Origin of the sequence: Pseudomonas sp. BIC9C (assembly GCF_034541995.1) — a bacterium.
GTDB lineage: Bacteria > Pseudomonadota > Gammaproteobacteria > Pseudomonadales > Pseudomonadaceae > Aquipseudomonas > Aquipseudomonas fluorescens_CC.
Map to the genome: position 1 here is coordinate 1,975,344 of NZ_JAWDGM010000001.1, position 57,671 is coordinate 2,033,014.

Sequence of the window (57,671 nt, forward strand, 5' to 3'; positions counted from 1 at the left end):
CGAGCGAGCTCGCTCCCACAAGGGATATTGAGCTATCTCCCCAACACGCTATGCTGCCCGACACTGCCACCGATCGAGACGCTGCCATGTCCGCCCCGAGCATGACCCTGTACCACAACCCGCTCTCTCCCTTCGTTCGCAAAGTCATGGTGCTGCTGCACGAAACCGGTCAACAGGACCGCGTGGCGTTGCAAAACTGCGTACTCACCCCGGTCAACCCGGACCTGACCCTGATCGACGACAACCCCCTGAGTAAAATCCCGGCGCTGCGCCTGGCCGATGGCAATGTCATCCATGACAGCCGGGTCATCCTCGACTACCTCGATCAGCAGCACGTCGGCAATCCGCTGATCCCCCGCGAAGGCTCGGCCCGCTGGCGGCGCCTGACCCTCGCCTCGCTCGCCGACGGGATCATGGACGCGGCCGTGCTGGTGCGCTACGAAGTCGCCCTGCGCGCCCCGGAGAAACACTGGGACGAATGGCTCGACGGCCAGCGCGACAAGATCCGCCGTACCTTGGCGCTGCTGGAAAAAGACGCGATTGCCGAGCTGACCTGCCATTTCGACGTGGCCGCGATCAGCGTGGCCTGTGCACTGGGTTACCTGGACCTGCGCCATCCGGATCTGGATTGGCGCGAAGCCAATCCACAACTCGCGGCGTGGTATTTCGAGGTGAGTCAGCGACCTTCGATGATTGCGACGATGCCGAAGGTTTAAGCCTTCAAAAGATCAGCAATCCGGCTTGTCGGCCGTAAACCGCCGAGCAGGGTTCACCGCCGCCCCGAATTCGCGCAACGCCTTGGCGCCGATCAGCAACGGGTAGTTGAAGCTGCTGCGGTCGGTGAGGTTGACCTCGACCGTGCGCTTGACGTTGCCCAGGCACAATTCCAGATCAACCACAGGCCGCTTGGTGGGTGCTGCCGCTTCGTCATCCTCCTCTTCGGACCGGGTCTTGATCTTGCTGATGCGCGCGATCTTGTGTTCGTAGACCTGGTTGTTCGCGTCCTTGGTGCCAAGGCGGAAACGCACCCAGTCTTCGCCGTCACGCTTGAAGGTTTCGATGTCCTTGGCCGACAGCGACGCGGTCAGGGCGCCGGTGTCCATTTTCGCCTTGAGGACCTGCCCGCCGATCTCCGGCAGGGCGATGTATTCGTAACGCCCATAGAGGGTGGGTTCGGCGGCCATGACCGGCAGGGCGATGAGGGAGAGCACTGCAAGGAGGGATTTCACGTGATGGGCTTCCATGAGAGTGAACAGCGGGATTTTAGACCGTCGTTCGCTTGATCGTTCCCACAAGGTTACCGGCCCAAAGGTGAAACATTCGTCACCGCCGATTTGGCCTGTCGCCCGAAGCTGCTTATCATGGCGCGCCCAACCGCCCCACGAGTGACTTATGCGCCGCCTGCTCACCGGCTGTTTCGTGACCCTGCTGCTTCTGCTCAACACCCTGGTCCTGATCGGACCGCTGATGGTGTTTGCCCTGCTCAAACTGGTCCTGCCCGGCCGTTTTCGCGATTACGCCTCATGGTCGGTGATGTGGATTGCCGAGACCTGGTCCGAGATCGACAAGCTGATCTTCCGCCTGTGCATCCCCACCCGATGGGACATCCGCGGCGGTGACGATCTGCGCCGTGACACCTCGTACCTGGTGATCAGCAACCATCAATCCTGGGTCGATATCCCGGCGCTGATCCAGACGCTGAACCGCCGTACGCCGTTCTTCAAGTTCTTCCTCAAGAAAGAGCTGATCTGGGTGCCCTTCCTGGGCCTGGCGTGGTGGGCGCTGGATTATCCGGTCATGAAGCGCTACAGCAAGGCGTTCCTGGCCAAACACCCGGAACTGGCGGGCAAGGATCTGGAGATCACCAAACAGGCCTGCGAACTGTTCAAGCGCCAACCGGTGACGGTGGTCAACTACCTCGAAGGCACGCGCTTCACGGCGGCTAAACGTGCCCAGCAACAGTCACCATTCAATCACTTGCTCAAGCCCAAGGTCGGTGGAGTGGCCTTTGTGCTGGCGGCGATGGGTGAACAGCTGGACGCGATCCTCGATGTGACGGTGGTTTACCCGCAGCAGAACATTCCGGGGTTCTGGGACTTGATCAGCGGCAATGTGCCAAGGGTCATCATCGATATCCAGACCCGCGAACTCGACCCGGCGCTGTGGCAGGGCGATTACGAGAACGATCCGCTGTTTCGCGAAAAAACCCAGAACTGGGTCAACCAGCTCTGGATCGAGAAGGACCGGCGCATCGACGCCTTGCGCACCGGGCGCCGCTGAATCAGCTACCGGTGCCGAAGCCCGTGCCCGTGCCCGTGCCCGTGCCCGTGCCCGTGCCCCAGATGCTGCCCAGATTGCTCAGCAGCGAACCCCCGACGCCCTGCTGACCGAGGTATTGCAGGAGCACCGGGGTAAACAGCCCGATCATGCCGCTGTCCATGCCCAGGGCGCTGAAGGCATTGTTCAGGTCATTGGTGTTCTTGACGTTGCCCAAGGCGTTATCCAGGCCTGCGGCCTTGCCGGTGGAGCCGAGCAATCCGGCGAGTGCACCCAGCTCGCCACCGCCGGACAGCATGTCGATACCCGGCACGCTTTTGGCCAGTTCCGAGTAGTTGGTCGAACTCAACTGGTTCTTCGCCAGCCCCAGCATCGCCCCGGCGCCGCCAAGGGCTTGCTGTGGGGTGATATTCAATTCAGTGAGCGCGCCCAGCAGGTCCGCCGTTTCCGTAGTCGGTGCAGCATCGGCCGCCGCATTGCCACCCTTCATGCCGGAAATGGCATTGGCCGCATCGCTCAGGTTGAACTGGGCAAAGGCCGGGCTGACTGCCAGGGTCAAGAGCGATGCCAGGACAAAACCGCGTGAAATCTTCATTCAGACATCCTCTATGAACGCCGCCCGCAATGGACGGCGAAAAACTGTGCATTGGACTGATATCCCCCGACATTGTTCCCAGCCACCCATCCCCTGTAGGAGCGAGCTCGCTCGCGATGGACGTTAACGATGACGCGTACTTCCTGAATTGGCGCGTTGCCCCCAAGTCCATCGCGAGCAAGCTCGCTCCTACAGGGATCAGGTTCATCAAAATATTTTCCCGGTGCTGCATCCAGTCCCGCCCCACGCCCGTATATCAAGCACGGACAGACATTCCTGGCCGATTCCCCACCAAAGGATCATCACCATGAAACGCACTTCGATCAAAACACCGTTGATTGCCAGCCTGCTGACCCTGGCCCTTGGCGGTGCTTTCGCCCTGAATACCGTACAAGCGGCAACCATGAGCCATGACAGCGTGACCGTCGGCGGCCAGGCCATGCTGCCGAGCAAGGACATCGTCGATAACGCGGTGAACTCCGCCGATCACACCACCCTGGTCGCCGCGGTAAAAGCCGCCGGCCTGGTCGACACCCTCAAGGGCAAAGGCCCGTTCACCGTATTCGCCCCGGTCAATTCAGCCTTTACCGCCCTGCCTGCCGGCACTGTCGATACGCTGCTCAAACCGGAAAACAAAGCCACCCTGAGCAAAATCCTCACCTACCACGTGGTCGCCGGCAAACTCGACATGGCAACCCTGGCCGAGAAGATCAAGGCCGGTGGTGGCAAGACCGAGCTCACCACCGTCGCCGGCGGAAAACTATGGGCGATGATGAACGGCCCGCACAACATCACCATCAAGGATGAAAAAGGTGACGTCGCCGACATCACCACCTATGACGTGTACCAGTCCAATGGGGTGATTCAGGTCATCGACAAGGTGCTGATGCCGAAAAGCTGAGCCGTGCCGCCGTCCCCGCGCGCCGGGGGCGGCGGTCCTCCCGAGGTGTTCGCCGTGAATGGAACAACTGCACGCTGTGAACTAACCTCTGCCTGCAACCGGCCCCCTGCCCTGCTTTCCGGGAGAACCGCTATTCCCATCACCGACACCGATCAGCTCAGGCAACTGCTGGCCCAGTGTTCACTGGGTGACCGCCGCGCCTTCGAGACGCTGTACCGCAGCGTCGGACCTCGGCTGCACGGTGTCGCCCTGCGATTCATGGGCCGTCCGGACCTGGCCGAAGAGGTGCTGCAAGAGAGCTTCGTGCGCATCTGGAACAATGCATCGCGCTACGAAGCGCATCTGTCGGCGCCGTTGACCTGGATGATCAACATCACCCGCAACCAAGCCATCGACCAGTTGCGCAAACACCGTGATCGGCCCTTGAGTGATCTCGAAGAACAGATGCTTGTGGATGAAAGTCCATCGGCCCACGAGCAATTGGACAGTGCCCGTGAAGCCAGCGCCTTGAGCCGCTGCCTGGACAGCCTCGAAGGCATGCAGCGCCAGTCGATTACCGTCGCTTATTTCCAGGGACTGTCGTGCTCCGAGTTGGCCGAACACCTGGCCGCGCCGCTGGGGTCGGTGAAGTCCTGGATCCGCCGCGGCCTGGAGCGCCTGCGCAGGTGCCTTGAATCATGAACTATAAAACCCCGACCCTGCGCCGCGCCCTCGCCGCCGACTATGCCATTGGCCTGATGCCCGCCACCGCGCGTCGGCGTTTCGAACAGCTGTTGCTGGAAGATGCGGCCTTGCGTGCGGAACTGGCACAGTGGCAGGAAAGCCTGGTCAGCCTGACCGAAGCCCTGCCGGAGCAACCGGTGCCGGATCGCGTCTGGCAAGGCATTACCGAACGGATCGAACCACAAGTGCTGCACGTGCCAGAGAAGCGTCCGTTCTGGAACTGGCTACGAGTGACAGCGGCGGTTTGCTCACTGCTGATTGCAGTGATTCTCGGCGTTCACTACATCTCCGACGATGCCCGCTACAGCGCCACGCTGGTCAACGCCGACGCGAAACCGGCGTTGCGTGTGCAGGCCCACGAGCATTACCTGCAAGTCGAGCCACTGACGCTGGCGGCTGTCGAACCCGGGCAAAGTCTGGAGTTGTGGGCGATTCCGGCGGACGGCAAACCGATCTCCCTCGGCGTGATTCCGGCTGGAGGCAAAGGCAAGGTCGAATTGAGCGAGGCGCAGAAAGCGCTGATCGGCAAGCCGATTGCGCTGGCGGTCAGTCTGGAACCGAAGGGCGGTTCGCCGACCGGGCAGCCGACGGGACCGGTGCTGTACCAAGGGGCATTGGCGGCACTGTGAAAGCAGAAGAGCAAAAGACCGCAAAATAAAACGGCGACCCGAAGGTCGCCGTTTTATTTTGCGTGAAGACTCAAGCCGCGCTGAACATCTTGTGCGGATCAATCACAAACTTCTTCGGCACGCCGGCATCGAACTCGCCATAACCCTGTGGAGCCTGATCCAGGCTGATCACCTGAACGCCCACCACTTCGGCGATGTTGATACGGTCCCACATGATCGCTTGCATGAGCGCGCGGTTGTACTTCATCACCGGGGTCTGGCCGGTGTGGAAGCTGTGGGATTTGGCCCAGCCCAGACCGAAGCGGATGCTCAGGCTGCCCATTTTCGCGGCAGCGTCGACAGCACCCGGGTCTTCGGTAACGTAGAGGCCGGGGATGCCGATCTTGCCTGCCACACGCACCACGCCCATCAGCGAGTTGAGCACGGTGGCCGGCGCTTCGTGCTTCACGCCGTCATGGCCATGACCACGGGCTTCGAAGCCGACGGCGTCGATGGCGCAATCCACTTCCGGTTCACCGAGCAGTGCGGCGATCTGTTCGTGCAGCGGCGTGTCCAGGGACAGGTCGGCGATTTCGAAGCCCTGGGCCTTGGCGTGAGCCAGGCGAATGGTATTGACGTCACCGATGATCACCACCGCCGCACCCAACAGACGGGCCGAAGCGGCCGCCGCCAAACCGACCGGACCGGCACCGGCGATGTACACGGTGCTGCCCGGGCCAACGCCAGCAGTCACGGCACCGTGGTAACCGGTCGGCAGGATGTCGGAGAGGCAAGTCAGGTCGCGGATTTTTTCCATGGCCCGGTCGCGGTCCGGCAGCTTCAGCAGGTTGAAGTCGGCGTACGGCACCATGGCGTATTCGGCCTGGCCGCCGGTCCAGTCGCCCATGTCGACATAACCGTAGGCACCACCCGGACGTGCCGGGTTGACGCTGAGGCAGACACCGGTGTGCATTTCTTTGCAGGAACGGCAGCGCCCGCAAGCCACGTTGAACGGAACGGACACCAGATCGCCGATTTTCAGGTTCTCGACGTCACTGCCCTTCTCGATCACTTCACCGGTGATCTCGTGACCCAGCACCAGGCCGGTTTGAGCGGTGGTACGACCGCGCACCATGTGCTGGTCGGAACCACAGATGTTAGTAGACACGACTTTCAGGATGACACCGTGCTCGATCTTCCTGCCGCGCGGGTCCTGCATTTCGGATAATCAATCTTCTGCACTTCGACCTTGCCAGCGCCGAGATACACCACACCACGATTGCCAGACATGCTTTCACCTCGCTGTTGTTTTTATGGAACCACGCTGCCCAGGCAGGCAGCGCGTTAAATGCTCGGGTACAGATGCTGTTTCTTGTGTTGCTTGTAAGGGCCTCTTCGCGGGCAAGCCCGCTCCCACAGTGGGCCGGAATAACCACAGATTTTGTGAACGACACAAAAACCTGTGGGAGCTGGCTTGCCAGCGAAAGCGATCTAAAGAACGACCGTACGATTGGCGTTCAAAAACACCCTTCTCTCAATGTGATAACCAACCGCCCGCGCCAGGGTCAGCCCCTCGATATCCCGCCCTTTGGCGATCAGGTCTTCCGGGTAATGGCTGTGGTCCACCGCCTCGACGCCCTGGGCGATGATCGGCCCTTCGTCGAGATCGTTGTTGATGTAGTGCGCCGTGGCGCCCACCAGCTTCACGCCCTTGTTGTAGGCCTGGTGATAGGGCTTGGCACCCTTGAAACCGGGCAGCAGGGAGTGGTGGATGTTGATCGCCTTGCCATCGAGCTTGCGGCACAACTCCGGCGACAGCACTTGCATGTAGCGCGCAAGGATCACCAGTTCAGCCCCGGACTCTTCAATGACTTGCCATACCTGACGCTCTTGCGACGGCTTGTCGTTCGGATCCAGCGGGAAGTGGTAGTACGGAATCTGGTGCCAGTCGGCCAGTGGCTTGAGGTCCGGGTGGTTGGAGACCACGGCGGCCACGTCCATCGACAACTGGCCAATGCGCTGGCGATAAAGCAAATCGTTGAGGCAGTGATCGGCCTTGGAAACCATGATCACCACTTTCGGCCGATAGTTCGGCGCGACCAGTTCGAAGTTCATGCCAAAGGCGTCACCACGCTCGGCCAACCCCGCGCGGAACGACTTCTCGTCGAAGCCATCGGGCTGTCGGAATTCCACACGAATGAAGAAACGGCCCGAGAGCCGGTCATCGAAGGAATGGTGCTCGGTGACGTAGCAGCCCTGCTCGAACAGAAAGCGGGTCACCACATCCACCGTGCCGAGCAGGCTTGGGCAGTCGGCGGTCAGAATCCATGTGTCTGGGGCGCGGCTCATGGTGCGGTGACTCCTGAGAATTCGATGGATGCCTACTGTAGGAGCGAGCCCTGCTCGCGATGGAGGCCAACGATGACGCGCTCTTTCTGATTCAACGCGTTGCCTTGAAGTCCATCGCGAGCAGGCTCGCTCCTACAGTGACGGTGGTGATCAGGCCTGAACGCTGAGGCCGAATTCGGCAGAAGCATCCTGCAACCACAACCACCAGTAATCCGAGAAGCTGCGACGAATCAACAGTTCCCAGGTGTCTTCGGCGGTGTGACGGATCATCAGCTGCGACTTGGCGAACACCGTGCCGACGGCTTTGCCCACCGGGAAGTTGTTCGGGTGCACGTCGTAGCTGGTGGACTTCATCAGTACCTGGCGCACGTTCGGGCCGCTCAGTTCGAGGAGCTGCTGGCCGCCGCTGACGTTGACGATTGCAATGTGCAGATCGCCCAACGCTTCGCGCAGTTTTTTCTCGGCGGCAAACTCTTCACCGGTCGGCACGATCAGCAGCCACTCATCCGGCCCCATCCATTGCAAACTGGTTTCGCCTTTGACGATGACGCTCAGCGCGCCCGGCAACTCGATGCCCAGGGCCTTGTGCACGCCCGCGGCGAACGCGGCGTCGTGGCCATCACCGCGGATGGTCAGGTGGCCGAGGAGTTTTTTCTCACGCACGGTCACGCCGGCGTTCTTGCGGCCCTTGCCCACCAGGCTGGCGAGGTCGGCGTGATGCAGCGACGACTCGGCCTTGGCCCCGGAGGTTGGGCGTTGTTGGTAAACATTGGCTGCGGTCATAAAGCACCTGTCCTGAATTCTGTGTTGATCGTTCCCACGCTCTGCGTGGGAACGATCGGAGGCAATTAAACGTTCTGGCGCTCACCCTTCGGATCGAAGAACACCGAAGAAACGATTTCCGCCTCGATCACGCTGCCGTCCGCCAATGGCGCGAAGACACGCTCGCCCATGCGGTTCAGGCCGCCCTTGACCACGCCCATGGCAAACGAATAGCCCAGGGAGTTGTGCAGGTAACTGGAAGTCACATGACCGACCATGGTCATCGGGATGGCTTGCTTGGTGTTGAACACCAGCTGCGCCCCTTCCGGCAGCCATTTGTTCGGATCGATCGGCTTGAGGCCAACCAGCTGTTTGCGCTGATCACGCACACAGTCTTCGCGGTTCATGCCACGCCAGCCGATCCACGAGAACGGTTTGGTGCGACCGACACACCAGCCCATGTTCAGGTCGTCCGGGGTCATCGAGCTGTCAGTGTCTTGCCCTACGATGATGAAGCCCTTCTCGGCCCGCAGCACGTGCATGGTTTCGGTGCCGTACGGCGTCAGGTTGTACTTCTTGCCGGCGTCGACGATTTTCTCGAGCACGCCCATGGCGTAGTCGGCCTGCACGTTGACTTCGTACGACAGCTCACCGGTAAACGAAATCCGGAACACCCGCGCCGGCACACCACCGACCAGGCCTTCTTTCCAGGTCATGAACGGGAAGGCTTCGTTGGCCAGGTCAATGTCGGTGACTTCGCTGAGCAGCTTGCGGCTGTTCGGCCCGGACAGGGTCATGGTCGCCCAGTGGTCGGTCACGGAGGTGAAGTACACCTTCATGTCCGGCCATTCGGTCTGGTGGTACAGCTCCAGCCACTGAAGCACGCGTGCCGCGCCGCCGGTGGTGGTGGTCATGACGAAATGGTTGTCGGCAAGGCATGCCGTCACGCCGTCGTCGAACACCATGCCGTCTTCTTTGCACATCAGGCCGTAACGCGCCTTGCCCACATCGAGCTTGGTCCAGGCGTTGGTGTAGACGCGGTTGAGGAACTCGCGGGCGTCCGGGCCCTGGATGTCGATCTTGCCCAGGGTCGAAGCGTCCAGCAGGCCGACGCTGTCGCGCACGGCTTTGCATTCGCGCTTCACTGCCGCGTGCATGTCTTCACCGGATTTCGGGAAGTACCACGGACGTTTCCACTGGCCAACATCCTCGAACTCGGCGCCGTTTTTCAGGTGCCACTGATGCAGGGCGGTGTAGCGCACTGGCTCGAAGATGTGCCCACAGTGACGACCGGCCACAGCGCCAAAGGTCACTGGCGTGTAGTTCGGACGGAACATGGTGGTGCCCATCTGCGGGATGGTCACGTTCAGCGAGCGGGCAGCGATGGCCAGGCCATTGACGTTGCCGAGCTTGCCCTGATCGGTGCCGAAGCCCAGCGCAGTGTAGCGCTTGACGTGCTCGACCGACTCGAAGCCTTCGCGGGTCGCCAGTTCGATGGCGGCGGCGGTGACATCGTTTTGCAGGTCGACGAATTGCTTCGGTGCCCGTGCGGTGTTCTTTTCATGGGGCACCTGGAACAGCGCCAGCGTCGGCTCCTCGAGACGGCTCAGGGCTTTCGGCAGTACGCCTTCGACTGTCTGGAAGCCGGCTTCAGCAGCGGCGCGGGCGCCGCCTTCAAAACCGTCGGCCAGAGAATCGCCAAGGCCGTAAACGCCGTTGATGCCACCGACACATACGCGTTTCTGCGGTGCTTCACCCGGTACGAAACCGAGGATGTCTTCACGCCAGATCGGCTTGCCACCCAGGTGCGAAGCCAGGTGAACCACAGGGCTGTAACCACCGGAACTGGCCACCACGTCGCACTCAAGCCATTCGCCAGGGCTGGTCACGGTGTGGGCTTTGACATCGATGGCGGCCACACGGGCAGCGGTCACACGCTTGCTGCCACGGGCCTCGATCACGGCGCTGCCGGTGAGGATGCGGATACCTTTGGCGCGTGCTTCTTCCACCAGCGCACCACGCGGGTTGCTGCGGGCGTCGGCGATGGCCACCACTTGCAGGCTGGCATCGAGCCAGTCCAGGGCAACGCGGTAGGCGTGGTCATTGTTGGTCGAAAGCACGAGCTTCTTGCCCGGCGCCACACCGTAACGGCGTACGTAAGTGGAGACAGCGCCGGCCAGCATGTTGCCCGGCACGTCGTTGTTGCCGTAGACCAGTGGGCGCTCGTGAGCGCCGGTCGCCAGTACCACTCGCTTGGCACGGACCCGGTGAATGCGCTGACGCACCTGGCCAATCGGAGCGCGGTCGCCGAGGTGATCGGTCAGGCGTTCGTGAATGGTCAGGAAGTTGTGGTCGTGGTAGCCGTTGACCGTGGCGCGCGGCAACAGCAGCACGTCCGGGGTGTTCTTCAGCTCGGCGATGACGCTGGCGACCCACTCGGTGGCCGGCTTGCCGTCGAGGCTTTCGCGGGAATCGAGCAGGCTGCCGCCGAACTCTTCCTGTTCATCGGCGAGAATCACGCGGGCACCGCTGCGCGCAGCCGCCAGGGCAGCTGCCAGACCGGCAGGACCAGCGCCGACGATCAGCACGTCGCAGTGCTGGTTCATGTAGTCGTAGGTGTCCGGATCGTTCTCGGTCGGCGAGCGGCCAAGGCCGGCAGCCTTGCGGATGTACTTCTCGTAGGTCATCCAGAACGATTGCGGGTACATGAAGGTTTTGTAGTAGAAGCCCGGTGGCATCAGCTTGCCGCCGACCTTGCCGAGAATCCCCATCATGTCGTTGTTCACGCTCGGCCAGCCGTTGGTGCTGGTGGCGACCAGGCCCTGATACAGCGCCTGTTGCGTAGCACGCACGTTCGGGATCTGCGTGGCTTCGGTGGCACCGATCTGCAGCACCGCGTTCGGCTCTTCTGCACCGGCGGCGAAAATGCCGCGCGGACGGGAATACTTGAAGCTGCGACCGATGATGTCGACGCCGTTGGCCAGCAGTGCAGCGGCCAGGGAGTCGCCTTCAAAGCCTTTGTAAACCTGGCCGTTGAAGGTGAAGGTCAAGACTTTGTTGCGGTCGATCCGTCCGCCATTGGACAGGCGATTGATCTGGCTCATACCTTCTCTCCCAGAGCCGTGCTGGCCGCTTTCGGGCTATCGGTCTTGTCGGTGAATTGTGGCTTGGTGCCGATCTTGTAGGTTTCGAGAATCTCGTAGGTCACGGTGTCGCGGGTGACGTTGAAGTACTGGCGGCAACCGGCAACGTGATCCCACAGCTCGTGGTGCAGGCCGCGAGGGTTGTCGCGGAAGAACATGTAGTCGCCCCACTCCTCGTCGGTGCAGCTGTTCGGGTCCAGTGGGCGCGGGATGTGCGCCTGGCCGGATGCATGGAATTCCTCTTCGGAGCGCAGTTCGCCGCAGTGAGGACAGAAGATATGCAACATAGGGATTTCTCCTGTTAGTGGGCGACTGCTGCAGCGCCGTGTTCGTCGATCAACGCACCGCTGTGGAAGCGGTCGATGGAGAAAGGTGCAGCCAACGGGTGCATTTCACCCTTGGCCAGGCTTGCGGCAAACACGTTGCCCGAGCCAGGTGTTGCCTTGAAGCCACCGGTGCCCCAACCGCAGTTGAAGAACATGTTCGGTACCGGAGTTTTCGAGATGATCGGGCAAGCATCCGGCGTGGTGTCGACGATGCCGCCCCACTGACGGTTCATGCGCACGCGGGACAGCACCGGGAACATTTCGACGATGGCCTGGATGGTGTGCTCGATTACCGGATAGGAACCGCGCTGACCGTAGCCGTTGTAGCCGTCGATACCGGCGCCGATCACCAGGTCACCCTTGTCGGACTGGCTGATGTAGCCGTGCACGGCGTTGGACATGATCACGCTGTCGATAATCGGTTTGATCGGCTCGGACACCAGCGCTTGCAGCGGGTGGGATTCGATCGGCAGACGGAAACCGGCGAGTTTGGCCATGTGCCCGGAGTTACCGGCAGTCACTACGCCGACGCGCTTGGCGCCGATGAAGCCCTTGTTGGTTTCCACGCCGATGCACACACCGTTTTCCTTGCGGAAACCGATCACTTCGGTCTGCTGGATCAGGTCCACGCCCAAGGCGTCGGCAGCACAGGCAAAGCCCCAGGCCACGGCATCGTGACGGGCCACGCCGCCGCGACGCTGGACGGTAGCGCCCATCACCGGGTAGCGGGTGTTCTTCGAGCAGTCGAGATACGGGATCTCGTCGGCAACCTGCTTGGCATCGAGCAGTTCGCCGTCCACGCCATTGAGGCGGTTGGCGCTGACCCGACGCTCGGAATCACGGATGTCCTGCAGGGTGTGGCTGAGGTTGTAGACGCCGCGCTGGGAGAACATCACGTTGTAGTTGAGGTCCTGGGACAGGCCTTCCCACAGTTTCATCGCGTGTTCGTACAGGTGCGCCGACTCGTCCCACAGGTAGTTGGAACGCACGATGGTGGTGTTGCGCGCGGTGTTACCGCCGCCCAGCCAGCCTTTCTCGACCACGGCCACGTTGGTGATGCCGTGTTCCTTGGCCAGGTAGTAAGCCGTGGCGAGACCATGCCCGCCACCGCCGACGATGACCACGTCGTAGACCTTTTTAGGGGTCGGCGTACGCCACATGCGCTGCCAGTTTTCATGGTGGCTGAGGGAGTGTTTGAAGAGGCCGAAGCCCGAGTAGCGTTGCATAGTCATTTACTCCAAAACCGCACTCAGCGATAAACCGGGAAGTCCGCGCACAGGGCCGATACCTGCTGGGCGACATTGGCCTCGACATCGGCATCGCCGAGGTTGTCGAGGATGTCGCAGATCCAGCCGGCCAGCGTGACGCATTGGGCCACCTTGAAGCCGCGCGTGGTCACCGCCGGGGTGCCGATACGCAGGCCGGAGGTCACGAACGGCGATTGTGGATCGTTCGGGACAGCGTTCTTGTTCACAGTGATGTGGGCGCGACCGAGGGCGGCGTCCGCCTCTTTGCCGGTCAGGCCCTGACGGATCAGGCTGACCAGGAACAGGTGGTTGTCGGTGCCGCCGGACACTACATCGTAGCCGCGTTTGATAAATACGCCGGCCATCGCCTGGGCGTTGTCGATCACTTGTTGCTGGTAGGCCTTGAAGCCTGGCTCCAGCGCTTCCTTGAAGCACACCGCCTTACCGGCGATCACGTGCATCAGCGGGCCGCCCTGGGCACCGGGGAATACGGCTGCGTTGAGCTTCTTCTCGATTTCTTCGTTGGACTTGGCCAGGATCAGCCCGCCACGTGGACCGCGCAGGGTCTTGTGGGTGGTGGTGGTGACCACGTCAGCGTAAGGCAGCGGGTTCGGGTACAGGCCGGCAGCGACCAGACCGGCAACGTGGGCCATGTCGACGAACAACAACGCACCCACCTTATCGGCGATCTGACGGAAGCGCGGGAAGTCGAGGGTCTTGGAGTAGGCCGAGAAACCGGCAACGATCATTTTCGGCTTGTGCTCGACGGCCAGGCGCTCGACTTCGTCGTAATCGATCAGGCCGGTCTTGGTGTCGATGCCGTACTGCACGGCGTTGTACAGCTTGCCCGAGGACGACACCTTGGCGCCGTGGGTCAGGTGACCGCCATGGGCCAGGCTCATGCCGAGAATGGTGTCGCCGGCTTGCAGCAGGGCCAGGTAGACGGCGCTGTTGGCCGAGGATCCGGAGTGTGGTTGCACGTTGGCGTAATCGGCGCCGAACAGTTGCTTGGCGCGTTCGATGGCCAGGGCTTCAACCTTGTCGACGTGCTCGCAGCCACCGTAGTAGCGCTTGCCCGGATAACCTTCGGCGTACTTGTTGGTCAGACCACTGCCCTGCGCTTCCATCACGCGCTTGCTGGTGTAGTTCTCCGACGCGATCAGCTCGATGTGATCTTCCTGACGTTGCTCCTCGGCATTCATCGCCGCCAGCAGTGCATCGTCGTAACCCTGGATCTTGTCTTGCTTGCTGAACATCGCGTCTCTCCCAGCGGCGGCGGTGCGCCATTCGTCTCGGTGAGGCACTGGCTTTTCGGCAGTGCCCTTTGATAGCGATGGTATGACTGGCTTGGAGTCGTCAAATGCCTACGGACGCCACGCAAAGGTGCGTTTACGACATGGCGGGAAATGGCAAGCCGGACACAAACCGCAAATCAGCCTGGATCCCTTGTGGGAGAGGGGTTGCTCGCGAAGAACGATAACGCGGTTTGCCTGAAGTACCGTGGCGCCTGCTTCGCGGGCAAGCCCGCTCCCACAGGGTTATGCGAGCACCTGACGCAAAGCCAGCAAAGCGACGAAATGCGCGGGATACAGGGCATACGCCCAGCGCCGTATCGGTGGTGGTTTTACGCCCCCGGCATGTCGCAACAGGAACAACCCGAGCCATGGGGCAATCAGACACGTGACGATGGCCGGAATCGCCGCGATATTGCCCAGGCGAGCGGCGTGATACAGGACCTGCCATTGATTGGCCACCAGACAGACCAGCCCCGCCAATAGCGCGAAATACCAGGGCCGTCGCAATACCAGAAACATCACCCACGGCAACAACACGCCATAGAAGCCGAACATCAATCGCCGGGAGAAGAACGCTGCCAGCAGTACCGCGCCGGCCGCCAGCAGTCGCGACGCAAGCGCCGGTTGCTGCCAGCCACGAACCACCAGCAGACCCAAGGCAAGGGTGGGCAGCACATTCAAGGTGTCGGGATTGGGAATGAACATTCGGTAAGGAATTTCACTCACCGCGCTGAACAGCAACAGCCAGGCCAGATAGCGCCACTGACCACCGGCCGTCGTAGTCCGCACGCGCGCCAGATTGGCCGCCATCGCCAGGCAGAACCACGGAAACGCCAGGCGTCCCGGCACATAAAGCAAATCGGCGGAATAACCGACATATCGCAAGTGATCGAGCAGCATGCTCAAAAGCGCCAGCCACTTGAGCAGATCCAATGCCCCGTCTCGCTGCTTTAAGTGCATGGCCTTGTGCATGATCTTGTGCATTGTCACGTGCATAATTGCCCTTCGACTGTGTATGTTCCAAACAGCGACATCCTGTGCGCTCCACCTGACGATCTTGGGTACAGTGCGCACCCTCATTGACCACGGGACGCTTCACCATAGGCATCTCGACCACGGAAGCAGGCCATGACCGACAAGAGCCAACAATTCGCCAGCGACAACTATTCCGGCATCTGCCCTGAAGCCTGGGCGGCCATGGAACAGGCCAACCACGGCCACCAGCGCGCATACGGCGACGACGAGTGGACCGCCCGCGCCTCCGACGATTTCCGTAAACTGTTTGAAACCGACTGCGAAGTGTTTTTCGCCTTCAACGGCACCGCCGCCAACTCGCTGGCGCTGTCGTCGCTGTGCCAGAGTTACCACAGCGTGATCTGCTCGGAAACCGCCCACGTCGAAACCGACGAATGCGGCGCCCCGGAATTCTTCTCAAACGGTTCCAAACTGCTGATCGCCCGCACTGAAAACGGCAAGTTGACCCCGGACTCGATCCGAGAGGTCGCGCTCAAGCGCCAGGATATCCACTACCCCAAACCCCGCGTCGTGACCCTGACCCAGGCCACCGAAGTCGGCAGCGTCTACACCCCGGACGAAATCCGCGCCATCAGCGCCACCTGCAAGGAACTGGGCCTGAACTTGCACATGGACGGCGCACGCTTCTCCAACGCCTGCGCCTTCCTCGGCTGCAGCCCGGCTGACCTGACCTGGAAGGCCGGCGTCGATGTGCTGTGCTTTGGCGGCACCAAAAACGGCATGGCGGTGGGTGAGGCGATTCTGTTCTTCAACCACAAACTCGCCGAAGACTTCGATTACCGCTGCAAACAGGCCGGGCAACTGGCGTCGAAAATGCGCTTCCTGTCGGCACCATGGGTCGGCATCCTCGAAAACGACGCCTGGCTCAAATACGCCAACCACGCCAACCGCTGCGCGCAATTGCTGGCCGAACTGGTCAGCGACATTCCCGGCGTGGAACTGATGTTCCCGGTGCAGGCCAACGGCGTATTCCTGCAACTGTCGGAACCGGCCATCGCGGCACTGACCGCCAGGGGCTGGCGTTTCTACACCTTCATCGGCAACGGCGGTGCACGCTTCATGTGCTCGTGGGACACAGAGGAAGAGCGGGTGCGGGAGTTGGCTGCGGATATACGGGAAGTAATGGGGAATTGAACATTCGGCCGGGTAGTCGACGCACCACTGGTCGACACTGTCAACTATTACAGTATCGCTGCTATTTACAGCGAACTTACCATCGGATCACCTAAAAAGGATTGTTGCAGTTTTTTGGGGAGCAAGGTCATTTCCGAATGAAGATTGATATTTAACCTGACAGGGTGAAACTGCCATGGCCAATAAAACCAATACCTTTACGTTGAAATCCGAAAAGCTGTACCCCGGGGAATCCTTCCACCAGGTCATACAAATCGGCGACCACATGCCTGCGCCGGCAGGGTACCCGAACAAATGGATGGTCGTCAGCGATAAATATTTCATCTTCGACGGTGATAATTATCGAATTGAACTCCATGCCACATCAGTTCCTGACAAATAGATGCGCATTTTGCGTACTCCTGGCAAAGAAGTTGCCAGGAGTACGCACACCGATCCGGACTCCATTCACGCCCTTCGGCACGCTCCAGCACGACAGGATGCAGCCCTCGGCTTCGTGTTCCTCGGTGATCCCAACACCGCGTCGTTCGATCTCAAGGCGGCCGCGCCGCCGAACGCAGACTACGTCAGTTGCTACACATCACGTAAAGAACTGACATGCAGTTTCGTTCCTGATGCCAGAAAGTCTTGGTCTACATTGACTGCAGATTCACACGGATAACAACAATCAGGAGCATCCGCATGTCTTTGCAAGGCAAAACCCTGTTCATTACCGGCGCCAGCCGTGGCATCGGCCGCGAGATCGCGCTACGGGCCGCACGCGATGGGGCCAATATTGTGATCGCAGCCAAAAGCGCCGAGCCCCACGCCAAGCTGCCGGGGACGATTTTCAGCGTGGCCGGGGAAGTGGAAGCCGCAGGTGGCAAGGCGCTGGCCTTGCAGGTGGACGTGCGTGAAGAGGATGCCGTACGTGAGGCGCTGGCCCAGGCCAACGAACATTTCGGCAGTATCGATGCACTGATCAACAATGCCGGGGCGATCAAGCTGACCGGAGTCCAGCACCTTGAACTCAAGCGCTTTGACCTGATGCACCAGATCAATACCCGCGCCGTATTGCTTTGCAGCCAGGCTGCGTTGCCCTATCTGAAGAAGTCCGCCGGGCACATCCTCAACCTGTCGCCACCGCTGAACCTGGCTACCAAATGGTTCGCCCAATACAGCCCTTATACCGTGACCAAATACGGCATGAGCATGCTGACCCTGGGTATGAGTGAGGAATTCAGGAATTACGGCATCAGCGTCAATTCGCTGTGGCCACAGACGATGATCGCCACCGCCGCCATCGAGTTTCAGCTGGGATCACGGGAGTCATTCAAGCATGCACGTACGCCCGCGATCATGGCCGATGCCGCTCATGTAATCCTGAGCAGCGCGAACCGCAGCCTGACCGGGCGTTTGCTGATCGATGAGGAAATACTGCGGGAAAACGGTGTGACTGAGTTCGATCACTATCGGTTCGCGCCCGACAGCAGCGACAAGCTGATGACGGACCTGTTTATCGATTGATCACCCTCCCTGTAGGAGCGAGCTTGCTCGCGATGGACGACAGAACAACGCGGGGCATCAGGACGCCAGCGTTACCGTTGACGTCCATCGCGAGCAGGCTCGCTCCTACAGGGGTCATCGGTGTGGATCAGTACTCAATCCGCACGTCGCCTTTCGGCACGCTGCAGCACGACAGGATGAACCCTTCGGCTTCGTCTTCCTCAGTGATCCCGCCGTTGTGCTCCATCTCCACTTCACCGCCCAGCTTCAACACCTTGCAGGTCCCGCAGATACCCATGCCGCACGCTTTCGGAATCATCAGGCCGACCTTGGCCGCCGCTGCATGCACGGTCTCGCCCGGGGCCACGCGGATGCTCTTGCCGGAGGAGGTGAACTCCACTTGATGCAGATCCGCGGCGTCCACTTCCGGTGCCTCAGCCGCTTGTTCGGCATGCTCCTCGGCGTCGGCGCGGGCCTCGGCCGGGGTCGCTCCGAAGGATTCTTCGTGGTAGCGCTTCATGTCGAAGCCGGCGTTTTCCAGCAGGCGCTTGACCGCATTCATATACGGTGTCGGGCCGCAGCAGAAGACCTCCCGCTCAAGGAAGTCCGGAACCATCAGTTCCAGCATCTTGTGGTTCAGGTACCCACGATACCCGGCCCATGGCTCACCGAAACCGTGCTTCTCGCAAATCAGGTGCAGGCTGAAGTTTTCGATCCGCGCCGCCATATGCTCCAGCTCGCGGTGATAAATGATGTCTTTCGGCGACCGGGCGCTGTGGATAAACGCCATATCGACTTTGCCGTTGGTATCGAAGAACCAGCGCGCCATGGACATGCACGGTGTGATCCCCACGCCGCCGCTGAGATACAGCACTTTCGGATTCGGGAAGTCGATGGCATTGAACAGGCCGACCGGGCCATGCACCGCCAGCTCGTAGCCTTCATGCAGGGTGTCGTGCAACCAGTTCGAGACCTTGCCGCCCGGAACCCGCTTGATGGTCACCGAAAAGCTGTAAGGCACCGACGGCGAACTGGAAATGGTGTAGGAGCGCATGATCGGCTGACCTTCGATTTCCAGCTCCAGGGTGACAAACTGCCCGGGCTTGAAGAAGAACATGATCGGCTGATCAGCCATGAAGCAGAAGGTACGCACATCCCAGGTTTCCTGGATGACTTTGACGCAACGGACGATATGCCGACCATTGGCCCAGGTCTGGGTGGTTACCGGGTTCAGGAAGTTGTTGGACATGCTGATCTCCACGGCCGACTGTCGGCCTTCATGTTGGCGATTCTGCGTATAGCGCGAATCACCCATTTACCTATCTGCGACATTGACATGCTTATCGCGACCAGCCCACAACGACCGGGGCTTGCGCGTCGGGAACAGATTGCACCATGTCGCCCATGGATAAGGTTCTGGCCAGCGCCGGCCCCACACTCGCCCCATACCAAGACACAACCTTTACACCTTGCGTAGCAACCCTGAACAGCACACCTGATTAGCCACTTTCGCCGGCCACGCAGATGGCCTTGAGGATTAAACGATGGACGTCACTACTACACTGAGCCTGGGCGATCCGCTGGAACCCGCACGCAAGGCCACTGCACAGATGCTGCAAGAGCGCGAGCGCACGTTTTCGCTGCCGCAGCCGTTTTACTCCGACGAGCGCCTGTTTGATATCGACATGCAGGAAATCTTTCAGAAAGAGTGGTTGATCGCCGGCATGACCTGCGAGATCCCTACCAAGGGCAACTACCTGACCCTGCAAGTCGGCAAGAACCCGATCATCGTGATTCGCGGCGCCGATGGCGTGGTGCATGCGTTCCACAACGTTTGCCGCCACCGTGGCTCACGCCTGTGCACCAGTGAAAAAGGCAAAGTCGCCAAACTGGTCTGCCACTACCACCAGTGGACTTACGAGCTGGACGGTCGCCTGCTGTTCGCCGGCACCGAAATGGGTGCCGACTTCGACATGAAGCAATACGGTCTCAAACCGGTGAACGTGAAAACCGCCGGCGGCTACATCTTCATCAGCCTGGCGGACAACCCGCCGGCCATCGATGACTTCCTGTCGACGCTCAGCCACTACATGGAACCGTACGACATGGAGAACACCAAGGTGGCGGTGCAAACCACCTTGATGGAAAAGGCCAACTGGAAGCTTGTGCTAGAGAATAACCGCGAGTGCTACCACTGCAACGCGTCGCACCCGGAACTGCTCAAAACCCTGCTGGAATGGGACGACGTCACCGACCCGCGCGCCGACCAGGCGTTCAAGGATCACGTCGCCGCCTCCGCCGCTGCCTGGGAAGCCGAGAAGATCCCTTACGCCCACGCCAGCTTCGGCCTGCGTAACCGCATCGTGCGCATGCCGCTGCTCAAGGGCACCGTGTCGATGACCATGGACGGCAAACAGGGCTGCGCCAAGCTGATGGGCCGCATCAAGAACCCGGATCTGGGCTCGATGCGCATCCTGCACCTGCCGCATTCCTGGAACCACTGCATGGGCGACCACATCATCGTGTTCACCGTGTGGCCGATCAGCGCCCAGGAAACCATGGTCACCACCAAATGGATCGTGCACAAGGACGCCGTCGAAGGCGTGGACTACGACGTGGAGCGCATGCGCCAGGTCTGGGACGCCACCAACGACCAGGACCGTCGCCTGGCCGAAGAAAACCAACGCGGCATCAACTCCACCGCGTACCAGCCTGGCCCGTACTCCAAGACCTACGAGTTTGGCGTGGTGAACTTCGTGGACTGGTACAGCGAGCGCCTGCTGAGCAACCTGGGTGCCGAGCCTGCGCCATATCTAAAGGGTGTTCCGGTACAAGGTTAACGCCACCGCCCTCTGTAGGAGCGAGCATGCTCGCTCCTACAGGGATGGGGGTTTCTCCCTTTAGCACTGTACGAAATATGATCTATTCCTTTCAGCGCTATACCCTCTGTGGCTCTCAGCTTTCCGCGAACAAGTTATCCACATCTCCACCCACAGCTATTGGGGACAACTGTGGAAATGCCGCCCATTTTCTTCACTGAAACCAAAGAAAAACCGTGACTTATCCAGAAGCATGCTTCCATGGACGGCCTGGTTGTTTTTTAATCAACACCATGAAAGCCACGGATTACATAGCCTTCAGAGGATGGCAAACACCTTATCCACAGAAGCGCCAACAGACTTTGGGGTTAACTTCGCAGCTTCTGTGGAAAACCGCTGAAACCCGCAGAAACCCGGTGTTTGCGTGACAGCTGACGGCACAAAACCGTCTTTTGATCACTTTTTGACCACAAGCCTGCACACCTTGGTCTATAAGGCCTTCAGACGATAGCAAACATCTTATCCACAGAAGAGCCAACAGAGATTGGGGGCAAGTCTGCATCAACTGCCGCACTTATCCCCTTGAAAAAGCTTGGAAAAACCACGAACCAGAGTGGTTGTTTTTTGTACGACGCTCTACAGGGCTTGATTTGCAAGGGGTGTAGCGAGGGGCGAACATGTTATCCACAGAACCACCAACAGGGATTGTGGGTAAACGCCAACGTTGTTCAGACTTTATTGAGGCATGAGCGACCTGAATCCAGGTCCAGGTCCAGGTTCAATTCGAAGTCTTTGAAGGCACGCCACCCGAGCAATATCGACGGGACGTATTGCCCGTCCACCAACGACGGCGGGATGGTAAAGCCCGGGTAGTATTTGTAGCTGACCATCAGGGCGTCGCCTTGCAGGGCCAATACGCCGTTGAAGCGTTGAAAGTGCTTTTTGTCGCCGGTGTAAACGTTCGAGCCTCCCGGTGTCAGCGCCTGCACCACGCTGACTTGCCTGCCAGGCGACGCGGCTGTCAGGTAGTCGACATTTCCCGTATCGATGATGGCCTGCGTTGCCCGACGATCCAGCTGTGCGGCAACTACCAGCCGTTGGTTGAGATCCAGGCGGCTTAAGGCAATTGGCGCATCACAGCGCCTGGCAGGCGGCGGGTTAAGCTCCAGTGTTCTCCTGGTTATCTTCAAGCGCCCCAGCTTGCTGATCAGATCCAGCCCCAACAGATTATCCCGGTCGCTGACAAAGACCAGGACGTTCCTGAACTCATGGGTGCCGACTCTCAGTGACTTGAGAATTCCCAACCTCGCGGCCAAGCCCTTTTCGCCATAAAACGTGCTGTAGCGATAATGAGCATCGGGCAACATCCTGATGCCCATCTGTTTCGCCGTTTCAATGTTGACCCGGGTTTGCGGTGCCCCCGTGTCCAGTACAAAACGCGCCGAGACACCGTTAGCCGTTCCGACCTCGATAAATGGCAGCGTTTGTTCAGCGATGTAGAAGTCATTGGCATAAGGATGGAGCTGCAGCACCTCATGTCGTGCCGAACCCTTGACCGAGAAATTGCCAGTCCTCGCCAGGATAGCCAGTGATTCGCTGCCAAACATGGAGAACAGGGCGTTCAGGTCGGCGTCGGCCGCAATCGCCCGGGCATGCTTGCCCTTGATGGCCAGATAGTACTCGGGGAGCTGGTTGGTGGCCTTGGCTTCAAGCATTCTGGCCAAAACCGTCACCGAACAGCTGAGGTGGTTATCGGCATCCAGTACCCTGTCGCACTGCTGCCGTAGCTGCGCCAGGGACGCGTTGTGCCCTTGGCCGGTCTCCAGCCATTGATAAAAGTCCTGATCAGCCATGGGCACGTTTGCCGGGACAGCAGGCATCGACCCTGTGGATACCCACAGGGTCGATGCAAAAAGCGCCAGAAGAGCGAAAGTCTTCATGTTCAGGCCAGTCATAAAAACCGGGATTCATGAGTCAGCGCTGAACGTCTGAAAACTCCCGAAAGCGTGTCGCACCCTTGATCAGCACATAGAAAACTGTAGCTCACCGCCCTCGTCAGCGTGGACGAGGGGGCGTGGCGTTGTGGATAACCGTCGCTGGTCGAACTCTCGAGCCAGCTCAGGGCCTGTGCATAAGATAGGCGTCACCGGTGACACGGATCATTGGATGAGGGGTGACCTGGCAGGTTTTGATGATCCCGAAACCGTGCCGCTCGTAAAAGCGCCGGGCACCCGTGTTGGCGGCATAGTCGATCAGGCTCAGGCCATTGAGCCCCAGTCGCTCGGCACGCGCTTGAGCATGGGCGAGAAACTGCACGCCCAGCCCCCGATTGCGCCAGCCTTCATGCAAGGCCAGGCTGGAGATGTAGAGGGTATCGGGTACTTCCATGTCGGCGTAAGGCGCCAGTACCGGGTCGGTCGTCGGCACCGTCAGTGGATCGTGGCGCATCACGTAACTGTGCATCATCCCAATGACCTGGCCATCGGCCTCGGCAATCAGGCAGTTCTGGTAGGAGAAATCCACGTTGTCGCGGGCATACCGAATGGCGCCTACGTCCAACAGATCCTGGCCGGGCTCTGCGATCTGGCTCCAGATGTAATCTGAAGCGCCCTCGGATGAAATCTGGAACAAGCGAGCAATCTCGCGCGCGTCCGCGCGCACTGCCGGACGAAACTCAACAGCCATTGAACAGCACTCCATGAAAACAAAAGAGCGCCCGATTTAACGCGGGCGCTCCTGGCGCGGCAATGCACCTGATGGAAGGTTGTATATCGGGATGTTGCTACCTGAAGCCCGGCATCAGCGAACCACGCCTTCCTCGATCAGCAACTTGAGAATGGCTTCAGCTCCAGCTTGCGCCGTAACGCCCTTGAGCACTTGTCCACCGCCGCCACTGGCTTTCGCCGTTGCGGCTTTCATCCGGTCAGCACCGCTCTTGGCCTTGATCACCTTCAAGCGCTTGGGCCGTGGCTTGGCCGGTTGCAGGGTGGCCACCGCCAGCAGTTCATCGTCGACCACTTCGACTTCATCGGCCTGCAACACCCCGCGGCGTGCCGGGCCGTAGGCGCTCTGCCGAGGCTTGGGCGCGGCGTTATCCACAGTCGCCAGGAACGGCAAGCGCACCTTCAGGCGACGACGTTGACCACGGGGCAAGGCTTGCAGCACCAGCGCCGACCCGCCGTCGATGGATTCGACTTGCGCCAGCCCCACCACCAGCGGCCAGCCGAGACTTTCCGCCAGCAGGAACGGCAGCATGCCCGACCCTTCGCCGGTTTCCGCCTGGCTGCCGGTCAATACCACCTGGGCCCCGGCATCACGCAGATAGGCGGTCAGCGCCGGCAGCGCATCGGCGCCCTCCGGCTGTTCCAGTACGTGGAGTTGTTCCAGGCCCATACCCAGATAGGCGCGTAACGCAGGCTCGCCGACGTCGCCGGCATGCAGCACCTGCAAGTTATCCCCAGCCAGTTGCAGGCCCAGTTCCACCGCCCGCGCATCCTGTTCCGCGCGACGGGGCCGACCGGATGTCGGGTGGGCGCCGATGGACACCAGGCTGATGATTTTCGTGCTCATAACCCTTTCCTTCCCTTAAGCCGCATCGCGCTTGGCGTCGTTGCGGTAAGCCTCTACCGCCTCGATCAAGGCTTGAAGAATCTCCGCGCTCTCGCCGATCACCGAGAGGTCCGCACGCTTGATCATGTCGCAACCAGGGTCGAGGTTGATCGCCACCACCTTGTCGCAGGCACCAATGCCTTGCAGGTGCTGGATCGCTCCGGAAATCCCCACTGCCACATAGACCCGTGCGGTGACCCAGGTGCCGGATGCCCCGACCTGACGGTCGCGGGCCATGAACCCGTCGTCCACCGCCACCCGCGATGCACCTTCGGTCGCGCCGAGGGCTTCGGCGGTCCGGTGGAAAAGTCCCCAGTCCTTGACCCCATTGCCGCCGGAGAAAATGAACTCGGCTTCGGCCATGGGGATGGCCGCCGGATCGACTGCCACCGCGCCCAGGTCTTCGATCCGCGACAGGCTGCGCGCCACGGCTGTGGATAACTCCACGGGCAGCGCTTCGTGACGGGTTTCGCTGACCGGTTCGGCGCACTCGGCAGCCGCCAGAATCAGTCGTGCCAGTGGACGGGCAAGGTCTTGCAGACCCGCGCCGGCGCGGCCGATGCACTCCTGATCCTTGACCTGCCAGACCCGTGTGGCCGGGCGTTCGCCCAGTGCCGCGGCAAAGCGCCGTCCCAGTTCGCCGCCACCGCTGCGGCTATCCGGCAGCAACCAGTGACGCGGGCTGAACTGGTTATCCACAGCCCGCAGGCCCTGGACCCGTTGCTCTGGTGCATAACCGTTGAATTCTTCGCCTTCCAGCACCAGCAGGCGGTCGACGCCCGCCGTAGCGAAAGCGTTTTCCTTGTGCTCGCCAAACACCACGGCCAGCACCGCGCCGTCCTTGCCGGCCAGCTGATGGGCCAGGCCCAGCAGGTCGCGGTCGTGACTGCTCAAGCGACCACCGACCATGTCCGGCACCACGCTGATGTAAAACGCCGGTGCGGTCACCTGATGCAATGGCAACTGCACTTCGACAGTGGCCGAGCGTTTAGTCGTCCCGCCCTGCTGGGCGCCGCTACGGTCGATCCGTTTGATCCCATTGGGACCGATAAAACCGATCCCGTGAGGATTCTTGCGGATGACGCCGTTAGGCCCCATCCAGCTGTGTTGCGCCGGTTGCATGGCCGCGTGCAGCGGGTGTAGACGGTTGCGGGCGATCCATTCGGCGCGAGGGTCGCGGCGGATAATGTCACTCATCAATGCACCTCCGCAGGTTCACGTTTGGCCGGTGCCGAAGGCTTTCCCGGCGCGGCGTCTTCGAGCAGCGCATCAGCCACCAGTTCGGCGATGTCCTTGATCAGCGGACGGGGTTCGACCACGCCTTCGAGCATCGCGGTGCACTGTGGACAACCCACGGCCACCAGTTCGGCGCCGGTTTCGCGGATGTCTTCCATGCGCATGTCGGGAATGCGTTGCTTGCCGGGAATGTCGGTGATCGGCGCACCGCCGCCACCGCCGCAGCAGCGGGAGCGGAAACCGGAGCGCTGCATTTCTTTCACTTCAATCCCGAGGGCGCGCAGTACCTGACGCGGTGCCTCGTACTCGCCGTTGTAGCGGCCGAGGTAGCACGGGTCGTGATAGGTCACGCTGTCGCCTTTGTGCTGACCGAGATTGAGCGCGCCAGCATCGATGATTTCCGCCATGTAGGTGCTGTGGTGCTGCACCAGGTAGTTGCCATCAAATGCGCCGTACTCGTTTTTCAGCACGTGGAAGCTGTGCGGGTCGCAGGTGACGATGCGGTTGAAACTGTATTTGGCCAGGGTCTGGATATTGCGTTTGGCCAACAGCTGGAAGGTCGCTTCATCACCCAGACGCCGCGCCACGTCACCACTGTCACGTTCTTCGAGGCCGAGCACGGCGAAGTCGATTTTCGCCGCCTTGAGCACTTTGACGAACGCACGCAGGGTGCGCTGGTTACGCATGTCGAAGGCACCGTCGCCAACCCAGAACAGCACGTCGGTGGATTTCTTTTCATTGAGCAGGTTGAGGTTCAGGTCAGCCGCCCAGTTCATCCGCCCGCCCGGCGCGAAGCCGCCCGGGTTGTCGGTGGCGATCAGGTTTTCCAGGACTTCCGCGCCCTTGTTCGGGGTCGCGCCTTTTTCCAGGGTCAGGTGACGGCGCATGTCGACAATGGCATCGACGTGCTCGATCATCATCGGGCATTCCTCGACGCAGGCGCGACAGGTGGTGCACGACCACAGGGTCTCGGCGTCCACCAGGCCGTTGACGATCGGCTGATGCGGATTACCCGCGTGCTCACCAATCGGTTTGCCCGGATACGGACTGCCGGCGAACTTCGCATCGGTGCCGCCAGCCAGGCCGACGACCATGTCCTGAATCAGTTTTTTCGGGTTCAGCGGCTGGCCGGCAGCGAAGGCTGGGCACGCTGCTTCGCACTTACCGCACTGCACGCAGGCGTCGAAGCCGAGCAACTGGTTCCAGGTGAAATCCTTGGGTTTTTCCACGCCCAGTGGCGCGTTCGGATCGTTCAGGTCGAGCGGTTTCAACCCCGTGGAACGACCGCCGCCAAAGCGTTCGGCGCGACGGTGCCAGGCCAGGTGCAAGGCACCGGCGAAGGCGTGCTTCATCGGCCCGCCCCAGGTCATGCCGAAGAACAGCTCGGACACGCCCCACAGCACGCCAACCCCGAGAATCGCTGCCAACAGCCAGCCGCCAAAGTTTTCCGGCAGGATCCCGGCCACCGGCAGGGTCACCAGGAAGAACGAGGCCGAGAACGCCAGCAGGCTTTTCGGCAGGCGCATCCACGGGCCTTTCGACAGGCGCGAAGGCGGGTTGCGCCGACGCAGGTAAACAAAGATCGCGCCGACGAACATCACCGCCGACATCAACAACAAGGCATAGCCGAGAAAGCGGTTATGCAGGCCAAAACCGTGCACCAGTATCGCCAGCACGGCGGAGGCTACCGCACCGCCAGCCGTGGCAACGTGGGTATTGGCAATGTATTTGTCCCGCGCCACCACATGGTGCAAATCGACCATGTAGCGCTTGGGCATGGCGAACAGGCCACCGATCAGGTCGACTTTCGAAGCCCGGCCTCGGCGCCACATGGCCACCCGCCGCAACGCACCCAGAACCGCAAGGCCCAGGGCAGCGAACAACAGGATTGGAAGAAGGGTGTTCAACATGGTGGAGCTCCCAAAGACCTCGGGCTTAACTACCTGGATGACTTGCTCGACCCCCTGCAGGAGCGAACTTGCTCGCGATGGGCGTTAACGATGACGCGTGCGGTCTGGAAAAACGCGGCGTCTTCAAATCCATCGCGAGCGAGCTCGCTCCTACAGGGGTTGTCCACAAGCTCTTAGAAATCCTTGCACAGCCGCAGCGCGTCGTAGATCGCCGCGTGTACGTTACGCTGGGCCACGCAGTCGCCGATGCGGAACAGCAGGTAGCCGTCGCCGCTCTGTTCCAGGCATGGCTGCGGCTTGATCGCGAACAAGGCTTCGACGTCGATCTGGCCTTTGTTGCGCGAGCCTTCCTTCAGCGCGTAGTAGATTTCTTCGTCCGGGCGCACGCCGTTTTCAACGACCACCTGGTCCACCACCCGCTCCTCTTTGGCGCCGGTGTATTCGTTTTCCAGTACCGCCACCAGCTTGTCGCCTTCGCGGTAGACCTTCTCCAGCATCATGTCGCCGGTCATGATCACTTCTTTCGGATACATGCTGCGGTAGTAAGTCGGGAACGACGTACCGCCAATCGCCACGCCCGGCTTGATGTCGTCGGTGACGATCTCGACCTGACTGCCCTTGTCGGCGATGAAGTCGGCGGTCGACATGCCGGTGAATTCGCAAATGGTGTCGTAGACCAGTACGTTCTTGCCCGGCGCTACCTTGCCATCGAGGATGTCCCAGCTGCTGACCACCAGGCCTTCAGCCGCGCCCCAGTGCTCGTTCTGCTCGATGAACGGATGACCGCCGACCGCCAGCACCACCACATCCGGACGCAGGTCCATGATGGTCGGCGCATCCGCCGCGGTGCCCAGGCGCAGGTCGACTTTCAACCGTGCCAGTTCCAGCTGATACCAGCGGGTGATACCGGCGATCTGGTCACGCTGCGGCGCTTTCGACGCCGTGGTGATCTGCCCACCGATGAATTCCTTCTTCTCGAACAGGGTCACGTCGTGGCCACGCTCGGCAGCCACACGAGCGGCTTCCATCCCCGCCGGGCCGGCACCGACCACCACCACCTTGCGTTTTTTACCGGTGGTTTTTTCGATGATGTGCGGCAGGCCCATGTATTCACGGGAGGTCGCCGCGTTCTGAATGCACAACACATCCAGGCCCTGATACTGACGGTCGATGCAGTAGTTGGCACCAACGCACTGCTTGATCTGGTCGATCTGGCCCATCTTGATCTTGGCGATCAGGTGCGGGTCGGCAATGTGCGCGCGGGTCATGCCGACCATGTCGACGTAACCGCCTTCCAGAATACGGGTGGCCTGGTTCGGGTCCTTGATGTTCTGCGCGTGCAGCACGGGAACCTTGACCACTTCCTTGATACCGGCCGCCAGATGCAGGAATGGCTCCGGTGGATAACTCATGTTCGGAATCACGTTGGCCAGGGTGTTGTGGGTGTCGCAACCCGAACCCACGACGCCGATGAAATCGAGCATGCCGGTGTCGTCGTAATACTTGGCGATCTGCTTCATGTCCTCGTGGGACAGGCCATCGGGGTGAAATTCGTCACCGCAGATACGCATGCCCACGCAGAAATCGTCACCGACCTCGGCGCGCACGGCCTTGAGCACTTCCAGACCGAACTTCATGCGGCCTTCGAAGGTGCCGCCCCATTCGTCGGTACGCTTGTTGACCCGAGGGCTCCAGAACTGGTCGATCATGTGCTGGTGCACGGCCGACAGTTCCACGCCGTCCAGGCCACCGGCCTTGGCGCGACGCGCAGCTTGTGCGTAGTTGCCGATCACCCGCCAGATTTCTTCCGGCTCGATGGTTTTGCAGGTGGCGCGGTGCACCGGCTCACGTACGCCGGACGGCGACATCAGCGTCGGCCAGTTGAAACCGTCCCAACGGGAGCGACGGCCCATGTGGGTAATCTGGATCATGATCTTGGCGCCGTGCTTGTGCATGGCGTCGGCCAGATTCTGGAAGTGCGGAATGATGCGATCGGTGGACAGGTTCACCGAACTCCACCATTCCTGCGGGCTGTCGATGGCGACTACGGACGAACCGCCGCAAATCGCCAGGCCGATCCCGCCCTTGGCCTTCTCTTCGTAATACTTGACGTACCGATCGGTGGTCATGCCGCCGTCGGTCGCGTAGACCTCGGCGTGCGCGGTACTGAGCACGCGGTTGCGGATGGTCAGTTTGCCGATCTGGATCGGCTGGAACATTGCTTCGAAAGCCATGGCGGGTTCCTCGACTTACAACGGCTTGACGATGAACAAGCCGTCTTCGTGGCCCTCTTCGGAGCCACCGTAGACTTGCTCGGCCACGGTGCGGATCTTGCTGCCGCGAGCGGCGAGGATCTGGTCCATCGCGCCTGCAAACCAGCCGGTGAACATGTAGTCGACCTTGCGCCCGACCTTGCCGTACACGTAGACGAACGCCGAGTGTTCGAGCTTGACGCTGCAGGTGCCTTGGTCGAGGTCGATGTCCTGGATCTTGAACAGGCCCCAGCCGCGCTGCGACAGGCGCTTCATGTAGTGCTCGAACACCGCGACGCCTTCCAGGCCATGGCATTCGGCTTCTTTTTCACACCAGTGCCAGGCGGACTTGTAGCCGGCCTTGTAGAGGATTTCGGCGTAGGCTTCGGCGCCCAGCACTTCCTCGATGCCCATGTGGTTGTTGACGAAGAAATGGCGTGGCACGTACAGCATCGGCAGGGCGTCGGAAGTCCAGACACCGGTTTCGCTGTCGACTTCGATAGGCAATTGCGGGGCGATCTTGGCCATGGAAACTTAACTCCAGAAAAATTTTGGTGTTGCCCCCGGCTCGGACGGCCGGGGGAAAGGATTCAGAGATGCGGTGGCTTATTCGCCCCAGACGTCATTCAGGACATTCACCCAGTTCTCGCCCATGATCTTGCGCACCACACGCTCGGAGTGGCCGCGCTTGAGCAAGGTCTCGGTCAGGTTCGGGAACTCACCCACGGTGCGGATGCCCAGCGGGTTGATGATCTTGCCGAAGCTGGTCAGACGACGGGCGTAGCCCTTGTCGTGGGTCAGGTACTCGAAGAAGTCCTGGCCGTGACCCTGGGTGAAGTCGGTGCCGATGCCGATGGAATCTTCGCCGACGATGTTCAAGGTGTATTCGATGGCTTCGGCGTAGTCGTCGATGGTCGAATCGATGCCCTTGGCCAGGAATGGCGCAAACATGGTCACGCCGACGAAACCGCCGTGATCGGCAATGAACTTGAGTTCTTCATCGGACTTGTTGCGCGGGTGCTCTTTGAGGCCCGACGGCAGGCAGTGGGAGTAGCAGACCGGTTTCTTCGACTCGAGGATGACTTCTTCGGAAGTCTTGGAGCCGACGTGGGACAGGTCGCACATCACGCCAACCCGGTTCATCTCGGCGACGATTTCGCGACCGAAGCCCGAAAGGCCGCCGTCACGCTCGTAGCAGCCGGTACCGACCAGGTTCTGGGTGTTGTAGCACATCTGCACGATACCGACGCCCAGTTGCTTGAACACCTCGACGTAACCGATCTGGTCTTCGAAGGCGTGGGCATTCTGGAAGCCGAAGAGGATGCCGGTCTTGCCCTGCTCCTTGGCCTTGCGGATGTCGGCGGTGGTACGCACCGGAATCACCAGGTCGCTGTTCTCGCGGATCAGTTTCTGGCTGGCGGCGATGTTGTTGACGGTGGCCTGGAAGCCCTCCCACACCGACACGGTGCAGTTGGCTGCGGTCAGACCGCCCTTGCGCATGTCTTCAAACAGCTCGCGGTTCCACTTGGCAATAATCAGCCCGTCGATAACGATGCTGTCGGCGTGCAATTCGGCTGGGCTCATCAGGCTGTCCCCTTATTAGCGATTCATGCGCCGAATCGTCTGCCGGCGCTTTGGGGCCAGCATATGCCTGAGGACCGGGGGAGCCGGGTGCAAAAACGACAGGGGGTTTGCCGAAAGCGTCAATCCGCGACAAAGGGTCGTAGTCAGGCACAATCACCGACCTGTTCAAGGCCCTTGGCTTGGGCCAGAATTCGCCGCATCACTGGAATAGAGCGGCGACCTGAATGAAATCCATCCTTCTGGCTTTGGCATTGATTGCGACCGGCGTACACGCAGCGCAGGAATCTGACGACAACCCGTGCGACAAAGTCGAAAACGACGTCCAGACCCTCGAGTGCTCGGCCTTCAGCAAAACCACCGCCGAAGACCTGCTCAAGGAAAACCTCCAGGGCCTGACCGACCGCATGCAGTCGCGATACGGCAAAAACCCGTCGCAACTGGCCGACATCACGGCCAAGCTCAAGGCCGCTCAACAGCAATGGCTGAAGACCCGGGATGCCGACTGCGCCGTCGAAGCCTTCCCGGCCACCAGCGGCAGCAAGGCGTTCACCATTGCCCAGAACGATTGCATTGCGCGGATGAGTGACGAACGGTCGGAGTTTTTGGAGTCGATTGGGCAGGAGTAATCCTGATTCAACCGGCGAAAGCGGGTAGAACCATCAGCTATCGCGCTCAAAAAAGACTATTCCCGCAGCTTTCCCAGACCAATCCCGCATGTCCTTGCCGATAGGAGCGTTGACGCTCCAATCGGCGCAATAGCCTGACAAGATTTGCTTGTTGGCCAGCTGGAAAATATAAGTAAAGATTCGCAAATCTTATAAAAGACTTATATTCTTCCATGAACAGCATTCACTGGACTCGAAATGCCGTTAAGCAGCTCTTGAGATTGCATTCCGCTCACCAGATTCAGGTTCGTGATGCCATCACGGCGCTCGCCGACATGCCTGACGTAAGTCAGGTCAAGGCACTCGTTGGTCATGACTACGCTTATCGACTGCGCGTCGGTAATTACAGGGTCATGTTCAACTGGGACGGCGCGATCAAAGTGGTCAGTATTCAAGAGGTCAAAAAACGCGATGAACGCACCTACTGACGTTCAAATCATCAATGACGAAAACGGCAATCCCGCGTTCGTCGTCATTCCCTACGCGCAATACATCGCGCAGAAAATCGAGCCCGACCTTATTCCTCACGAAGTGGTGAGTCGAATTGTCGATGGCGCCACCCCCATCCGCGCCTGGCGCGAACACTTGAACCTTACACAGGATGAAGTGGCCAGACGCATGGGCATTACCCAGCCGGCTTTCGCCCAGCAAGAAACGGTCGCCAAACCTCGCAAGGCCACCCGCGAAAAAATCGCTGCGGCTTTCGGCATCAACGCCAGTCAGCTTGAGCTGTAAGCTGCTCACCTTCTGTCACTAACGGGATTCAACATGAAAGTCTGCGGCATCGAAATCAAGGGCAGTGAAGCGATCATCGCCGTGGCCATGCTCGATGGTCAGGTACTGAGCCATGTTGCGCTCGCTGCCAAGAAAATTGCCCTGGACGATGACGACGAAGCCGCCAACGTCAAAGTGTTCGCCGCTCAGGTCGCTTCGTTTGTCCGTGAGAACTCCATCGACCGCATTGCGATCAAGAAGCGCAGCAAGAAAGGCGAATTCGCCGGTGGGCCGACCACGTTCAAGATCGAAGGGATTTTCCAGCTGCTGGAGAATTGCGAAGTGACCTTGATGTCGCCGCAGACCATCAATGCGCAGGCAAAGAAGCGCGGGCTTGAGCTGCCGGCGACGCTGAACAAGTATCAGCATGAGGCATACAAGGCTGCCTGCTCGGCGTTACTGAAAAAGTAACCTTCAACCCTGTAGGAGCGAGCTCTGCTCGCGATGGACGTTAACGATTACACGTGCTGCCTGAATGAACGCGTTGCCCAGGCGTTTTTCGCGAGCAGGCTCGCTCCTACAGGGTTCTCAGTTGTTCATGCTTTCGCGGTACGCCGATCCTCCCGCGGACAGCGCTCATACTTCGCCCGATAACTGCGGGTGAAATACGACGGCGATTCAAAGCCGCAGGCAATGCTCACTTCCAGCACGCTCATGTCGGTCTGGCGCAACAACTGCCGGGCTTTCTCCAGCCTTAGCCGCAGATAGAAATTGCTCGGTGTGTCATTCAGGTGCAACCGAAACAGTCGCTCCAGCTGCCGCCGCGTCACCTTGATCGATTCCGCCAGTTCCAGCGTACTCAGCGGCGGTTCGCTGTGCTGCTCCATCTCGCCGATCACGTGCACCAGCTTCTTGTTGCTGATGCCATAGCGCGTGGCGACTTCCATGCGCTGGTGGTCTTTGCGCGGGCGGATGCGGCCAAGCACGAATTGTTCGCTGACCTGGATCGCCAGCTCGGGGCCGTGGGCCTGGGCGATCAGATCCAGCATCAGGTCAATGGAAGCGGTGCCGCCGGCGGAGGTGATGCGCCGGCGGTCGATCTCGAACAGTTCCTGGGTGACGCTGAGCTGTGGATAGGACTCCTTGAAGGCATCGATGGCTTCCCAGTGCAGGGTCAGGCGATGGCCGTCGAGCAAACCTGCCTCAGCGAGGATGAAGCTGCCGGTGTCGATCGCCCCGAGCGTCACGCCTTCGTTGTCCAGGCGGCGCAACCAGTGTTCCAGCGCCGGGGTGGCGAATTTCAGGGGTTCGAAACCGGCGACCACCAGCAGCGTCGCGCCCTTTTTCAACGGTTCCAGCGCCGCATCGGCGTTGACCGACATGCCGTTACTGGCCAGCACCGCCCCGCCATCGGCGCTCAGCACATGCCAGCGATAGAGCTCGCCGCGAAAGCGATTGGCGACCCGCAACGGCTCGATGGCCGAGATAAATCCGATGGCCGAAAAACCCGGCATCAACAAGAAGTAGAAATCCTGGGACATGGAGCGCACTCGCTTAGCAGGTAACAAGAGGCCAGGTAACGAGAGGGCGGGCAGCGTAGGGATGTTGATACGCCACTTGCAAGCGGCATTCAAGAGCACAGGTCGCTGCAGTGCAAGAGTCGGTCGCCGCAGTGCGCTTTCATGGGCGCTTAGCTGCGTAACTTGGCATCACCGGCGCATCAGACACCGGAACTCACAATAAACGAACTGCCGAGGAACCTGAGATGAAACGACTGATCAGCAGCTGTGTTCTTGCACTCAGTGGTACCGCTTTGCTGAGCGCCAGTGTCATGGCCGCCGAACCCGCCGCGTGCCAGAACGTGCGCATGGGTGTAGTGAACTGGACCGACGTGATCGCCACCAGTGCCATGACCCAGGTACTGCTCGATGGCCTCGGCTACAGCACCAAACAAACCAGCGCCTCCCAGCAAATCATCTTCGCCGGGATCCGCGATCAGCGTCTGGACCTGTTCCTCGGTTACTGGAACCCGCTGATGACCCAGACCATCACCCCGTTCGTCGACGCCAAACAGGTCAAGGTACTTGAAGCGCCAAGCCTGGAAGACGCCCGCGCGACCCTCGCCGTGCCGACCTACCTCGCCGACAAGGGCCTGAAAACCTTCGCTGACATCGCCAAATTCGAAAAAGAACTGGGCGGCAAGATCTACGGCATCGAGCCTGGCTCGGGCGCCAACACCCAGATCAAGGCGATGATCGCCAAGAACCAGTTCGGCCTCGGCAAGTTCCAGCTGGTCGAGTCCAGCGAAGCCGGCATGCTCGCCGCGGTGGATCGCGCCGTGCGTCGCAACGAAGCCGTGGTGTTCTTCGGCTGGGCGCCGCACCCGATGAACGTCAACGTGAAAATGACCTACCTCACCGGCAGCGACGACGCCCTGGGCCCGAATGAAGGCAAGGCCACCGTGTGGACCGTCACCGCACCGACCTACGCCGAACAATGCCCGAACGTCGGTCGCTTGCTGAGCAACCTGACGTTCACCGCCGAAGACGAGAGCCGGATGATGCAGCCGCTGCTGGATCACAAGGACGCTTTCGAGTCGGCCAAACAATGGCTCAAGGATCACCCGCAGGACAAGAAACGCTGGCTTGAAGGCGTCACCACCTTCGATGGCAAACCGGCCGCTGAAAACCTGCAACTGACCAGTAAGTAAACCCAACGAACCACCGACTCGCAGCCCCAACGGGCTGCGAACGGGACCACCACGCCTGGCCAAAAACCAAAAACTCGCCTGTAAGGAACCGCCAAATGAACCACGACGTCATCATCACCTGCGCACTCACCGGTGCTGGCGACACGACCGCCAAGAGCCCACACGTGCCGGTCACCCCGAAACAAATCGCGGCCGCCGCCGTGGAAGCCGCCAAGGCCGGTGCCACCGTGGTTCACTGCCATGTGCGCGACCCGCAAACCGGCAAGTTCAGCCGTGACGTGGCGCTGTATCGCGAAGTGATGGAGCGCATCCGCGAGGCGGACGTGGACATCATCGTCAACCTCACCGCCGGTATGGGCGGCGACCTGGAAATCGGTGCCGGCGAGAATCCGATGGAATTCGGCCCGAACACCGACCTGGTTGGCCCGCTGACCCGCCTGGCCCACGTCGAGGAGCTGCTGCCGGAAATCTGCACCCTGGATTGCGGCACCCTGAACTTCGGCGACGGCGACACCATTTACGTCTCCACCCCGGCCCAGCTGCGCGCTGGCGCCAAACGCATTCAAGAGCTGGGCGTGAAGGCCGAGCTGGAAATCTTCGACACCGGTCACCTGTGGTTCGCCAAGCAGATGATCAAGGAAGGCCTGCTCGACAACCCATTGTTCCAACTGTGCCTGGGCATCCCTTGGGGCGCGCCGGCGGACACCACCACCATGAAAGCCATGGTCGACAACCTGCCGGCCGACGCGGTCTGGGCCGGCTTCGGTATCGGTCGCATGCAGATGCCGATGGCCGCGCAAGCGGTGTTGCTCGGCGGCAACGTACGGGTCGGGCTGGAAGACAACCTGTGGCTGGACAAGGGTGTACTGGCGACCAACGGCCAACTGGTCGAGCGCGCCACGGAAATCCTCAGCCGCCTCGGTGCCCGCGTCCTGACGCCGGCTGAAGGCCGCAAGAAAATGGGCCTGACCCAGCGCGGTTAATCAAACACAAAAACCTGTAGGAGCGAGCTCGCTCGCGAAAAAGGTACAGCCGACGCCAATCAGCGCCTGGAATACCATCGCGAGCAAGCTCGCTCCTACAGAGGATCACCGAATTCTCTAGGAAATCACCATGAGCTTTATCACCGAAATCAAAACCTTCGCCGCCCTGGGCAGCGGTGTCATCGGCAGCGGTTGGGTATCCCGCGCCCTCGCCCATGGCCTGGATGTAGTGGCCTGGGACCCGGCCCCCGGTGCCGAAGCGGCCCTGCGCAAGCGTGTCGCCAACGCTTGGGGCGCCTTGGAAAAGCAAGGCCTGGCGCCGGGTGCATCGCAGGATCGCCTGCGCTTTGTCGCAACCATCGAAGAGTGCGTGCGCGATGCCGACTTCATTCAGGAAAGCGCCCCTGAACGGCTGGAGCTGAAACTGGACCTGCACAGCAAAATCAGCGCGGCGGCCAAGCCCAATGCGCTGATCGGTTCCAGCACCTCCGGTCTGTTGCCGAGCGAGTTCTACGAAAGCGCCACGCATCCGGAACGCTGCGTGGTCGGTCACCCGTTCAACCCGGTGTACCTGCTGCCATTGGTGGAAGTGGTCGGTGGCAAGAACACCGCGCCGGAAGCGGTGCAAGCGGCGATGAAAGTCTATGAATCCCTGGGGATGCGCCCGTTGCACGTGCGCAAGGAAGTACCGGGTTTCATCGCCGACCGCCTGCTCGAAGCGCTGTGGCGCGAGGCGTTGCACCTGGTCAACGACGGCGTGGCGACGACCGGCGAAATCGACGATGCAATCCGCTTCGGCGCCGGTTTGCGCTGGTCGTTCATGGGCACGTTCCTGACTTACACCCTGGCCGGCGGTGATGCCGGCATGCGCCACTTCATGGCGCAGTTTGGTCCGGCATTGCAGCTACCCTGGACTTACCTGCCGGCACCTGAACTGACCGACAAGCTGATCGACGACGTGGTCGATGGCACCAGCGATCAACTGGGTAAACACAGCATTTCGGCGCTGGAGCGCTATCGTGATGACTGCCTGCTGGCGGTGCTGGAGGCGGTGAAGACCACCAAAGAGAAGCATGGGATGGCGTTTAGCGAGTAAGTCTCATGTCATGAGGCCAGCAGTACCGGCCTCTTCGCGGGCAAGCCCGCTCCCACAGTGATTTGCGGTGTGAACACAATTTATCTCACTCAGCAGAACCCTGTGGGAGCGGGCTTGCCCGTGAAAGCGCCAGTTAAGTCACCACCATTGTTGGAACATTTATCATGCCCGCACTGACCACCTACCAAACCACCATCATCCCCGACTGGGTCGACTACAACGGCCATCTGCGCGACGCCTTCTACCTGCTGATTTTCAGCTATGCCACCGATGCCCTGATGGATCGCCTGGGCCTGGACAGCAACAGCCGCGAGGCCAGCGGCAACTCGCTGTTCACCCTCGAACTGCACCTGAACTACCTGCACGAAGTGAAGCTCGATGCCCAGGTCGAAGTGCACACCCAAATCATTGCCCACGACAGCAAGCGCGTGCACCTCTACCACAGCCTGCATCTGGTCGGTGATGCCCAGGAACTTGCAGGCAACGAACAGATGCTGCTGCACGTGGATCTCGCCGGGCCGCGTTCGGCACCGTTCAGCGAGCAGTCCCTGAGCCGACTGCAAGCCATCGTCGCCAAACAGGCGGACCTGCCAACACCCGAGTATGTTGGCCGAGTGATCGCATTACCCCCAAAAAAATAACAAGGAGATCGCCATGAACACCGCCGCTGCATTTGCTGACTTTCGTACCTATCCGTTGATCAGCGCGCTGACTGGCGTGCAGACCCTGGCGGACCGTGTTCTGGTGAAGTGGGCCGACGATCGCGTCAGCCCTTTCCACCATCAATGGCTGCGGGACAATTGCCCGTGCCCGCAGTGCGTCTACACCGTGACCCGCGAGCAAGTGCTGGAAATCGTCGATGTGGCTCAGAATTTGATGCCCGATAACGCCAGTATCGACAACGATGGCTGCCTGGCGGTTGATTGGCAGGACGGCCACTGCAGTCGTTTCGACCCCGGCTGGCTGCGCGCCCACGCCTATGACGATGAATCCCGCGCCGAGCGCCAGCAACGCAAGCCTGTAGCCAGGCTCTGGCACAGCGATTTGCAGTTGCCGGTGTTCGAATATCAAGCGCTGATGAACGACTCCGACGCCTTGTTGCAATGGTTGTTGGCGGTGCGGGATGTCGGATTGACCCAGGTCCGTGGCGTGCCCACCGAACCCGGCTCTCTGAAGCTGATCGCCCAACGGATTTCCTTCATCCGCGAGAGCAATTTCGGCGTGTTGTTCAACGTGCAATCCAAGGCCGATGCCGACAGCAACGCCTACACCGCCTTCAACCTGCCGCTGCACAGCGATTTGCCGACCCGGGAGTTGCAACCGGGGCTGCAATTCCTGCATTGCCTGGTCAATAACGCCAAGGGTGGCGAGAGCATCTTCGTCGACGGTTTTGCCATTGCCGACGCCTTGCGCCAGGAAGACCCCGAATCCTTCAAAGCCTCTGCGAAATCCCCGTGGAGTTTCGCAACAAGGACCGTCACAGCGACTACCGCTGTCTCGCGCCGATCATTGCCCTGGATGCGTCGGGGCAGGTATCGGAAATCCGCATGGCGAACTTTCTGCGCGGGCCGTTCGATGCCTCGGTAGAGCAGATGCCCAGGCTGTACAAGGCCTACCGGCGCTTTATCGCGATGACCCGCGAGCCTCGATTCAGGTTGATGCAACGGCTCAATCCCGGTGAACTGTGGTGCTTCGACAACCGCCGCACCCTGCATGCCCGCAACGCCTTCGACCCCGCCAGCGGGGCGCGGCATTTCCAGGGCTGCTATGTCGACCGGGATGAGTTGTTGTCGCGCATTTGGTGCTGCAACGCTAGACCGCGTCATCGTTCATCGCGAGCAAGCTCGCTCCCACATTCAATCGCATTCCTCCGAGAGAATTCGGTCAACCTGTGGGAGCGGGCTTGCCCGCGATGGCGCCAGTCCAGACACCGCATACCTCCCTGATTCACAGGCAAAAAAAGCCCCGATCAAGCCGTGACAGGATCGAGGCAGAGGGTACTGTTGAGGAGCTGCCGTTCGAGGGTGACCAAACCTTCGTGAAGCGAGCTGAGTCCAGTGTGCCCACTCCCCTGCGGGCCAGGTTAGCCGAAAACGACATGTTCATAACCAATTGAGCCATTGCGACAAATCGTCCTTGCCGACACCCGGCACCCCCACCAGAATCGAACCACGACACCGTTCCCTGAAGAAGGATTGCGTCATGATGCACGCTGATTTGATAGACCAGGAAGACCTGTTGGGCCAGCTCAAGTCATTGGGTTTCGAAGTGCCCACCGGCGCCACCGCAGAGCAAGCCTGCGAGTGTGCGGTACGGGGTTTGAACGATGTACGGGCGATGACCTTGCGGACCATGGTCAAGCAGATGTACACCAGCAGCGCGACCATCCTGCCGGCGGTGCGCCAGGCGATCGACAAGCAGTTGTTGCCGGCATTGGCGGAGTATCAGCAGAGCCACACAGGCCGATAAAAAGCCTTCGCGAGCAAGCCCGCTCCCACATTTGATCTGTGTCGTTCACAGAACCAATGTGGGAGCGGGCTTGCTCGCGAATGAAAGCGCCTCGGTTTAGAGCCTTACACTGGCAAATGTCGACTCGTTACGCGCCTGGCTCAGCGCCGACAACGGCCCGGACAACGGCGACAGCACCAGGGCTTGCGGCAGCGGCATCATCGCCACTTGCTGGGTCGTGTTGGAGCCAACGCGCTCGTCACGCGGCGGAATGCCGAAGTACTCGCGGTAGCACTTGGAGAAGTGCGGTGTGGACACGAAACCGCAGACTGACGCCACTTCGATGATCGACATCGGTGTCTGCTTGAGCAACTGCCGGGCGCGGATCAGGCGCAGCTTGAGGTAGTAACGCGATGGCGAACAGTGCAGGTATTTCTGGAACAGGCGTTCGAGCTGACGACGGGACACCGCGACATACACCGCCAGTTCGTCGAGGTCGATCGGCTCTTCGAGGTTGGCTTCCATCAGCGCAACGATTTCCTGCAATTTTGGCTGGTTGGTGCCGAGCATGTGCTTGAGCGGCACACGCTGGTGATCCTGTTCGTTGCGAATGCGCTCGTAGACGAACATTTCCGAAATGGCCGCCGACAGTTCACGACCGTGATCGCGACTGATCAGGTGCAGCATCATGTCCAGCGGCGCGGTGCCGCCCGAGCTGGTGAAACGGTTACGGTCAAGGGTGAACAGACGGGTGCTCATGGCTACCCGCGGGAAAGCTTCCTGCATCGCTGCCAGACATTCCCAGTGCACGCTGCAATCGAAGCCGTCGAGCAGGCCGGCGCAGGCCAGGGCCCAGCTGCCGGTGCACACCGCGCCGAGGCGGCGAGACTGGCGGGCCTGGCTTTGCAACCACGACACGTGTTCCCGGGTAACAGTGCGCTGAATACCGATACCGCCGCAGACGATGACAGTGTCCATTGGCGGGGCTTTGTGCATGGAGGCGTCGGGGGTGATCTGCAGACCGTCACTGGCCCAGACCTGACCGCCATCGACGGTGAGGGTGGTCCAGCGATACAGCTCGCGACCGGACAATTGGTTGGCCATGCGCAGGGGTTCCACTGCGGAGGCCAGAGAAATCAGCGTGAAATTGTCCAGCAGCAGAAAGCCAATGGATTGAGGCGCACGGTTCTGGGGTTGGGCCCCGGAGTTGAACGTCGTCATCGCGGTATCTCCTCACACAAAGCGGGTGATGGCCTCAGGCGGAGGCTCTTTTTATTGCCATCGTTCTCGCGTGGGAGACGGGCTTTGTAATGACAGAGCAATTGCCATGCCTAAATTTGAATGCGCGTTCAATAACTCCTAAAAACGACGTCGGAATGTGTCTATATATGACGTGCAAGGAGTGGGGATTTAAATGGCCATCAGGCCTGGCAAGCGCCCCGGCCCGCAAGCTGTGAGCAATTCGGTAGCACTTGTGGGAACAGGGCTACGAGCGGCTGGAAAAGAGTGTCACCACAGGCACGGGTGACGAATGGTCGAAGTCTTGAATGACTCCGACCGCTGGCAAGACGATTTATCTATAAGCGACGCACTAAAAGGTGGCGCGGGTTCGAGCGGGTGTTCTCTTGGCGCGCAGTTTTGACTGGTCTGCCGCCTTCGCGAGCAGGCTCGCTCCCACATTGGAATACATATCAACTGTGGGAGCGAGCCTGCTCGCGATTGGGTCGACTCGGTTTCAGCACTCCACCGCACTCACCGCCAACCCGCCCCGCGATGTCTCCTTATACTTGTCATGCATGTCGGCACCGGTATCGCGCATGGTGCGGATCACCCGATCCAGCGAGATAAAGTGCTGGCCGTCGCCGCGCAAAGCCATTTGCGCCGCATTGATCGCCTTGACCGCCGCAATTGCATTGCGCTCGATGCACGGCACCTGGACCAGCCCACCCACCGGGTCGCAGGTCAGGCCGAGGTTGTGTTCCAGCCCGATCTCCGCCGCGTTGCACAGTTGCTCTGGTGTGGCGCCAAGAATTTCTGCCAGCCCGGCCGCCGCCATGGCGCAGGCCGAACCGACTTCGCCCTGGCAACCGACTTCGGCACCGGAGATCGAAGCGTTCTTCTTGCACAGGATTCCCACCGCCGCCGCGCCGAGGAAGTAGTCAACGACATTGGCGTCGGTCACCGCTTCGCTGAACTTCATGAAGTAATGCAACACCGCCGGAATGATCCCCGCCGCGCCGTTGGTCGGTGCCGTGACCATGCGCCCGCCGGCGGCGTTCTCTTCATTGACCGCCAGGGCGAACAGGTTGACCCATTCCATGGCACTCAAGGTCGAGCCGATCACGTTGGGTTTGTTCAACTCCTGCAAGCTGCGATGCAGCTTGGCCGCGCGGCGGCGCACGTTCAGCCCGCCGGGCAGGATGCCTTCGTGTTTCAGGCCTTGTTCGACGCAATCCTGCATGGCGCGCCAGAGCTTCATCAGGCCGCTGCGGATTTCTTCTTCGCTGCGCCAGACTTTCTCGTTGGCCATCATCAATTCAGCCACACGCAGGTTGTGTCTTTTGCACAGCTCCAGCAGCTCGGCGGCACTGGAAAAATCGTAGGGCAGCACGGTGCGATCCAGGTCCACCACGCCGCTGGAGGCTTGCGCCTGATCGACGACAAAACCGCCACCGACCGAATAATAGGTATCACGATGAAGCTCGCCATGATCGTCTTCGACAATCAGGGTCATGGCGTTGGGGTGGTACGGCAGGTTTTCGTCGATCAGGCGCATGTCCCTGGCCCAGATGAACGGCACCGACAGCCGACCGTCAAGCAACAGCGTGTGGGTTTCGCGCAGGGCCTGGATACGGATGCCGATTTGCGACGGATCGATCGCATCCGGCCACTCGCCCATCAAGCCCATGATCACCGCATTGTCGCTGCCGTGGCCGATGCCGGTAGCCGACAACGAGCCGAACAGCTGGACTTCGACACGCCGCACCTGCTCCAGCAAATTACGCTCGCGCAAGCCCTGCACAAACAACGCCGCCGCCCGCATGGGCCCCACGGTGTGCGAACTGGAAGGACCGATGCCGATTTTGAACAGGTCGAAAACACTGATAGCCATTACTGCCGAACTCCTGGATGGGCCCACTGCGCACGCAAAAGCGCGCGGTAACGGAGCTGCTACGCTCAAGCTGCAATCCGCCGAGATGACCGCATCATCAAGCTTTTATCGTGTTGTTCGACGTCTCTAACCGACGCACTCATGCCCACCAGCGCCGCGTGTCTTTTACGCCGTGTTTTCGCCGTTTTTTTGCGGTTCAGAGCGAGAAAATGGGCTGAAAAAATCTGTAAACGACGTCACCGACACTGGATGCGACCATCCCTGTACTGGATACGACGCACCCTGTAGGCGTCAGATTTTCACTGGTACATGATCATATCGACTCGATTGCAAGGCGCCGTGGTAGAGCTGTCTCCAGAACGCCATCCAACCGCAACCTATAAGTGCGGTGGTCCAGTCGGAACACTGCCAAAAAAAACACCAAGGAGTCCATCCATGAAAGGTTCCCCGTCGTTGTTGTTGGCCGCCATGCTTAGTCTGCCGGTGCTGGCGCAAGCCGCAGAACCGGCGCAGTGCAGTACCGTAAACTTCTCCGATGTCGGCTGGACCGACATCACCGCGACCACCGCGACCACCAGCGTCGTGCTCGATGCCCTCGGCTACAAGACCAAGACCACCATGATTTCCGTGCCCGTGACCTACAAGTCCCTGGCCGACGGCAAGAACATGGACGTGTTCCTCGGCAACTGGATGCCGACCATGGAAAACGACATCAAGGCCTACCGCGACGCCGGCACCGTGGATGTCGTGCGCACCAACCTCAAGGGCGCCAAGTACACCCTCGCCGTTCCCCAGGCCCTGTACGACAAAGGGCTGCATGACTTCGCCGACATCGCCAAGTTCAAGAAAGAGCTCGACGGCAAGATCTACGGCATCGAGCCTGGCAACGACGGTAACCGCCTGATTCAGACGATGATCGACAAGAACGCCTTCGGCCTCAAGGACGCGGGCTTCAAGGTCGTCGAGTCCAGCGAAGCCGGCATGCTGTCGCAGGTCGACCGCGCTCAGAAACGCGACACCGCCGTAGTCTTCCTCGGTTGGGCGCCGCACCCGATGAACAAGCGCTTCAAGATTCAATACCTGACCGGCGGCGACGATTTCTTTGGCCCGGATTTCGGTGCTGCCACCGTGGCGACCAACACCCGCAAGGGTTACGCCGAGGAATGCAGCAACGTGGGCCAACTGCTGAAAAACCTGGAGTTCACTGTCGACATGGAAAGCGAACTCATGGGCAACATCCTGGACGACAAGATGAAGCCTGACGCGGCCGCCAAGGCCTGGCTGAAAAAGAATCCACAGGTGCTCGATACCTGGCTCGCTGGCGTGACCACCACTGACGGTAAACCTGGCCTGGAAGCCGTGAAAGCCAAGCTGAATCAGTAATCGCTTATGCCGGACGGCTCCGGCCGTCCGGGCTGTTTATTTCCTTGCATGCGGACGTTCACTACCATGCTGATTGATCAGAAAATCCCTTTAGGCCAGTACATCGCGGGCTTCGTTGAATGGTTGACGCAACACGGCGCCAGCACCTTCGACGCAATCGCCGTGTCACTGGAAACGATGATCCACGGCGTGACGTTTGCGCTGACCTGGTTCAACCCGCTGGCACTGATCGGCCTGATCGCGCTACTGGCACACTTCATTCAACGAAAATGGGGCCTGACCGCGTTTGTCGTTGCCTCCTTTCTGCTGATCCTCAATCTGGGGTACTGGCAGGAAACCATGGAAACCCTCGCCCAGGTGATGTTCGCCACCCTGGTCTGCGTGGTCATCGGCGTACCGCTGGGCATCGTCGCGGCGCACAAGCCGATGTTCTACACTTTAATGCGTCCGGTACTCGATCTGATGCAGACCGTACCGACCTTCGTTTACCTCATTCCTACCCTGACCCTCTTCGGGCTGGGTGTGGTCCCGGGCCTGATCTCCACGGTGGTGTTCGCGATTGCCGCGCCCATCCGCCTGACCTACCTGGGTATCCGCGATGTCCCGGAAGAATTGATGGACGCCGGCAAGGCCTTTGGCTGCTCGCGTCGCCAACTGCTGACGCGGATCGAACTGCCTCACGCCATGCCGAGCATCGCGGCCGGCATCACCCAGTGCATCATGCTGTCGTTGTCGATGGTGGTGATCGCGGCACTGGTAGGCGCCGACGGATTGGGTAAACCGGTGGTCAACGCACTGAATACCGCTGATATCGCCCTGGGCTTCGAAGCGGGCCTGGCGATCGTACTGCTGGCGATCATGCTCGACCGTATCTGCAAACAACCCGAAGCCAAAGTAGGGGGTGACGCATGAGCATAATTCGCTTCGAAGACGTCGACGTGATCTTCACCAAAGATCCACGCGAGGCACTGAAACTTCTCGATCAAGGCTTGACCCGCAGCGAGATCCTGAAAAAGACCGGGCAGATCGTTGGCGTCGAAAAGGCCAGCCTGGATATCGAAAAAGGTGAAATCTGTGTGCTGATGGGCTTGTCCGGCTCCGGCAAATCCAGCCTGCTGCGCTGCATCAACGGCCTCAACACCGTCAGCCGCGGCAAGCTGTTCGTCGAGCACGAAGGCAAGCAGATCAACATTGCTTCCTGCTCCGCCGCCGAGCTGAAAATGATGCGCACCAAGCGCATTGCGATGGTGTTCCAGAAGTTCGCCCTGATGCCCTGGCTGACCGTTCGCGAGAACATCAGTTTCGGCCTGGAGATGCAAGGCCGTCCTGAAAAGGAACGCCGCAAACTGGTGGATGAAAAGCTTGAACTGGTGGGCCTGAGCCAATGGCGCAACAAGAAGCCCAACGAGCTGTCCGGTGGTATGCAACAACGCGTGGGCCTAGCCCGTGCGCTGGCAATGGACGCCGACATCCTGTTGATGGACGAACCGTTCTCGGCACTCGACCCGCTGATCCGCCAAGGCCTGCAAGACGAACTGCTGGAACTGCAACGCAAGCTGCACAAGACCATCGTCTTCGTGAGCCACGACCTTGATGAAGCGCTGAAACTCGGCAGCCGTATTGCGATCATGAAAGACGGCCGGATCATCCAGTACAGCAAACCGGAAGAAATCGTCCTCAACCCGGCGGACGACTACGTGCGGACCTTCGTGGCCCACACCAACCCGCTGAACGTACTGTGCGGTCGCAGCCTGATGCGCACCCTGGACAACTGCAAACGCATCAACGGTTCGGTATGCCTCGATCCGGGCGGCGATTCGTGGCTGGACCTGGCGGAAGGCAACACTATCAAAGGCGCACGCAAGAACGGCTCGAGCATGGACCTGCAGAACTGGATGCCGGGGCAAGCCGTCGAAGGCCTGGAACGCAAGCCGACGCTGGTGGACTCCAACATCGGCATGCGCGACGCGCTGCAGATTCGTTATCAGACCGGCAACAAGCTGGTGCTGCACGATAACAATCATGTGGTGGGGATTCTTGGCGACAGTGAGCTGTATCACGCACTGCTCGGCAAGAACCTGGGGTAAGGCAACAGATGCAAAAACGCCGCGAGAGTATCGCGGCGTTTTTGTTTGTGCAGAAATTCAACTGTAAACAGAGAACCCTGTGGCGAGGGGGCTTGCCCCCGTTGGGTCGCGCAGCGGCCCCAAACCCGGGCACCGCGGTAGTTCAGACACAACGCATTATCCGGATTTACGACGGCTGCGCCGCCGAACGGGGGCAAGCCCCCTCGCCACAATGAAGTCTGCGGTGCATTCACTGCACCGCAGACCTCACAACTCAGCTATAAACCCGGCCAAGGAGCTGGCGATGGCTTTCAAACTGATCGAGCACGTCACGGGTGATCTGATCCTGGGTGAAGCCCATCAAGTCGTAGTCCTGGCTGCCGTTGTGCAGGTACACCTCGGCACGGTAGTAACGCTGACGCGCCTCATCGGACTGAGCCGATTCGGTTGGCGTGGCCAGGTAGCCGTCCAGGCTCACTTCGTAGACAAACGGGTTGCCCTCTTCCATCTCGACCCGTACGCCCATGCAACGCTTGGACTTGCCCAGCAGCGTCTGAACTTCCAGACCTTGAGCACGCATTTGCGCCGTCGCATCTTGCAATGCCGGGCTGACATGCTTGTCCATGAAACGCTGAACGACCGACTGGCTCGGTTGCAGGTCCAGTTGAGTCAAACGCTCAGTGAAACCACGGCGACCGCGTGCCGCCAGCTCCGCTTGTTCCTGTTCGATCTGTACGTCCTGGCGCATGGCCTTGTGCAAGCCGAACATGAAGAACACCAGCACCACCGAGAACGGCAGACCGGCCAGTACCACCATAGTTTGCATGGCTTCGAAGTTGCCGGCGAACAGCAGGCCGATGGTCACCAGGGTGATCACCACCGACCAGAAGATCCGCAGCCAGTGCGGCGCGTCTTCATCGACGGTGCCGCCCTTGCAGGACAGGTTGGCCATCATCACCGCGCCGGAATCCGCCGGGGTCAGAAACAGCACGAAGCCGACAAAGATCGACACACCGATCACCACTTTCGACGCCGGATAATGCTCAAGCAACTGGTAGATCGCCATGGACGGCTGCTCCAGCGCGGTCTTCCCGAGTTCTACCGCCCCATGGTTCATCACCAGGTCCAGGGCCGAGTTACCGAAGATCGACAGCCACGCCAGGGTAAAGCCCAGCGGAATCAACAGCACGCCGGCCACCAGTTCACGCACGGTGCGACCACGGGAAATACGCGCGATGAACATGCCCACGAATGGCGCCCAGGAAATCCACCAGGCCCAGTAGAACAGGGTCCACAGGCCCAGCCAGCGGTCGGACTTCTCGCTGTCGCCTTCGTACACATAGAGGTCGAAAGTCTTCAGCACCACGCCGTTAAGGTAGTCGCCGACGTTCTGCACGAAGCCGTTGAGCAGGTGCAGGGTCGGACCGAACAACAGGACGAAAATCAGCAGGCCGCTGAACAGCACGATGTTCAGGTTGGACAGGCGACGGATGCCATTTTCCACGCCCGACACGGCAGCGATGGTCGCCACGGTGCTCATCACAATGATCACGATCAGCAGGTTGGTGTTGCTGTGTTCCATGCCGAACAGGTTTTCCAGCCCCGACGACACTTGCAGCGAACCAATCCCCAGGTTGGTCACCAGACCCAGCAGGGTCACGAACATGCCGAAGCCGTCCACCGCATGCCCGGCCGCACCCTTGACCCAACGCTCGCCTACCAGCGGATACAGTGCCGAACGCAACGCCAGCGGCTGGTTATGACGGTAAGCAAAGTAGGCAACGGCCAGGCCGACCAATGCGTAAATCGCCCAGCCGTGCAGACCCCAGTGCAGGAAGGTCAGTTGCACGGCCTGACGGGCGGCAAGGTTGCTGCCGGCCACGCCTTCCGGCGGGTTGAAGTAGTGGTCCAGTGGCTCCGACGCACCGAAGTACAGCAACGAAATGCCGATACCCGAGGAGAACAGCATCCCCGCCCAGGCGCCGTAGCTGAAGTCCGGGGTGTCGTCCTTGCTGCCGAGCTTGAGTTTGCCGTAGGACGAAAACGCCAGGCCGACGACGAAAATCAGGTAGGCGGCAATCACCACCATGTAGTACCAGCCGAAGCTGCGGGACAACCAGGCTTGCGCCATACCCAGCATTCTGCCGGCCTCTTGCGGGGCGATGATCAGAATGGCGGTCAACAACAGAATCAACGCGGTAGAGGTGTAGAACACCCAACCGTTGACCGTCACCTTCTCGGGTGGGGTCTTTATAAGCGAGGCAGAACTCATGGCACAGATGCTCCGGGCAGTGCGAGAGAAGAACGCAAGACAAACGAGTTACCCGACCAATCGGTTAGTGGGCAGCCGACCGGCGGGTGATATAAAGACAGCCCGAAAAAAGCCCGAAGCCCTTGAGACGCCATGGCGTAAAGGCTTCGAGCCGTTTCGGATGTCGGTTTGCCGCCATTTACACGCAGGAAAAACCTGTAAGCAGCGACGATTTGTCGCAGATCTTATTCTTTGTTGATTGAACGTTCAATCAAAACAAAATAGACTGGCCCTCAAGCCGGTAGCCGTCTGACGTCTGCCGCAAGGCCCAAGGAGATGTGCAAGATGCCCAAGGTCGGTATGCAACCCATCCGCCGCCAGCAATTGATCGAAGCCACGTTGCTGGCCGTCGATCAGGTCGGAATGGGGGACGCCAGCATTGCGCTGATCGCCCGTTTGGCCGGTGTCTCGAACGGCATCATCAGTCACTACTTTCAGGACAAGAATGGCCTGATCGCCGCCACCATGGGGTACCTGATGACCGTCCTGAGCGAGAACGTCACCGCGCGCCGATTGGCGCTGACAGATGACAGCCCGCGGGCGCATCTGCAGGTGATCATCGAAGGCAACTTCGACGCCAGCCAGGTCAATGGCCCGGCAATGAAAACCTGGCTGGCCTTCTGGGCCACCAGCATGCACCAGCCGTCTTTGCACAGGTTGCAGCGGATCAACGATCACCGTCTGTATTCCAACCTGTGCTGCCAGTTCCGCCGCGTGCTGCCGCTCCATGATGCGCGCAGCGCCGCACGTGGCCTGGCAGCGTTGATCGACGGCTTGTGGTTGCGCGGCGCGCTGTCGGGAGATGCTTTCGACACCGAGCAGGCGCAACGGATCGCTTACGAATACATGGATACCCAACTGGCCAAGCGGGTGAGTTAGAGCACACATAGAACGCTCGACACCTGAATCGCGCCAACAACCAATGCACTTGCGAGGACAATATGGCCCGTTTCGAACTGCAAAAACTCTACATCGATGGCGCGTACAGCGACGCCAGCAGCGACGCCACTTTCGAAGCCATCAACCCGGCTAACGGTGAAGTCCTCGCAAAAGTACAACGTGCGACCAAGGAAGACGTCGAGCGCGCTGTGGTCAGCGCCGAAAAGGGCCAGAAAATCTGGGCCGCAATGACCGCCATGGAGCGTTCGCGCATCCTGCGTCGCGCCGTGGAAATCCTGCGTGAGCGCAACGATGAACTGGCTGCTCTGGAAACTCTGGACACCGGTAAAGCATTCTCCGAAACCAAATACGTCGACATCGTCACCGGCGCTGACGTGCTGGAGTACTACGCAGGCCTGGTACCGGCCATCGAAGGCGAGCAGATTCCGCTGCGCACCACCTCGTTCGTCTACACCCGTCGCGAGCCGCTGGGCATCGTGGCCGGTATCGGCGCATGGAACTACCCGATCCAGATCGCCCTGTGGAAATCCGCACCAGCCCTGGCCGCCGGTAACGCGATGATCTTCAAACCGAGTGAAGTCACCTCGCTGACCACCCTGAAACTGGCCGAGATCTACACCGAAGCCGGCCTGCCGAACGGTGTGTTCAACGTCCTGACCGGTAGCGGCCGTGAAGTCGGCACCTGGCTGACCGAGCACCCGCGCATCGAGAAAGTCTCCTTCACCGGCGGCACCGACACCGGCAAGAAAGTCATGGCCAGCGCCTCGGCTTCCTCGCTGAAAGACGTGACCATGGAACTGGGCGGCAAGTCGCCGCTGATCATCTGCGACGACGCCGACCTCGATCGCGCCGCCGACACCGCGATGATGGCCAACTTCTACAGCTCCGGTCAGGTCTGCACCAACGGTACTCGTGTGTTCGTGCCGAGCCACCTGAAAGCCGCCTTCGAAGCCAAGATCGTTGAGCGCGTTGCGCGCATCCGCATCGGCAACCCGGAAGACGAAAACACCAACTTCGGCCCGCTGGTCAGCTTCGCCCACATGGAAAACGTGCTGGGCTACATCGCCAAGGGCAAGGAAGAAGGCGCCCGCGTACTGTGCGGCGGTGAGCGTCTGACCGACGGCGATTCGCCAAAGGTGCCTTCGTGGCCCCGACCGTGTTCACCGACTGCACCGACGACATGACCATCGTCCGTGAAGAAATCTTTGGCCCGGTGATGGCGATCCTCACCTACGAAACCGAAGAAGAAGTGATCCGTCGCGCCAACGACACCGACTTCGGCCTGGCCGCCGGTATCGTTACCCGCGACCTGAACCGCGCGCACCGCGTGATTCATCAGCTGGAAGCCGGTATCTGCTGGATCAACGCCTGGGGCGAGTCCGACGCGAAGATGCCGGTTGGCGGCTACAAGCAGTCGGGTGTTGGTCGTGAAAACGGCATCAGCTCGCTGAACAACTTCACCCGCATCAAATCGGTACAGGTCGAGCTGGGCGATTACGCCTCGGTGTTCTAAGACCCGAGTCCTGTATTGCCTGCGAGGCCGCCTTCGCGGGCAAGCCCGCTCCCACAGGTTTGGTGTCGTTCGCCAAATCTGTGGCAACCCCGATCCTTGTGGGAGCGGGCTTGCCCGCGATTCGAGTGCGCAGCACTCGTCAGGCCTGACCTGAACACCATTCAAAGAGGGTGCATTCAATGTCCCAAGAATTCGATTACATCATCATCGGTGCCGGCTCCGCCGGTAACACCCTGGCGACCCGTCTGACCGAAGACGCAGGCGTCACCGTCCTGCTGCTCGAAGCCGGCGGCCCGGACTACCGTTTCGACTTCCGCACGCAAATGCCGGCCGCCCTGGCGTTCCCGCTGCAAGGCCGTCGCTACAACTGGGCCTACGAAACCGATCCGGAACCACACATGGACGGTCGCCGCATGGAGTGCGGTCGCGGCAAGGGCCTCGGCGGCTCTTCGCTGATCAACGGCATGTGCTACATCCGCGGCAACGCCATGGACTACGACGGCTGGGCCAAACTGCCAGGCCTGGAAGACTGGACTTACCTCGACTGCCTGCCGTATTTCCGCAAGGCCGAAACCCGCGACATCGGCCCGAACGACTACCACGGTGGCGAAGGCCCGGTCAGCGTGACCACGCCGAAAGCCGGCAACAACCCGCTGTTCCACGCCATGGTTGAAGCGGGCGTGCAGGCCGGTTACCCGCGCACCGAAGATTTGAACGGCTACCAGCAGGAAGGCTTCGGCCCGATGGACCGCACCGTGACGCCGAAAGGCCGTCGTGCCTCCACGGCCCGCGGTTACCTGGACGTCGCCAAGAAGCGTTCGACCCTGACCATCGTCACCTACGCCCTGACCGACAAGATCCTGTTCGAAGGCAAGCGTGCGGTCGGCGTACGTTACCTGGTCGGCGCGGCTGAAGAGCGCGTTGAAGTCAAAGCACGCAAGGAAGTGCTGCTGTGCTCCGGCGCCATCGCTTCGCCGCAGATCCTGCAACGCTCCGGCGTCGGCCCGGCGAAACTGCTGCAAAGCCTCGACATTCCGGTGGTCCACGACCTGCCGGGCGTCGGTGAAAACCTGCAGGACCACCTTGAGTTGTACCTGCAATACGCTTGCACCCAACCGGTCTCGCTGTACCCGTCGCTGCTCTTGCACAACCAGCCGGCCATCGGTGCCGAGTGGCTGTTCAACGGCACCGGCATCGGCGCCAGCAATCAGTTCGAAGCCGGTGGTTTCATTCGAACCCGCCCGGAATTCGAATGGCCAAACATCCAGTACCACTTCCTGCCGGTAGCGATTAACTACAACGGCAGCAACGGTGTGAAAGAGCACGGCTTCCAGGCGCACATGGGTTCCATGCGTTCGCCTAGCCGTGGTCGCATCCAGGTCAAGTCCAAGGACCCGCGTCAGCACCCGAGCATCCTGTTCAACTACATGGCCACCGAGCAGGACTGGCAGGAATTCCGCGACGGCATCCGCCTGACCCGTGAAATCATGCAGCAACCTGCACTGGACGCCTTCCGTGGTCGCGAGATCAGCCCGGGCATCGAAGTGCAAACCGACGAGCAGCTGGACAAGTTCATCCGCGAACACGCTGAAACCGCCTTCCACCCGTCCTGCTCGTGCAAGATGGGCACTGACGAAATGGCCGTGGTCGATGGCCAGGGCCGTGTGCATGGCATGCAGGGCCTGCGTGTGGTCGATGCCTCGATCATGCCGATCATCACCACCGGCAACCTCAACGCGCCGACGATCATGATGGCCGAGAAAATCGCCGACAAGATCCGTGGCCGCAAGCCGTTGCCGCGCAGCACAGCCACTTACTATGTGGCAGGTGGAGCGCCGGTGAAGGGCAAGCCGGTGCGGGAAGTGAGCCAGACCGCGTAACACCGTTACACCGCATCAAGGCTATTCGCGAGCAGGCTCGCTCCCACAGGGGATCTTCAGTGAACACAATATTTGTGAACACCAGAAATCAAATGTGGGAGCGAGCCTGCTCGCGAAGAGGCCCTGAAGAACAACTCACTAATCCCCTCCCACACCGCTCCATCCTTGATCCCACCCCCCACGCAGGCCTACTCTAGCGCCACGCAAACGTTTCACCCTCCCCTCGCAACATCGACGCTCCATACCCAGGAGGTTCACGAATGTTCGATTTCTACCCCCAGCTCAAGCAGCGCTTCGCTGCCTTGCGCACGGGTGCTGAATTCTTTTCCCTGCGTTATGTGCGCGAATCCGGGCAGTACCTGTCGGTGCGCAAGAACGTCGCCGAACCGCCAAGCCTGAGCCGAGACGAAGGGGCGATGCTGACCGTGCGGGTCAATGGCGTCGAGGCTTATGCAGCGACCAGTGATTTGTCGCAACAAGGCCTGCAAGCCGCCCTCGAACGCGCCGAGCTCCAGGCCCGTCGACTCAAGCCCCACGCCTTGCTGGACCTGCGCGAGCAGGCTGTTTCCAGCGACCGCGCCGATTACTTTTCGCCCAACCTCGACCAGGCCTTCCCGTCCCTGAGCGACTGCTACCAACTGCTCGGCACCGAGTCGGCCGCCGTGCCCAGGGACGAGCGCCTGGTGAACTGGCAGGTCAGCCTGGGTATCACCCACGTCGAGCAGATCTACCTCAACAGCGCCGGTGCCGAACTGCGCCAGACCCAACGCTTTGTGTACCCCGGCCTGGACGTCACGGCCTACGACGGCAACGACAGCCAGACCCGCAGCCTGGGCCGCGAGAACTTCGGCCAGCAAGGTGCGGCGGACGTCATCAGCCGCTGCGGGCTGATCGGCGCCGGTGCCCAGGTGGCCGATCAGGCCCTGCAATTGCTCCTGGCGCCGAACACGCCCCAAGGCAAGCGCGACCTGCTGCTGATGCCCGACCAGATGATGCTGCAAATCCACGAATCCATCGGTCACCCGCTGGAACTGGACCGCATCCTCGGCGACGAGCGCAATTACGCCGGCACCAGCTTCGTCAAAACCGAAGATTTCGGCCGTCTGCAATACGGTTCCGGCCTGCTCAACGTGACCTTCGACCCGGACATCCCCGAGGAGCTTGCCAGCTACGGCCATGACGACGACGGCACACCCGCCAGCAAGCAGTTCCTGATCCGCGAAGGTTTGCTGCTGCGTCCGCTGGGCGGTGCGTTGTCGCAATTCCGCGCCGGCATGGACGGCGTCGCCAACAGCCGTGCCTGCGGCTGGAACCGTCCACCGATCGACCGCATGGCCAACCTCAACATCGAGCCCGGCGATCAGTCCATCGAACAGCTGATCGGCGGCATCGAACACGGCGTGCTGATGTCGACCAACCGTTCCTGGTCAATCGACGATGCCCGCAACAAATTCCAGTTCGGCTGCGAGTGGGGCCAACTGATCGAAAACGGCGAACTCAAGGGTGTGGTGAAGAACCCTAATTACCGGGGTATCTCCGCGCAGTTCTGGAAGAGCCTCAGCGCCGTCGGCGATGCCAGTACCTTCAGGGTCCTCGGCACACCGAACTGCGGCAAGGGTGAACCGAACCAGGTGATCCGCGTCGGCCACGCGTCACCGGCCTGCGTGTTCAGCAACGTCGATGTATTCGGAGGAGACGCCTGATGAATCCTTCAAACAGCCCGTCCGCGTCGTTCAAGGCGCTGGTCAGCAGCCTGCGTAAAGCGCTTCGCGAGCCCGAGCAGTTCACCCTCAGCTACGCCGCCGAATCGTCGGCCTTCGTGCGTTTCAACCACGCCAAGGTGCGTCAGGCCGGTCAGGTGCAGCAGGCGAGTATCGGCCTGAAGCTGATCAACGAAGGCCGCCATGCCGACCTGAACATCACCCTGGCCGGCGATCCCCAGGTTGATCTGCAACGTTTGACCGAAGGCCTGCAACAGCTGCGGGAAACCTTGCCGCTGCTGCCTCAGGATCCTTATTTGCTGCTCAACCACAATGGCTGGCAGAGCAACAACGTGCAGTCGCATCCACTGCCGGACACCGAGCAGGTGGTCGCGCAGATTACCCAGGCCGCCGAAGGACTGGATCTTGTCGGTTTCTACGCTGCCGGACCGATCAGCCGTGGCTTTGCCAGTTCTTCGGGTGCCTTCGGCTGGCATCAGGCCAACAGTTTCAATTTCGACTTCAGCCTGTTCCACGAGAATGGCCAGGCCGTGAAAGCCAGCTATGCCGGGCACGAATGGAGCCGCGAAGGCTTTGCCAAACGCTTCCAGCAAGCCCGCGAACAGCTTGAGTTTCTGGGGCGACCGCTGCGCACTTTGGCGCCCGGCCAGTACCGCGCTTACCTGGCACCGGCGGCGCTGGAAGAAATCATGGGCATGCTGTGCTGGGGCGGTTTCTCGGCACAGTCGATTGCCAGCAAAAGCAGCCCGCTGCAAAAGCTCTACGGTGGCGACAGCGCTTTCAGCCCGCTGGTCTCGCTGGATGAAAAAGTCAGCGGCTCGCTGAGCCCGGCGTTTTCCGATGAAGGTTATCCACGCAGTGATCTGGGGTTGATCGTCGATGGCAAGGCCGGGGCACAACTGGTCAGCTCGCGCAGCGCAGCGGAATACGGTTTGACCGCCAATGGCGCCAGCGGCGGTGAATCGCCGAGCGCGCTGAACATGAAAGCCGGGCTATTGCCTGACACTGACATCCTCAAACAACTGGGCACGGGGTTGTACATCAGCAACCTGTGGTACCTGAACTTCTCGGATCAACCGGCCGCACGCCTGACCGGCATGACCCGCTTTGCCACGTTCTGGGTCGAGAACGGCGAGATTCAGGCACCGGTCAGCACCATGCGCTTTGATGACAGTGCCTTCAGCCTGCTCGGTTCGCAGCTGGAAGCGTTGACCGCGGAGCGGGAGTTGTTGCTGTCGGCGAGCACCTATAGCCAGCGGGCGACGGCGTCGGCGTTGTTGCCGGGGGCGCTGGTCAGCCGACTTACGTTGACCCTGTAAACACGCATACCCCTGTAGGAGCGAGCTTGCTCGCGATGGTTGCTGAGACGCCGCATTTTTCCAGACAGAACGCGTTATCGTTCACGACCATCGCGAGCAAGCTCGCTCCTACACAAGAGGTCCCATGCCCAACCGCCCGCCTCTCGACGCCGTCACCGCCCGCTGGGTGCCGTGGGTCGTCGCCATCGCGTTTTTCATGCAGTCCCTCGACGGGACGATTCTCAACACCGCCCTGCCGGCCATGGCCCGCGACCTGGCCGAAGACCCATTGCGCATGCAGGGTGTGATCATCGCCTACATGCTCACGGTCGCCTTGCTGATTCCCGCTTCGGGCTGGATCGCCGATCGTTTTGGCACCAGGAAGATCTTCTTCAGCGCAATCCTGCTGTTCAGTCTCGGCTCGCTGCTCTGCGCACTGTCGGGCAGCCTGAGCATGCTGATCGGCGCGCGGGTGATTCAAGGGCTGGGCGGCGCTCTGATGCTCCCGGTCGGGCGCTTGGTAGTATTGCGCGCCTACCCGCGCTCGGAACTGGTGCGAATCATGGGTTTCATCACCATTCCCGGGCTGCTCGGCCCGTTGATCGGCCCGACCATGGGCGGCTGGATGGTGCAATACCTGACCTGGCACTGGATCTTCCTGATCAACCTGCCGGTGGGGTTGGTCGGTTGCTACGCCGTTTGGAAATTCATCCCCGACCTTCGTGGCTCCGAGCGCACTCGTTTCGATAGCCTGGGTTTCGTGCTGTTCGGTGCGGCGATGATTCTGATCACCATCGCCATGGAAGGCTTGGGCGAATTGCACCTGCCGCACCTGCGGGTGATGTTGCTGCTGTTCGGCGGCATGGCGTGCCTGGCGGCGTACTGGCTACGCGCCGGGCATGTCGAGAATCCGCTGTTTGCGCCGTCGCTGTTCAAGACCCGGACCTTTGCCGTGGGCATTCTCGGCAACCTGTTCGCCCGTCTCGGCAGCGGTGCCCTGCCCTTTCTGGTGCCGTTGTTGCTGCAAGTGGCGCTGGGTTACTCGCCGTCCCAGGCCGGGATGAGCATGCTGCCGCTGGCGGCAGCGGCGATGATCGCCAAGTGGGTGGCGCGGCCACTGATCGAGCGTCTGGGTTATCGCATGGTGCTCACCGGCAACACCCTGGCGCTGGGCATCATGCTGGCGAGCATGGGCCTGGTCAGCGAGCAGACGCCGTACTGGCTGCTGCTCTGCCTGCTGGCGATCCTTGGCGCAATCAACTCCTTGCAGTTCACCGCGATGAACACCGTGACCCTGATCGACCTCGACGACGCCAGCGCCAGCAGCGGCAACAGCCTGCTGTCGGTGGTCGCGCAATTGTCCCTGAGCCTGGGGGTTGCGTGTGCGGGTGCGCTGCTAGGCGGGTTCACGGCAGAGATTGGAAACGACGGTGTAGACACGGTCCTGGGTGCATTTCAGCTGACCTTTGTGACCGTCGGAATCATGGCGATGTTGGCCGCAACTATCTTTTCCCAGCTCTCAAAGCAAGACGGACGGCGTGTCAAACGTCCGGAACAGCACATCGAACCTTAGGGCGAATG

At 60.7% G+C, this 57,671-nt stretch carries 48 protein-coding genes and 3 pseudogenes; 27 read left to right on the forward strand and 24 right to left on the reverse strand.

Annotated features, from left to right (window positions below; translation table 11 throughout):
- The first annotated feature begins 86 nt into the window (after positions 1 to 86).
- On the forward strand, positions 87 to 716 hold the full coding sequence (locus RS887_RS09225) for a glutathione S-transferase (protein WP_322615110.1): 630 nt from the start codon (positions 87 to 89) through the stop codon (positions 714 to 716).
- Positions 717 to 728: 12 nt separating this feature from the next.
- Here RS887_RS09225 and RS887_RS09230 read toward each other — a convergent pair whose 3' ends face one another.
- A complete protein-coding gene (locus tag RS887_RS09230; RefSeq protein WP_111285573.1) occupies positions 729 to 1,229 on the reverse strand; it encodes an ATP-dependent zinc protease in 501 nt (166 codons plus the stop codon).
- A gap of 163 nt (positions 1,230 to 1,392) precedes the next feature.
- Between RS887_RS09230 and RS887_RS09235 the strand changes: the two genes are divergently transcribed.
- Positions 1,393 to 2,280 (forward strand): acyltransferase, encoded by an 888-nt coding sequence (locus RS887_RS09235; RefSeq protein WP_322615111.1) that lies wholly within the window; start codon positions 1,393 to 1,395, stop codon positions 2,278 to 2,280.
- Between the two features lies 1 nt (position 2,281).
- On the opposite strand, the gene RS887_RS09240 is transcribed toward RS887_RS09235, so the two are convergent.
- Positions 2,282 to 2,872: a DUF2780 domain-containing protein gene (locus RS887_RS09240; RefSeq protein WP_322615112.1), complete on the reverse strand. Its 591-nt coding sequence runs from the start codon at positions 2,870 to 2,872 to the stop codon at positions 2,282 to 2,284.
- A gap of 307 nt (positions 2,873 to 3,179) precedes the next feature.
- Here RS887_RS09240 and RS887_RS09245 point away from each other — a divergent pair, with 307 nt between their 5' ends.
- From RS887_RS09245 to RS887_RS09255, 3 genes are read left to right on the forward strand one after another with little or no spacing between them, the layout of a single operon-like run.
- Positions 3,180 to 3,773 carry a fasciclin domain-containing protein gene (locus RS887_RS09245; RefSeq protein ID WP_322615113.1) on the forward strand — a complete coding sequence of 198 codons (594 nt, stop codon included), beginning with the start codon at positions 3,180 to 3,182 and terminating at the stop codon, positions 3,771 to 3,773.
- 54 nt (positions 3,774 to 3,827) lie between these two features.
- Positions 3,828 to 4,454: a sigma-70 family RNA polymerase sigma factor gene (locus RS887_RS09250; RefSeq protein WP_111285691.1), complete on the forward strand. Its 627-nt coding sequence runs from the start codon at positions 3,828 to 3,830 to the stop codon at positions 4,452 to 4,454.
- Positions 4,451 to 5,125 (forward strand): anti-sigma factor domain-containing protein, encoded by a 675-nt coding sequence (locus RS887_RS09255; protein WP_322615114.1) that lies wholly within the window; start codon positions 4,451 to 4,453, stop codon positions 5,123 to 5,125. Before RS887_RS09250 ends, RS887_RS09255 begins: the two co-directional genes overlap by 4 nt.
- A 70-nt stretch (positions 5,126 to 5,195) precedes the next feature.
- On the opposite strand, the pseudogene fdhA reads toward RS887_RS09255, so the two are convergent.
- From fdhA to RS887_RS09295, 8 genes and pseudogenes are all read right to left on the reverse strand, one after another.
- Positions 5,196 to 6,394 (reverse strand): annotated as a pseudogene (gene fdhA, locus RS887_RS09260) (formaldehyde dehydrogenase, glutathione-independent).
- A 201-nt stretch (positions 6,395 to 6,595) separates the two neighbouring features.
- Positions 6,596 to 7,453, reverse strand: a complete 858-nt coding sequence (gene purU / locus RS887_RS09265; RefSeq protein ID WP_322615115.1) for a formyltetrahydrofolate deformylase — start codon at positions 7,451 to 7,453, stop codon at positions 6,596 to 6,598.
- Positions 7,454 to 7,603: 150 nt separating this feature from the next.
- Positions 7,604 to 8,236, reverse strand: coding sequence for a sarcosine oxidase subunit gamma (locus tag RS887_RS09270; RefSeq protein WP_085716467.1), 633 nt, complete (start codon positions 8,234 to 8,236; stop codon positions 7,604 to 7,606).
- Between the two features lie 65 nt (positions 8,237 to 8,301).
- Positions 8,302 to 11,319: a sarcosine oxidase subunit alpha gene (locus tag RS887_RS09275; protein WP_322615116.1), complete on the reverse strand. Its 3,018-nt coding sequence runs from the start codon at positions 11,317 to 11,319 to the stop codon at positions 8,302 to 8,304.
- The gene (locus RS887_RS09280; protein WP_007980417.1) at positions 11,316 to 11,645 is read right to left on the reverse strand and encodes a sarcosine oxidase subunit delta; all 330 of its coding nucleotides are present in this window, start codon (positions 11,643 to 11,645) and stop codon (positions 11,316 to 11,318) included. The genes RS887_RS09275 and RS887_RS09280 overlap by 4 nt, the downstream gene beginning before the upstream one ends.
- A gap of 14 nt (positions 11,646 to 11,659) precedes the next feature.
- Positions 11,660 to 12,910 (reverse strand): sarcosine oxidase subunit beta family protein, encoded by a 1,251-nt coding sequence (locus RS887_RS09285; protein WP_322615277.1) that lies wholly within the window; start codon positions 12,908 to 12,910, stop codon positions 11,660 to 11,662.
- A 23-nt stretch (positions 12,911 to 12,933) separates the two neighbouring features.
- Positions 12,934 to 14,187, reverse strand: coding sequence for a serine hydroxymethyltransferase (gene glyA / locus RS887_RS09290; protein ID WP_111285555.1), 1,254 nt, complete (start codon positions 14,185 to 14,187; stop codon positions 12,934 to 12,936).
- A 282-nt stretch (positions 14,188 to 14,469) separates the two neighbouring features.
- Positions 14,470 to 15,222 carry a TraX family protein gene (locus tag RS887_RS09295; protein ID WP_322615117.1) on the reverse strand — a complete coding sequence of 251 codons (753 nt, stop codon included), beginning with the start codon at positions 15,220 to 15,222 and terminating at the stop codon, positions 14,470 to 14,472.
- 132 nt (positions 15,223 to 15,354) lie between these two features.
- Between RS887_RS09295 and RS887_RS09300 the strand changes: the two genes are divergently transcribed.
- A complete protein-coding gene (locus RS887_RS09300; RefSeq protein ID WP_322615118.1) occupies positions 15,355 to 16,395 on the forward strand; it encodes a low specificity L-threonine aldolase in 1,041 nt (346 codons plus the stop codon).
- Between the two features lie 151 nt (positions 16,396 to 16,546).
- Here the strand turns inward: RS887_RS09300 and RS887_RS09305 are convergent, their stop codons facing one another.
- Entirely contained in the window at positions 16,547 to 16,753 is a 207-nt protein-coding gene (locus RS887_RS09305) for a hypothetical protein (RefSeq protein WP_322615119.1), read from the reverse strand.
- Positions 16,754 to 17,076: 323 nt separating this feature from the next.
- Here RS887_RS09305 and RS887_RS09310 point away from each other — a divergent pair, with 323 nt between their 5' ends.
- A complete protein-coding gene (locus tag RS887_RS09310; RefSeq protein ID WP_322615120.1) occupies positions 17,077 to 17,901 on the forward strand; it encodes an NAD(P)-dependent oxidoreductase in 825 nt (274 codons plus the stop codon).
- A gap of 127 nt (positions 17,902 to 18,028) precedes the next feature.
- On the opposite strand, the gene gbcB is transcribed toward RS887_RS09310, so the two are convergent.
- Positions 18,029 to 19,129 (reverse strand): glycine-betaine demethylase subunit GbcB, encoded by a 1,101-nt coding sequence (gene gbcB / locus RS887_RS09315; protein ID WP_322615121.1) that lies wholly within the window; start codon positions 19,127 to 19,129, stop codon positions 18,029 to 18,031.
- Between the two features lie 295 nt (positions 19,130 to 19,424).
- Between gbcB and gbcA the strand changes: the two genes are divergently transcribed.
- Complete coding sequence (gbcA, locus tag RS887_RS09320) at positions 19,425 to 20,720, forward strand: glycine-betaine demethylase subunit GbcA (RefSeq protein ID WP_322615122.1); 1,296 nt, start codon at positions 19,425 to 19,427, stop codon at positions 20,718 to 20,720.
- A 707-nt stretch (positions 20,721 to 21,427) separates the two neighbouring features.
- On the opposite strand, the gene RS887_RS09325 is transcribed toward gbcA, so the two are convergent.
- The 8 genes from RS887_RS09325 to RS887_RS09360 all read right to left on the reverse strand — a co-directional run bounded on the left by RS887_RS09325 (position 21,428) and on the right by RS887_RS09360 (position 31,290).
- Positions 21,428 to 22,654, reverse strand: a complete 1,227-nt coding sequence (locus RS887_RS09325; protein WP_322615123.1) for a retropepsin-like aspartic protease — start codon at positions 22,652 to 22,654, stop codon at positions 21,428 to 21,430.
- 163 nt (positions 22,655 to 22,817) lie between these two features.
- Entirely contained in the window at positions 22,818 to 23,384 is a 567-nt protein-coding gene (locus RS887_RS09330) for a GNAT family N-acetyltransferase (protein WP_322615124.1), read from the reverse strand.
- Between the two features lie 114 nt (positions 23,385 to 23,498).
- A complete protein-coding gene (locus RS887_RS09335) occupies positions 23,499 to 24,269 on the reverse strand; it encodes an electron transfer flavoprotein subunit beta (protein WP_322615125.1) in 771 nt (256 codons plus the stop codon).
- 15 nt (positions 24,270 to 24,284) lie between these two features.
- The gene (locus tag RS887_RS09340; protein WP_322615126.1) at positions 24,285 to 25,505 is read right to left on the reverse strand and encodes an electron transfer flavoprotein subunit alpha/FixB family protein; all 1,221 of its coding nucleotides are present in this window, start codon (positions 25,503 to 25,505) and stop codon (positions 24,285 to 24,287) included.
- Positions 25,505 to 27,454: a dimethylglycine demethylation protein DgcB gene (gene dgcB / locus RS887_RS09345; protein WP_322615127.1), complete on the reverse strand. Its 1,950-nt coding sequence runs from the start codon at positions 27,452 to 27,454 to the stop codon at positions 25,505 to 25,507. Before dgcB ends, RS887_RS09340 begins: the two co-directional genes overlap by 1 nt.
- A 173-nt stretch (positions 27,455 to 27,627) precedes the next feature.
- Positions 27,628 to 29,688 carry a dimethylglycine demethylation protein DgcA gene (gene dgcA, locus RS887_RS09350; protein WP_322615128.1) on the reverse strand — a complete coding sequence of 687 codons (2,061 nt, stop codon included), beginning with the start codon at positions 29,686 to 29,688 and terminating at the stop codon, positions 27,628 to 27,630.
- 15 nt (positions 29,689 to 29,703) lie between these two features.
- Positions 29,704 to 30,234, reverse strand: a complete 531-nt coding sequence (locus RS887_RS09355; RefSeq protein ID WP_322615129.1) for a DUF5943 domain-containing protein — start codon at positions 30,232 to 30,234, stop codon at positions 29,704 to 29,706.
- 78 nt (positions 30,235 to 30,312) lie between these two features.
- Positions 30,313 to 31,290 carry a dipeptidase gene (locus RS887_RS09360; RefSeq protein WP_322615130.1) on the reverse strand — a complete coding sequence of 326 codons (978 nt, stop codon included), beginning with the start codon at positions 31,288 to 31,290 and terminating at the stop codon, positions 30,313 to 30,315.
- Positions 31,291 to 31,514: 224 nt separating this feature from the next.
- Here RS887_RS09360 and RS887_RS09365 point away from each other — a divergent pair, with 224 nt between their 5' ends.
- The 4 genes from RS887_RS09365 (at position 31,515) to RS887_RS09380 (ending at position 33,140) form a co-directional block, all read left to right on the forward strand.
- A complete protein-coding gene (locus tag RS887_RS09365) occupies positions 31,515 to 31,916 on the forward strand; it encodes a lysozyme inhibitor LprI family protein (protein WP_322615131.1) in 402 nt (133 codons plus the stop codon).
- 212 nt (positions 31,917 to 32,128) lie between these two features.
- Positions 32,129 to 32,383 carry a type II toxin-antitoxin system RelE/ParE family toxin gene (locus tag RS887_RS09370; protein WP_322615132.1) on the forward strand — a complete coding sequence of 85 codons (255 nt, stop codon included), beginning with the start codon at positions 32,129 to 32,131 and terminating at the stop codon, positions 32,381 to 32,383.
- Positions 32,367 to 32,690 carry a helix-turn-helix transcriptional regulator gene (locus RS887_RS09375; protein ID WP_322615133.1) on the forward strand — a complete coding sequence of 108 codons (324 nt, stop codon included), beginning with the start codon at positions 32,367 to 32,369 and terminating at the stop codon, positions 32,688 to 32,690. The genes RS887_RS09370 and RS887_RS09375 overlap by 17 nt, the downstream gene beginning before the upstream one ends.
- Before the next feature lie 33 nt (positions 32,691 to 32,723).
- Complete coding sequence (locus RS887_RS09380; RefSeq protein ID WP_322615134.1) at positions 32,724 to 33,140, forward strand: DUF3010 family protein; 417 nt, start codon at positions 32,724 to 32,726, stop codon at positions 33,138 to 33,140.
- A gap of 125 nt (positions 33,141 to 33,265) precedes the next feature.
- Here RS887_RS09380 and RS887_RS09385 read toward each other — a convergent pair whose 3' ends face one another.
- Positions 33,266 to 34,210 carry a GlxA family transcriptional regulator gene (locus RS887_RS09385; protein WP_085716447.1) on the reverse strand — a complete coding sequence of 315 codons (945 nt, stop codon included), beginning with the start codon at positions 34,208 to 34,210 and terminating at the stop codon, positions 33,266 to 33,268.
- 224 nt (positions 34,211 to 34,434) lie between these two features.
- On the opposite strand from RS887_RS09385, the gene RS887_RS09390 reads away from it, so the two are divergent.
- The 6 genes and pseudogenes from RS887_RS09390 to RS887_RS09415 all read left to right on the forward strand — a co-directional run bounded on the left by RS887_RS09390 (position 34,435) and on the right by RS887_RS09415 (position 39,927).
- Complete coding sequence (locus tag RS887_RS09390; protein ID WP_322615135.1) at positions 34,435 to 35,379, forward strand: choline ABC transporter substrate-binding protein; 945 nt, start codon at positions 34,435 to 34,437, stop codon at positions 35,377 to 35,379.
- Between the two features lie 95 nt (positions 35,380 to 35,474).
- Positions 35,475 to 36,362: a 3-keto-5-aminohexanoate cleavage protein gene (locus tag RS887_RS09395; protein WP_008019488.1), complete on the forward strand. Its 888-nt coding sequence runs from the start codon at positions 35,475 to 35,477 to the stop codon at positions 36,360 to 36,362.
- Positions 36,363 to 36,492: 130 nt separating this feature from the next.
- Entirely contained in the window at positions 36,493 to 37,458 is a 966-nt protein-coding gene (locus tag RS887_RS09400; protein WP_095964145.1) for an L-carnitine dehydrogenase, read from the forward strand.
- A gap of 164 nt (positions 37,459 to 37,622) precedes the next feature.
- Complete coding sequence (locus RS887_RS09405) at positions 37,623 to 38,099, forward strand: thioesterase family protein (RefSeq protein ID WP_322615136.1); 477 nt, start codon at positions 37,623 to 37,625, stop codon at positions 38,097 to 38,099.
- 13 nt (positions 38,100 to 38,112) lie between these two features.
- Positions 38,113 to 39,404: pseudogene (locus tag RS887_RS09410) on the forward strand (gamma-butyrobetaine dioxygenase).
- A gap of 256 nt (positions 39,405 to 39,660) precedes the next feature.
- Entirely contained in the window at positions 39,661 to 39,927 is a 267-nt protein-coding gene (locus tag RS887_RS09415) for a hypothetical protein (protein ID WP_007995656.1), read from the forward strand.
- A 96-nt stretch (positions 39,928 to 40,023) separates the two neighbouring features.
- Here RS887_RS09415 and RS887_RS09420 read toward each other — a convergent pair whose 3' ends face one another.
- Together RS887_RS09420 and RS887_RS09425 are read right to left on the reverse strand one after the other, a co-directional pair.
- Positions 40,024 to 41,127, reverse strand: coding sequence for a GlxA family transcriptional regulator (locus tag RS887_RS09420; protein WP_007975492.1), 1,104 nt, complete (start codon positions 41,125 to 41,127; stop codon positions 40,024 to 40,026).
- Positions 41,128 to 41,641: 514 nt separating this feature from the next.
- On the reverse strand, positions 41,642 to 43,018 hold the full coding sequence (locus tag RS887_RS09425; RefSeq protein ID WP_322615137.1) for an L-serine ammonia-lyase: 1,377 nt from the start codon (positions 43,016 to 43,018) through the stop codon (positions 41,642 to 41,644).
- Positions 43,019 to 43,453: 435 nt separating this feature from the next.
- Between RS887_RS09425 and RS887_RS09430 the strand changes: the two genes are divergently transcribed.
- The 3 genes from RS887_RS09430 (at position 43,454) to choV (ending at position 46,488) form a co-directional block, all read left to right on the forward strand.
- Entirely contained in the window at positions 43,454 to 44,401 is a 948-nt protein-coding gene (locus RS887_RS09430; protein ID WP_322615138.1) for a choline ABC transporter substrate-binding protein, read from the forward strand.
- Between the two features lie 66 nt (positions 44,402 to 44,467).
- Positions 44,468 to 45,313, forward strand: coding sequence for a choline ABC transporter permease subunit (gene choW, locus RS887_RS09435; protein ID WP_008019482.1), 846 nt, complete (start codon positions 44,468 to 44,470; stop codon positions 45,311 to 45,313).
- Positions 45,310 to 46,488, forward strand: a complete 1,179-nt coding sequence (choV, locus tag RS887_RS09440) for a choline ABC transporter ATP-binding protein (RefSeq protein ID WP_111285513.1) — start codon at positions 45,310 to 45,312, stop codon at positions 46,486 to 46,488. The genes choW and choV overlap by 4 nt, the downstream gene beginning before the upstream one ends.
- Before the next feature lie 253 nt (positions 46,489 to 46,741).
- On the opposite strand, the gene RS887_RS09445 is transcribed toward choV, so the two are convergent.
- Positions 46,742 to 48,682: a BCCT family transporter gene (locus RS887_RS09445; RefSeq protein WP_322615278.1), complete on the reverse strand. Its 1,941-nt coding sequence runs from the start codon at positions 48,680 to 48,682 to the stop codon at positions 46,742 to 46,744.
- 381 nt (positions 48,683 to 49,063) lie between these two features.
- Here RS887_RS09445 and betI point away from each other — a divergent pair, with 381 nt between their 5' ends.
- The 6 genes and pseudogenes from betI to mdtD all read left to right on the forward strand — a co-directional run bounded on the left by betI (position 49,064) and on the right by mdtD (position 57,663).
- Positions 49,064 to 49,657: a transcriptional regulator BetI gene (betI, locus tag RS887_RS09450; RefSeq protein WP_111285509.1), complete on the forward strand. Its 594-nt coding sequence runs from the start codon at positions 49,064 to 49,066 to the stop codon at positions 49,655 to 49,657.
- A gap of 62 nt (positions 49,658 to 49,719) precedes the next feature.
- Positions 49,720 to 51,191 (forward strand): annotated as a pseudogene (gene betB, locus RS887_RS09455) (betaine-aldehyde dehydrogenase).
- Positions 51,192 to 51,370: 179 nt separating this feature from the next.
- A complete protein-coding gene (betA, locus tag RS887_RS09460) occupies positions 51,371 to 53,071 on the forward strand; it encodes a choline dehydrogenase (RefSeq protein WP_322615139.1) in 1,701 nt (566 codons plus the stop codon).
- Positions 53,072 to 53,331: 260 nt separating this feature from the next.
- Positions 53,332 to 54,774 (forward strand): TldD/PmbA family protein, encoded by a 1,443-nt coding sequence (locus RS887_RS09465; protein ID WP_322615140.1) that lies wholly within the window; start codon positions 53,332 to 53,334, stop codon positions 54,772 to 54,774.
- A complete protein-coding gene (locus RS887_RS09470) occupies positions 54,774 to 56,111 on the forward strand; it encodes a TldD/PmbA family protein (RefSeq protein WP_322615141.1) in 1,338 nt (445 codons plus the stop codon). The genes RS887_RS09465 and RS887_RS09470 overlap by 1 nt, the downstream gene beginning before the upstream one ends.
- Positions 56,112 to 56,235: 124 nt before the next feature.
- Positions 56,236 to 57,663, forward strand: a complete 1,428-nt coding sequence (gene mdtD, locus RS887_RS09475) for a multidrug transporter subunit MdtD (RefSeq protein WP_322615142.1) — start codon at positions 56,236 to 56,238, stop codon at positions 57,661 to 57,663.
- The last annotated feature ends 8 nt before the right edge of the window (positions 57,664 to 57,671 follow it).

Bases quoted from the DNA above. Each gene is read 5' to 3' on its own strand.
- RS887_RS09225 (WP_322615110.1), top strand. From the start codon at position 87: ATGTCCGCCCCGAGCATGACCCTGTACCACAACCCGCTCTCTCCCTTC.
- RS887_RS09235 (WP_322615111.1), top strand. From the start codon at position 1,393: ATGCGCCGCCTGCTCACCGGCTGTTTCGTGACCCTGCTGCTTCTGCTC.
- RS887_RS09240 (WP_322615112.1), bottom strand. From the start codon at position 2,872: ATGAAGATTTCACGCGGTTTTGTCCTGGCATCGCTCTTGACCCTGGCA.
- RS887_RS09245 (WP_322615113.1), top strand. From the start codon at position 3,180: ATGAAACGCACTTCGATCAAAACACCGTTGATTGCCAGCCTGCTGACC.
- RS887_RS09255 (WP_322615114.1), top strand. From the start codon at position 4,451: ATGAACTATAAAACCCCGACCCTGCGCCGCGCCCTCGCCGCCGACTAT.
- purU (WP_322615115.1), bottom strand. From the start codon at position 7,453: ATGAGCCGCGCCCCAGACACATGGATTCTGACCGCCGACTGCCCAAGC.
- RS887_RS09270 (WP_085716467.1), bottom strand. From the start codon at position 8,236: ATGACCGCAGCCAATGTTTACCAACAACGCCCAACCTCCGGGGCCAAG.
- RS887_RS09275 (WP_322615116.1), bottom strand. From the start codon at position 11,319: ATGAGCCAGATCAATCGCCTGTCCAATGGCGGACGGATCGACCGCAAC.
- RS887_RS09280 (WP_007980417.1), bottom strand. From the start codon at position 11,645: ATGTTGCATATCTTCTGTCCTCACTGCGGCGAACTGCGCTCCGAAGAG.
- RS887_RS09285 (WP_322615277.1), bottom strand. From the start codon at position 12,910: ATGCAACGCTACTCGGGCTTCGGCCTCTTCAAACACTCCCTCAGCCAC.
- glyA (WP_111285555.1), bottom strand. From the start codon at position 14,187: ATGTTCAGCAAGCAAGACAAGATCCAGGGTTACGACGATGCACTGCTG.
- RS887_RS09295 (WP_322615117.1), bottom strand. From the start codon at position 15,222: ATGCACGTGACAATGCACAAGATCATGCACAAGGCCATGCACTTAAAG.
- RS887_RS09300 (WP_322615118.1), top strand. From the start codon at position 15,355: ATGACCGACAAGAGCCAACAATTCGCCAGCGACAACTATTCCGGCATC.
- RS887_RS09305 (WP_322615119.1), bottom strand. From the start codon at position 16,753: ATGGAGTTCAATTCGATAATTATCACCGTCGAAGATGAAATATTTATC.
- RS887_RS09310 (WP_322615120.1), top strand. From the start codon at position 17,077: ATGTCTTTGCAAGGCAAAACCCTGTTCATTACCGGCGCCAGCCGTGGC.
- gbcB (WP_322615121.1), bottom strand. From the start codon at position 19,129: ATGTCCAACAACTTCCTGAACCCGGTAACCACCCAGACCTGGGCCAAT.
- gbcA (WP_322615122.1), top strand. From the start codon at position 19,425: ATGGACGTCACTACTACACTGAGCCTGGGCGATCCGCTGGAACCCGCA.
- RS887_RS09325 (WP_322615123.1), bottom strand. From the start codon at position 22,654: ATGACTGGCCTGAACATGAAGACTTTCGCTCTTCTGGCGCTTTTTGCA.
- RS887_RS09330 (WP_322615124.1), bottom strand. From the start codon at position 23,384: ATGGCTGTTGAGTTTCGTCCGGCAGTGCGCGCGGACGCGCGCGAGATT.
- RS887_RS09335 (WP_322615125.1), bottom strand. From the start codon at position 24,269: ATGAGCACGAAAATCATCAGCCTGGTGTCCATCGGCGCCCACCCGACA.
- RS887_RS09340 (WP_322615126.1), bottom strand. From the start codon at position 25,505: ATGAGTGACATTATCCGCCGCGACCCTCGCGCCGAATGGATCGCCCGC.
- dgcB (WP_322615127.1), bottom strand. From the start codon at position 27,454: ATGTTGAACACCCTTCTTCCAATCCTGTTGTTCGCTGCCCTGGGCCTT.
- dgcA (WP_322615128.1), bottom strand. From the start codon at position 29,688: ATGGCTTTCGAAGCAATGTTCCAGCCGATCCAGATCGGCAAACTGACC.
- RS887_RS09355 (WP_322615129.1), bottom strand. From the start codon at position 30,234: ATGGCCAAGATCGCCCCGCAATTGCCTATCGAAGTCGACAGCGAAACC.
- RS887_RS09360 (WP_322615130.1), bottom strand. From the start codon at position 31,290: ATGAGCCCAGCCGAATTGCACGCCGACAGCATCGTTATCGACGGGCTG.
- RS887_RS09365 (WP_322615131.1), top strand. From the start codon at position 31,515: ATGAAATCCATCCTTCTGGCTTTGGCATTGATTGCGACCGGCGTACAC.
- RS887_RS09370 (WP_322615132.1), top strand. From the start codon at position 32,129: ATGAACAGCATTCACTGGACTCGAAATGCCGTTAAGCAGCTCTTGAGA.
- RS887_RS09375 (WP_322615133.1), top strand. From the start codon at position 32,367: ATGAACGCACCTACTGACGTTCAAATCATCAATGACGAAAACGGCAAT.
- RS887_RS09380 (WP_322615134.1), top strand. From the start codon at position 32,724: ATGAAAGTCTGCGGCATCGAAATCAAGGGCAGTGAAGCGATCATCGCC.
- RS887_RS09385 (WP_085716447.1), bottom strand. From the start codon at position 34,210: ATGTCCCAGGATTTCTACTTCTTGTTGATGCCGGGTTTTTCGGCCATC.
- RS887_RS09390 (WP_322615135.1), top strand. From the start codon at position 34,435: ATGAAACGACTGATCAGCAGCTGTGTTCTTGCACTCAGTGGTACCGCT.
- RS887_RS09395 (WP_008019488.1), top strand. From the start codon at position 35,475: ATGAACCACGACGTCATCATCACCTGCGCACTCACCGGTGCTGGCGAC.
- RS887_RS09400 (WP_095964145.1), top strand. From the start codon at position 36,493: ATGAGCTTTATCACCGAAATCAAAACCTTCGCCGCCCTGGGCAGCGGT.
- RS887_RS09405 (WP_322615136.1), top strand. From the start codon at position 37,623: ATGCCCGCACTGACCACCTACCAAACCACCATCATCCCCGACTGGGTC.
- RS887_RS09415 (WP_007995656.1), top strand. From the start codon at position 39,661: ATGATGCACGCTGATTTGATAGACCAGGAAGACCTGTTGGGCCAGCTC.
- RS887_RS09420 (WP_007975492.1), bottom strand. From the start codon at position 41,127: ATGACGACGTTCAACTCCGGGGCCCAACCCCAGAACCGTGCGCCTCAA.
- RS887_RS09425 (WP_322615137.1), bottom strand. From the start codon at position 43,018: ATGGCTATCAGTGTTTTCGACCTGTTCAAAATCGGCATCGGTCCTTCC.
- RS887_RS09430 (WP_322615138.1), top strand. From the start codon at position 43,454: ATGAAAGGTTCCCCGTCGTTGTTGTTGGCCGCCATGCTTAGTCTGCCG.
- choW (WP_008019482.1), top strand. From the start codon at position 44,468: ATGCTGATTGATCAGAAAATCCCTTTAGGCCAGTACATCGCGGGCTTC.
- choV (WP_111285513.1), top strand. From the start codon at position 45,310: ATGAGCATAATTCGCTTCGAAGACGTCGACGTGATCTTCACCAAAGAT.
- betI (WP_111285509.1), top strand. From the start codon at position 49,064: ATGCCCAAGGTCGGTATGCAACCCATCCGCCGCCAGCAATTGATCGAA.
- betA (WP_322615139.1), top strand. From the start codon at position 51,371: ATGTCCCAAGAATTCGATTACATCATCATCGGTGCCGGCTCCGCCGGT.
- RS887_RS09465 (WP_322615140.1), top strand. From the start codon at position 53,332: ATGTTCGATTTCTACCCCCAGCTCAAGCAGCGCTTCGCTGCCTTGCGC.
- RS887_RS09470 (WP_322615141.1), top strand. From the start codon at position 54,774: ATGAATCCTTCAAACAGCCCGTCCGCGTCGTTCAAGGCGCTGGTCAGC.
- mdtD (WP_322615142.1), top strand. From the start codon at position 56,236: ATGCCCAACCGCCCGCCTCTCGACGCCGTCACCGCCCGCTGGGTGCCG.